Consider the following 57,671-nt stretch of genomic DNA (forward strand, 5'->3'; position numbering starts at 1 on the left):
ACTTAAAGGGGAGCATATCAAAAGGAACGGGCGTTCTTTGTTCATGTAATCCACTACTGTTCTGACGAAACCGGTGCGATCCCAAAGTACTCTTCCATGGTCGTTTGTTTCTCTTCGATTGCTTGGGCAACTTCATTTCCAACATAACGCAAATGCCAAGGCTCGTAAATATACCCCGTGATGGCGTCCTTGCCCTCTGGGTAACGGATAATAAAGCCGTATTCATGCGCATGATCTGCAAGCCATTTCGCTTCTTTGGTTCCAGCAAAGCAACTGGTCGCTGCGCATTTTCCGTCCGCGCCTGACACGTCGATCGCAAGTCCGGTCTCATGTTCACTCGTTCCAGGGACTGCGCTGTATGTACGCGCCTTCTCCAGTCCATCCTGCTGCACGTAGCGATTAAACAATGCCTTCTGATAGGCATGTGGACGGTAGGCAGATACACCGGCGAGGGCTACTCCATCCGCTTTCGCAGCCGCAAACAGCTTTTCCAGCGCTTCTGCCGCTTCCTTGCGCATTTGGCGCTTTTCACTCTTGGCGGGGAGCAGATATGGCACATTCGGGAAAACGAGATCCGTCGGCTGATAATTATCCGGCAGCTGCCGCTGTTTGTTGACGAGAACGGTTACACTCTGCGGCTCCGCTACTACCTCGAGATCGAGGTCTGGAATCTGCACCGAATCAGAAGGCTTGCCGGATGGCTTCTGCTCTTCCGGTATAGTGGAAGCAGCTGGCTTTTGCGGTTCCGCAGATGATTTCGGTGGTGTCTTCACCGGCGCTTGACCTTCTGTAGGCTTCGGTGCCGTTTCAGTGGAATTGCTCGGCTGTGACTTTTGTCCCGGTTCGTTTTTTTCAGTCGAAGCAGGGGCATCGGATTGAGTAGGTGCCTCCGATTGTGGAGGAGCAGCAGCACTACTGCAGCCTGTCACGAGTAGGAGCGCGGTTGAAATCAGGAGAAAGTGACTTTTCACAGGATTCCTTACTTTTTTCATCTTGTCGTTCCTTTCAATCCCGGCGATTTCACGCAAGTCCGGTCTGGGTGTTCGTACCTGTTACCTTTATCGTACGTAATCATTATGACATACATCCACCCGTTTTCGTTACAGGTTTCCGTAGATTTATGGTCACAAAAAACCTTCGCTCCATCCAGGGATTACTGGCGAAGCGAAGGCTGTTTTGTTGACATGTTTCCCGCTATTTCTCTTCCTTTTTGGCGAACCAAGTAGCGAGGACAGAACCGGAAATATTATGCCACACGCTAAAGATGGCACTTGGCACTGCAGCAAGCGGATTGAAGTGGGCTGCTGCCAAAGCTGCTCCCAAACCAGAGTTTTGCATTCCGGTTTCCAAAGTAATGGCTTTTCTTTTAGCGAGGTTTAATCCAAACAATTTGGCAAAGCCATATCCCAGCAGGTACCCAAGAACATTGTGCAAAATGACGACTGCAAAAATGATAAGTCCCGTTTCCACGATTTTTCCTTTATTAATAGCTACCACGATCGCTACGATCAGGACGATGGCGATCGTCGATATCAAAGGCAGCGCTTTTGCACTCGCAGCAGCTTGCTTTTGAAACAGCGCTTTGACGATTACACCCAGAACAATCGGCACGATCACGACTGTCACGATGTCCATAAACAGGGACTGGGTGTTAATATTCATCCATTGACCTGCAAGCAAGGAAATGAGAGCGGGCGTTGCCAGCGGTGCGATCAGGGTCGATACAGCAGCGATGGATACACCCAAAGCCACATCTCCTTTGGACAAATACGTCATGACGTTTGAGGCAGTACCACTTGGACAGCAGCCAACCAGGATAACGCCAACGGCAATGTCAGGCGGAAGCTGCAGAACAATGGCTAGGATGAAAGCGAGCGACGGCATGATCAAATAGTGGCCAATCACACCAATCAACACATCCACCGGGCGACGAAACACTTCCCGGAAGTCTTCCGAGGACAAGGTCAGTCCCATCCCGAACATAATGACACCGAGCAGGAAGGAGATGTACCCTTTTCCTCCCACAAATGCTTCTGGGGCAAAAAATCCGAAGATCGCAAACAAGATTACCCAGATCGAAAAAGTGCCTCCTACAAATTTACTGATTTTTTCAACGGTATTCACTGCATCTCTCTCCACTCTTTTTTTATCTCTATTGTATTTTTTTCATTATACTTTACGACTTTTCATTATTCTATACACTCTCACAATTCAATCTATACTTATTACCTATATAACTATAGTTTTCATATCAGAGCGTGCGTTCGGAAAAAGACCGCCATCCTCCCACTTTGGGAAGCTGACGGTCTTTCGATCATTTTTCAAACAAACGCTTGTACTCGCCAAAGCCTTCCTCTTCCAAACGATCTTTTGGAATAAATCGAAGCGCAGCCGAGTTGATGCAATACCGAAGTCCATTCTCACCTGGACCATCCTCAAATACGTGCCCCAAATGGGAATCCGCATCTTTACTCCGTACCTCTGTACGAATCATGTTATGCGTCAGGTCCATATGCTCGGTGACTACTTCTTGATCGATCGGCTGTGTAAAGGATGGCCAACCGCAATTGGAATCAAACTTGTCCAGCGAGCTAAATAGTGGCACGTTCGAAACGATATCCACGTAAATCCCCTCTTCTTTGTGATTCCAAAATTCGTTGGTAAAGGGGCGTTCCGTTCCACTATTCTGTGTCACTTCATACTGCAAGGGTGTCAGTCGTTGCTTAAGCTCTGCTAGCTTTTCGCGATCACGCCAAGCTTCCTTCGTAAATTTCGCACGTCCGGAACCTTCCCGATAGTACTGGTAGCGTACCGGATTTTTTTGATAGTAATCCTGATGGTACTCTTCAGCAGGATAGAACGTCATGGCTGGCAGGATCAATACGGCGATCGGCTTTTGGAAACGTCCGCTCTCGTCCAGCTCCTTCTTCGATTCCTCAGCTAGACGCCTCTGTTCTTCATCGTGATAAAAAATGGCTGGCGCATACGACTGTCCTCGATCCCCGAACTGTCCGCCTGCATCAGTCGGGTCGATTTGCCGCCAAAATAGCTGCAGCAAATCTTCATAAGAAAATTTTGCCGGATCATATGTAATCTGGACCGCTTCATAGTGACCCGTCGTACCGGAACAAACCTGCTCGTACGTCGGATTCTCCACTGTCCCGCCTGTATAGCCAGAGATCACTTTCTGAATGCCTGGCATTTTATCAAACGGGCTGACCATGCACCAAAAGCATCCACCCGCAAAGGTAGCCAGCTTGTAAGCATTTGTGTCGCTACTCATGCCCTTCGCCTCCTATCGTTTTCCCTTACATGCTTTCATCCCTTCGATTGTACCTGTTTTTGAAAAAGAAAGTCCACCTTGCAACTGTTATACTTACATGCATCCTGTGAAAGGCAAAGACCCCGCCAGCTAGCGAGGTCTCTGTTTTCAATTGTCTAGCCCCATATTTCCGTTTATCCTTGCGCTGTTGCAGACTCGATAGGACTTGGAAAGGACGATGCGTCGCCCCCAAAAACGATGGAAAGAAACGCTTTGCCGGTCAACAGTATGGCTCGCTCATCTGCATCAAACATGGGATGGTGATGTGGATACGTTGCCCCGATCTCCGGATTACGTCCACCTACAAAGAAGAAGGTACCCGGGACTTTCTGCAGGTAACAGGTAAAATCCTCACTCGCCATGCTTGGATCCAGGTTTTTTACGTTTTCCTCGCCTATCAGATGTTGAAATAGCCTGCGAACGACTTGTGTCTGCTCGGGATGATTCCAAACAGCGTCATAGCCAGAACGATAGCGAACCGTCCCGACAGCACCCGCCGCCTCGCAGGTAGCTTCCGTGATCTGGCGAATCTGCTGCTCCACGAAGCCTCTGACCTCTTGATTGAAGGTACGGACATTCCCGTTGATGTGGCAGGTGTCGGGAATGACATTCGCTGCAAGCCCGCTGTGGATTGATCCGACTGACAGAACGACTGGTTCAATCGGATCTACACGCCTGCTCACGATCTGCTGCAAATTCACCACCAGCTGACACCCTACCACGAGGGGATCGATCGTCAAATGCGGCTGACCTCCATGACCGCCTTTTCCTGAGATGTCAATCTCAAAGCCATCGCCAGCAGCCATCGTATAGCCGTCTGTCACACCAATCGTTCCATACGGCTCTGTAGACCACACATGTGCACCGTAAACTTCATCTACCCCGTCGAGGCAGCCATCCTCAATCATGGCTTTTGCGCCACCGGGAGGCATCTCCTCTGCAAATTGATGGAGAAATACGACGTTTCCGGGCACCTGCTCTCGCACCTCGCTCAGTACGTGTGCGACACCAAGCAAGGCCGATGTGTGTATGTCATGTCCGCAAGCGTGCATGACTCCTGGAACACGAGATTTGTACTCGACCTGTTTCTCGTCCTGAATGGGCAGTGCGTCAAAGTCTGCACGCAGAGCGATCGTCTTTCCTGGCTTGCCGCCACGTAAAAGTCCAACGACTCCTCGGCCACCAACTTCTGTCCTGACCTCCAGCCCAAGTGCTCGTAAATAATCGGCTACTTTTTTCGGGGTATTCACTTCCTGATAGGAAAGCTCCGGATGCATGTGGAGGTCGCGTCGAATATTCACCAATTCGGGGTAAAGCTGTTCCAATCTCGTGAACAAATCAGACAACATCCGCCTACTCCCCCTTCTTTTCCTCTTACGCTTCTACGCTTCTTTCTTCTCCAGTCAGCGCTGCCGCAAATCCCGAGAGCAGCAGGACCATATGGGCAATCCCTTGCTCAAAATCCTGCAGTCGAATGGATTCGTTTGGAGCATGCGCTTTCGATCCTACCCAGCCCACTCCGGTACTCACGACTGGCAGCTTCAACGTTTCTCCAAAGGCGAACATCGGTCCTGTACCCGCTGAATTCGGAGCGAGAACCGGGCCCTTTTCGTAGATGACTTTGGCAGTGTCGAGCACATGAGCGACAAACGGATGATGGAAGTCGGAACGATACGCCTTCTGACCATTAATCATCGTCGCTTTCACATCGTCAAAGCCATTTGCCAGCAAGTGCTTTTGAATGCAAGCGAGAATATGCTGAGGATCCTGCCCTGGTACCAGACGGCAATCCACTTTTGCCTTTGCACTCTTTGGCAGAACCGTTTTGGCCCCTTCGCCTGTATAACCGCTTTCCAATCCGCAAATCGTCATCGTAGGGTGGAAGACCATCGCTTCCCGTGGATCGGTTCCCTTCTCAGCCGTGATAAGAGGTCGTTTGAGACCATACAGCTTGCTCACCGCCTCTTCGTCAAAAGGAAGCTCCGCTACGACCTGCTTCTCTCCATCCGTAGGCTCTTCGATTCCATCAAAGAAACCTTCGACCAAAATCTCGTTCTGCTTGTTTTTCATGGAAGCCAGAGCCTGCACCAAGCGCCATGCCGCATTGTCCACATAGGCTCCTACGGAGGAATGCATGTCAATATCGGCACCGACGCAAGTCAACTCCATGTATGCCATGCCTTTGATCCCTGCTACCATACTGATGCGGTCTTCCTCGTCCTTGGAGCCGAACTCCCAGATGCACGCGTCAGCGGCAAACAGCTCTTGATACTCTTTTAAATACGGCTCCAGATTCGGACTCCCGATCTCCTCTTCGCCCTCAATCATGAACTTGATATTGCAAGGCAATCCGCCAAGCTCACGATTTAAAATCTGAATGGCAGTCAACCGGGCAACCAGGTCGCCTTTATTATCGGCGACCCCCCGTGCAAACAATTTCCCGTCTTCAATGACCGGATCAAATGGCTCTGAGTTCCATTCTGCAAATGGCTCGGGAGGTTGAACATCGTAGTGGTTGTAGAACAGCAAGGTCTTCGAAGCATCGCCTTCGCTTCCCGCCGCAAAAAACGCGTAGATGACGGGGTTTCCACCTAACTCATCGAGGATCTGCACTTCGCCGCCAGCAGACGTGATCATTTTGGCAACGAAGGCAACCGTTTCTGGAATCGCTTTGTGCTGCGCCGATATGGTAGGAAATCGCAAGTACTCCTTAAGTGTTTCGATAGCACCTGGCACGCTTTCCTGAACGATGCTGACCAGCTGTTCTTTTTCCATTATTGAGCGCCTCCCATGGACCATTTTTCAAGGTGATTGTGGAATCCGAAAATTTTCGGTTCCCCAGTGGCAACCTGTTTGGAATAAGCGAAGAAATCACTATCCGAGTACAAGGAAATCAAAGGTACATCTTGATTCCAAATCGCTTGCAGCTCGTTGTAGATCTCTTTGCGTTTGTCTGGATTCGCTTCTGCTTTCCCTTTCAGGAGAAGCTCATCGACTTTTGGATTTTTGTACTTCATGAAGTTAAAGGATCCAATCGAGCTGTACAGGGAAGATACTTCCGGATCGAGCGTAAAGGTAAGACCCATTAACAGAAGTTCGTAGTCCCCAGCCTTTGCTTTTTGCATGATGGTCGGGAAGTCAAACGTAGATACTTTGACTTTCAATCCGATTGCTTTCAGGTTTTGCGTCAAAATGTCTGCGGATTGCTCGCGAACTTTGTTGCCAAGCGGAACGACAAAGTTGAGCTCATGGTTGAAGTCCCAACCAGCTTCTTGCAGCAGCTGCTTCGCTTTTTCTACGTTATAGCTGTATTTCTCCAGGTTTTTGTCAAGGTATGGGCTAACAGAAGTATACGGTCCATCCACGATTTCACCGTATCCTCGCAGTAGCTTGTCTACAATTTGCTGACGGTCAAGCGCATACGTGATCGCTTGGCGTACACGAGGATCGGAAATCTTTTCAGTGTTGAACATCATGGTTTGGAAGCCGTATTGCGCTTCGCTCTTCGTCGTCACGTTCTCAAACTTCTTCACTGTCTCGTAATCTTGCGGTGGAATTTTCCCAATTCCGTTACCAATGTTCATTTGCAGCTCGCCTGTTTGCAGCTGTGCTACGAGGTTTGGCGCAGGCATAATTTTGATGAACATTTTATCAAGCTGTGGGGCTCCCAGATAGTAGTCTGGGTTCTTTTCAAACTCGACGTACTGGTCCTTTTTGTATTGGACAAACTTGAACGGGCCGTTTGTTACCGTTGGCTTTTGCATGAATGGATCTTGCGACAAGGCAGCTGGATCAATCTTCTCAAGCGCGTGCTTCGGCAAGATCATCAGCTTTGTGCCCAACTGTTCTTTGATCATATTCGGATCGACAGGAGCTTTGGTCTTGAACTCAATCGTTTTCTCATCAATGACTTTGACACCAGGCAGTTCGGTTTTCCCATCCTCTAGCTTCCCTGTATCTTTCGTGCCTTCAAACATCGACAGGTAGCTGCCTACAGAAATCTCTACCTTTGGATTCGCAATCAAATTGAACGTGAAGGCTACATCCTCTGCGGTTACCGGTTTGCCATCCGACCATTTGGCATCCTTGTTAATTTTGATGGTAAAGGTTTGGTTGTCGGTTGTTTCAAAAGAATCAGCCAGCTTCGGAACAAACTTCAGCGGCGCTTCCATCTCGAGGAAGGAGTCGAACATGAATTTTTCTACAAACTGAGAGGCTACGTCCGCGCTGTTGATCGGGTTGAAGAGAATGGGCGGATTGACCAAGCCGAGGAACATCGTTTTCCCAGCCGCGCTGGTGGTTGAGCCACCACTGTTTGATGGTGCGGCAGTGCTACCGGTACCACTCGTCGCTGTATTGCCGCCTCCGCAGCCTGCGAGCAGCAAGAGTGAGGCAACTGCTGCAATACTGATGCTTCGATTGATTCGTTTCATTCATAGACCCCCCTATTTTTTTATTTCACCCAACCCTTGTTACTTCAAGCTTTTCGGATCCATCGCATCCCGCAAGCCGTCTCCCATGAAGTTGATAGAGAGAACAGCGAGCAAGATCATCATACCCGGTGGAACCCACAGCCAAGGTTGAGATGACAACACCGTTAACGATTGCGCTTCTGTCAGCATATTGCCCCAGCTCGCTGTCGGCGGCTGTACGCCCATCCCCAAAAAGCTGAGGGAAGCCTCCATGATAATGGCCTGCGCAATCCCAAAGGTCGCATTGACCAGAATGGGAGCCAAGCAGTTCGGCAAAATGTGCTGAAAGACAATTTTCGGTGTGGAGTAGCCAAGTGCAACACCCGCCTTGACGTAGTCCATTTCTTTAATAGAAAGGACACTCCCTCGGACAATCCGACAAATTGCTGGCCATCCGAGTAAACCTAACACGATAATGATGTTATAAAGGTCTGGACCCATGATACTGACGAGAACCAAAATAACCATCAGATAAGGGAATGACATGAAAACGTCTGTAAGGCGCATGATCACCATGTCTACCCATTTCCCAAAGTAACCGGCTATCGCTCCCAAGACGGTTCCGATCACGACGTAAATCGCAACGGCGCCAACCCCTACAGAGAGTGAAACTCGAGACGCATAGATCAGACGACTCAAAAGATCACGTCCCACCTGATCGGTTCCCAGCATATGTTCGCCTGATGGCGCTGCCGCAAATTCCCCAGAAATCTCATATGGATCACTCGGGGAGATCAACGGGGCGAAAACGGCTGACAGAATAATCAAACAAAAAACAATCAAACCAAGCACAGCGAGCTTATGCTTGAGGAAGCGCTTGGTGATCATACGCATGTAGCTTTCCTCTGCCCCAAGTTGGGCTTGAACATTTGACAACGGAATATCCTTTTCCGTGTTTACATTTGCCATCGACATAGCTGTCCCTCCCCTCCAACATTCGTCATCAATCGTACTTAATTCGTGGATCTGCTACTGAGTAGAAGATATCCGCCAACAAGTTGGAAGAAAGTACGGCAATTGCTGCCAGGAAGTTGATCGCCATAAGCGTCGGATAGTCGCGAGAGCCAATTGATTGAATCGTCAGCTGTCCGAGTCCAGGCCATTGGAAGATCTGTTCGGTAACAACCGCACCACCAATCAGGACAGACACGTCTATACCGATTACCGTAATGATCGGAATCAGGGCGTTACGGAATCCGTGCTTGTTAATAACAAAGAATTCCCGCAGCCCCTTGGATCGAGCTGTACGCAAATAATCCTGACCGAGGATGTCCAGCATACTCGAGCGAACGTATCGTACCATCCTTCCCGCAATCCCTGCAGCGAGCACCATCGCCGGCATGATCAGATGCTTGAAGGTATCGCTGAATCCGCCTTCGCTGCCGAGCGTATTCATACCTCCTGTTGGCAGCGAATGCATCTGGACGGCGAAGATGTAAATAAAACCGAGCCCAAGAAAGAAGTGAGGAATGGAGATGCCTAGAAAAGAGACCGATGTCGATAGATAATCCAACCAGGAATACTGCTTCGTCGCGCTCAACACACCAATCGGAATGGCAATGAGATAGGCGACGAACAAAGCGGTTCCCATCAGGAGCAGCGTCGGACCAATCCGGGAAGACACCATGTTGAGTACCGGCTCGTACGTCGAAAAGGAATAACCGAAATCTCCTTGAACCAAATTGCCGAGCCAGCGGACGTATTGAACATAGATCGGATCATTCAGTCCCAACGCTTCTTTTTTCAGTTCAATATCAGCTTGTGTCGTATCCGGGTTTACAAACATTTCAACCGGGTTTCCAGGCGCCAGGTTTACGATGAAAAAGCTAAAGACGGTAACACCAAAGAGAACAGGTATCGCGATTAAAAGTCTTCGTACGATGTATTGAAACAAGGTATCCCCTCTCCTTTCTGTCAGCCTAGTGGAAAATGGCAGGCTACGGTATGCTCGTCACCCTGCAGTGCTGGAGCCTGTGAACGGCAAATGTCTTGTGCCAACGGGCAGCGTGCATGAAAGCTGCAGCCTTTTGGTGGATTTGCCGGACTTGGCACGTCCCCCTCCATGACGATCCGCTCCCTGCTTCGCAGATGCGGATTCGGAATGGGGTACGCATGGAGCAGTGCCTGCGTGTAGGGGTGCCGCGGATTTTTAAAGATATCCTCCGTCTTTGCCAGTTCTACAATTTTGCCAAGGTACATGACGGCGATGCGGTCACTTATGTACTTGACGACACCAAGACCGTGTGCGATGAACAAGTACGTCAGCTGAAATTCCTTCTGCAAATCTTTCAGCAGGTTGAGCACTTGCGCCTGAATGGAAACGTCCAGGGCAGATACCGGTTCATCGCAAACGATCAGCTTCGGCTGCAAAATCAGTGCTCTCGCAATCCCGATCCGCTGTCTTTGGCCACCGGAAAACTCGTGAGGATAGCGGCTTTTGTGAAATTTCGAGAGGCCAACAATTTCCAGAATGTCATCGACCTTTCTCGAAACCTCGCTTTTATCGGTCAGCTTGTGGGCGAGCAGCGGTTCCGCTAACAAATCGCCAATTCGTTTTCTCGGATTCAAGGAAGAGTAAGGGTCCTGGAAAATGATTTGGAGGTCTGTGCGAATTTTTCGCAGTTCCATGGACGACAAGGTACTAAGCTCCTTGCCTTTGAAAATGACTTTCCCCTCCGTTTGGGGATCCAGCTGAACGATTGCTCGTCCTGTGGTCGATTTTCCGCACCCGGATTCGCCCACAAGAGAGATCGTTTCTCCCTCATAAATCGTCAGGTTCAGACCGTCTACGGCTTTTACCTGACCGACTGTGCGAGAAATAATCCCCTTTTTGATAGGAAAATACTTTTTCAGGTTTTGCACTTCCAGTAAAGGGGTTCGTTCGTCGGATTTTATCAGACTCATGCGATCACCTCTGTCCTCGGTTGGATCGGGGCTCTGTGCGGATCATCTTGTTGTAACCAGCAGCGAACCCGGTGGTCGCTCTCAGGCTGAATCGGAAGTAAAGGCGGCTTTTCGTGAGCGCATTTTTCGGTCGCGTACTGACATCTTGTGTGGAAGCGGCAGCCTTTAGGCATGTTGTGGATCGTCGGTACTGTACCTGGAATCGAGAAAAGTCTCTGATCGCTGTCGTGCTCTAAGTGGGGAATGGAATCCATCAAACCTTTTGTGTAGGGGTGCTTGGGGTCATCAAACAAAGTAAACACGTCTGCTTCTTCTACTACTTGTCCGGCGTACATGACAATGACTTTGTCCGCCATTTCCGCGATCACTCCCAAGTCATGGGAAATGATCATGATCGCCGTATTCGATTCGTCTCGGAGCTTTTTCATCAGCTCCAGGATTTGTGCCTGAATCGTCACGTCCAAGGCCGTCGTCGGCTCATCTGCAATCAACAGCTTTGGCTTACAGGAAAGCGCCATCGCGATCATGACCCTCTGCCTCATCCCGCCAGATAGCTTGTGCGGATACTCGTCTATGATCTCCGATGCACGTGGGATCCCGACTTTGGTCAGCATCTCGACCGCGTAGGCTCTCGCCTCTTTTGCTGGCAGCTTCATGTGAAGATTGATCAACTCTAGCATCTGGTTGCCTACTGTAAAGACAGGATTCAGAGAAGTCATAGGCTCCTGGAAAATCATCGAAATCTCGTTCCCTCGAATGCTGCGCATTTCCGCTTCTGTGGCTTTTGTCAGGTCTCTCCCGTTAAAAGTGATAGACCCCTTTTTAATCACGCCGGAATGGCCCAAGAGTCTCATGAGAGATAGGGAGGTCACGCTCTTCCCGCAGCCAGATTCACCTACGATTCCGATCGTTTCTCCTGGCCGAAGCTGAAAGCTCACTTCCTCTACGGAGATGACCTCGCCTTTATCGGTTTGAAACGCAGTCTGGAGCTTATCTACTTCGAGAAAGTTTTTTTCCAAGCCTCACACACCCCCGTCTTAGTGATCGTTATTCGGTATTAGACTGCCGGTTCGGGAACAGGCTTTGTTTCCTTTTCTACGGCGTAATGATAGACCAGTGCGGTCAGTGCTTTCGCTGCGTGTACCATCGCTTGCTCATCAAAATCAAATCTTGGATGATGATGCGGGTAATGAGCGCCTGTGTCTTCATTTCGTGCACCTGTAAAAAAGAACATGCCCGGTCTTTCTCGCAAATAGTAGGAGAAATCTTCACTACCCATGATGGGCGTCATTTCTATGAGCTGATTCTCATCGCTGAATGTTTTGACCGCTTCGAGGAACGCGTCGGTCTCCTCTGCGTGATTGAAAACAGCAGGATAGCCTGATTCGTATTTCAATTGGCAATCGGCATGCAGCCCCTGGCTGATTCCATTCACGATATTGGTCACTTCCCGCTGCATATGCTCTCTGACATTCTCGTCGAACGAGCGAACAGTTCCTTTGAGTACAGCTGAATCTGCGATGACGTTGCCCGCGTTTCCTGCATGGAAGGAGCCTACCGACAAAACAGCGGCCTTTTGTGGGTTAATTTGCCTGCTCACGATATATTGCAGCTGACCCACAAGCTGTGCCCCAATCGCGACGGCATCGACTGTCTCGTGAGGCGAAGCACCATGTCCGCCTTTGCCCTGCACCACGATCTCAAACGCATCTGCTGCAGCCATCGCGTAGCCTTTTGCGTACAAATAGGTGCCGGTGGGTGCTTGGGAAGTGAGATGGGTGCCGAACACGACATCTACTCCATCTAAGCAACCGTCTTCTATCATTCCGATCGCACCGCCGGGATTCAGTTCTTCCGCGTGCTGATGCAAAAGGACCACATTACCTGCCAGCTTGTCACGGTTCTCACTCAACACTTTTGCTACAGCGAGCAAAGTTGCCGTATGTCCATCATGTCCGCATGCGTGCATCACACCAGGTACTTTTGATTTATACGGAACTTCTTTTTCATCTGGGATCGGGAGGGCATCAAAGTCTGCGCGCAAGGCAATTGTCTTTCCAGGCTTCGCTCCACGAATGGTTCCGACAACGCCTCTACCACCGACCTGCGTCTTCACCTCAATCCCATAGCTCTCCAGAATGCCTGCAATCATTTTAGGTGTCTCTACTTCCTGAAAAGATAGTTCAGGGTATTGATGCAGATGTCTTCTCCATTCGACCATTTGCTCATACATCGATTCTATCTGAGTAAACCAATGATTCAGCATTCGGATTCCCCTCTCAATATGTTGGTAAAAATCCATATTTTGAGTATACGAATATTCAGATATAGATTCAATTATATTTTTCAGTTTATTCAGAATAAAAATTTTATTATGAAAACGTTTTCATCTATGATCTTGCAAGTTTGTAATCTCTGTTAACACATCGGAACACTTGGTATTAAATGATTAAAAAAGGAACGCAATACACGTTCCTTTTTTGATTAGAGCAAACAAAGCCTCTACTCCATCACTACTTTTTCCGTCTGGTGCAGGTACGTATCGAACCATTCTCCTGTGTATTGCAAGCGCAAAACCCGCTGTTCCGGATCTCCGCTGCGGGATAGCTCGTGGCTCGCCCCTGGGAAACGAATGAAGCTGACTGGTGCCTTTCCCTGATGCTGCAAGGCGATATACAGCTGCTCTGCCTGTTCGATCGGGCAGCGATGGTCCTGTTCACCATGCATGATCAGGAGAGGCGTTTCCATCTTGGCGACATGACGAATCGGGGAGTGCTGCCAAAGCTTCTCTGGATTGGTAAAAGGATTGCCTTGAATCTCTTCCTCCGTGAAATAGTAGCCGATATCGCTCACCCCGTAAAAGCTGAGCCAGTTGCAAATGCTGCGATCTGTAACCGCCGCTTTGAACAGATTCGTTTGGCCGATGATCCAGTTGGTCATGAATCCCCCGTAGCTGCCGCCTGCAACACCTAGTCGCTCTGTATCGATAAAATCAAACGTCTGGCATGCGAATTTGACTGCACTCATCAAATCGAGGTAGTCGTTTCCACCGTAATCTCCGCAGCACGCTTGGACAAATTGGTCACCGTAGCCCAAGCTCCCCCGTGGATTGGTATACAAGACTGCATAGCCTTTTGCCGCGAGCAGCTGGAACTCGTGGAAGAACGTATTCCCGTACATGGAGTGTGGGCCCCCGTGGATTTGCAGGACCATCGGGTATTTTTCACCAGGCTGAAAGCACACTGGCTTCAACAGCCAGCCGTGAAGCTTCCAGCCATCTTCCCCCTGATACTCCAGCTCGATCGGCTCAGGCAACGCCAGCTCTTCCATCAGATCATGATTGACGTCCGTCAGACGAACTTCCTCACCTGTTGATAGATTCGAAGCATACAAATCTCCGGCCGTACGCGTATCGCTGACAGCCAGTACGACGGTATGGCTCTGTTCATTTAGACTAAATCCGTAAATGTTTCGAGCGCCGCCTACGACTTGGGTAATCTTACCGTCCAATGTCGTATGATATAGACCCGAATTGCCTCGCTCACTCGCGATGAAATACAGGCCTTGACCGTCTTCCGTCCAAACTCCGCCTGGATTTGGATGGCCAGGAGAGCGCACGTCTCCAATCGTGCAATCGCCTACATGAACATCCCAGTTCGCCGTGATGCAAGTCTGTGTTCCCTTTTCCAGATCCGTCACCCAAAGGCTCTTTTGTGTGGCGATCATCCGTGTGGGAGATTCGTTACCGATATACGCCAGCTTCTTGCCATCAACTGACCAGGTAGGGTTTGAAAAGGTTCCTGCACTATTGGTCAGCTTTTTCCATTCTCCACCTGCTACGGGTACAAGATAAACGTCCAGAGCAAGATGCAGATCCGTATTATCCACACGGTTCGCCGTTATCGCCAGCCACTCGCCGTCTGGGGACCATGTCCCTACGGTGTGCTGATACTTCCCTTCTGTCAGTGGTGTGATTTCTCCGGTTTCCACTTCTACCACAGCAATCTGTTTGTTGGTATCATACACAAAGCCAGCGTCATCCGACTTGTACATCATCCGGTTAACCACGATCGCTTTTCTCGGCAATTCCTTCTTCTCGTCGGTTTCCAGGTCAGCAAACGAATCATCCGGCGCAAGTGTCGATGAAAAAGCGATTCGCTTCCCATCGGGGGACCACACCGGATTACCCGCTCCTGTTCTGCATCTCGTCAGCTGCCTTGGCTCTCCCCCGTTCACATCGATCAGCCAGATTTGCGATTTTCCCGAACGTTTGGAAACAAAGCAGATCGTGGATCCATCGGGCGACCAGCGAGGATAGGAGTCACGTACCTCACCCGTTGTGAGCGCTGTAACCGTTTGGTCTTGTAAAGATTGAAGAAACAGATGCGTTTGGTAAGCGCGATTTTCATCCACCATCGACTGCACGTACACGACTTTCCTTCCATCGGGAGAAAGCTGCGGATCACTCGCATACCGAATTCGATAAAAATCTTCCGCCGTAATGCCTCGTTTGTCCTGTACCATCGTCCTTCACTCCTCTTCTGAATGGGAATTCGCCAGGTGATGCAGAAAAAACTCGGATATTTTGTGATTCATGGTGATATGATTTTCCAGTTTCTCAGTCATGTGGCCTTCATCTTCAAAAATGTGAAGATCGACCAGCTGTCCCCTCTCTTTCATGTCCGCTACCAGCTGTTCTGCTTCACTGACAGGGACGCGCGTATCGTTGCGGCCATGAAATACGAGCAAGGGGACGTTTATACGTGCGGAATGATTGAGCGGAGCGATTTCTTCAAAAAACTCGCTGTCTTCTGCGAGCGAACCGTACTCTGCTTCCCGTAATTTGCGTCTCCACTCCCCCGTGTTTTCGAGGAAGGTCCGGAAGTGCGAGATCCCTACAATATCGACGCCAGCTGCCCATAGATCCGGATAATGGGTTAATGCCGCCAGTACCATGAAGCCGCCATAGCTGCGTCCCATGATACCGATTGCATGCCCATTCACTTCTTCTTGGTTGGACAGGTCCTTTGCCAGCCAGGCAAGATCCGCTACAGAGTCCATCCGCTTCCGCTTGTCATCCAGCTGCACATAGGTACGGCCATACCCCATGCTGCCACGCACGTTTGGTGCCACGACGATGAAGCCTTGATTCGCCAGATATTGAAAAACGGGATGGTATTCGGCGCGTATCTGACTCTCCGGCCCACCGTGCACGTGAATGACAACCGGTTTATTCCGTGCCTGTCCTTTGGAATAGAAGAAGTAAGGTACTTCCAAGCCGTCAAAGGAGCGAAAGGTTTTCAGTTCCGGTGTCACGAGCGTCTGCTCAATCACCTCGGACCTGCCAATCGTTGTAATCTGCTCGTATGCTTTTGCTGCAAGCGTATAGGTCCAGATGTCTCCTGGCATCGTAGGGCTTTTCAACGTAAATGTCAGTTGCTCATCCGACAGCCAGGCAAGTGACTGGATCACGCCAAAGGGAGTCCCTTCGACCTTCTCGTATGTACGTTCTGGTACGGAATATAACGATAAGGATGAGATGCCGCCTTCGTTTGTCGTGAATGCAATCTGCTGCTCATCCTTTGACAGGACGATTTCTTCTATGTCCCAGCCGGGAATGTGGACAATGCGCTCTAACTCAGGGCTATCAAAGGTAAATCGATACAAGCCCATCGTATCTTCGGCGCGATCTGTGACAAGATACCCCCCGTTTCCGTCCGCAGTCATTTTCAAAGACTGGAATCGCGCAGGGACACTGCAAATCGGCAATCTCGATGCTTTTTTCGTTTGCACGTCCAAGAGGTACAGTGCGTTGTCGATATTCGTTTCCTGCACGCTAAAGACGATCTGCTTGCCGTCTGGCAGCCAGCCAATCGGGACGCATCGGCCGTCATAGGCAAAGACTTCCTCGATCACGCCGCTTGCCACATCCTGCACAAACAAATCAAAGCAGCGTGGATGACGCCGGTTACTGGACCAAACTATCTTTTCCCCATTTGGAGACCAGCCACCGAAATAATGAAAATGATCAGGAGAGCTCGTGAGTGATGCGACCACTTCTCCCCTGCCGTTCAGCAGGTAAAGCTGCTGGCGTTCATCCCCTTTGCAGTCCATTCCTACAATCGTTTTTGTACCGCAAGGAGAATGGTCATACTCAACGACTCGATCAGGCAGAGAGGTGATTTGCACCGGACCTGACTCTTCCCAGCTCCACAGCTGTGCAGAGCCCGAAATTTTGCTGAGGAACGTCCATTTCTTCTGTCCAGGCACTACTTTCATCTGATAAGCGGACTGCACTTGCAAATAATCCAAGATCATACACTGTCATCCCCCTCTCGTAGTTTCCCTCCAAATCAACCAGTTCCACGAAAATCGAATTTATCCTTCAACTTCTTTTCAATTGTCTGTATTTTTTGCAAATTCCCCCAATGTGCTTCCATCAAGAAAGCGCAAACCCGTACAGGAAGAAAACTTCCTGCGAGCTTGCGCTATTACCTACTTACATGGATTTTGTACGTTCTGCCAACAGCTCTGTCTGTCTCGTCGATGCTTTTCGAGAACGAACGGTCGCGACGATAACCCCGGTCACGATCAAGAGCGATCCCCCTACTTGAATAGCGGTTACTTGGGAGCCAAGCAGAAGAAAACCAACCAGCATGGCTACAAACGGCTGCAAATTGAGGAAAATGGCAGCTTTTCCCGTGCCTACTACCTGGAGCTGCTGATTCCATACCAACCCGCAAATCCCCTGCATAAAAATCGCTGTCAAAATGAGCATGGCCCACGCCCAAAACTCATGGCTGATCACGGATGTCCGATCAAGGGTGAGGAAGGCAGCTGGGGTGAGAAAAATGGTACCTACTGTAGTGGAATACACGGTCGAGATAAACGGATGCATCGTCTCTGTCAGCTTGCGGATGATGATCATGGATGAGGAGAAGGTCACCATCGCAATCAGAATCAGCATGACACCTTTGGAGATCGTAAGTCCTGCACCGATGCCCACTACACAAAACGTTCCCAGAAGAGCCAGAGCAGAGCCAATCTTCATACGATTGGTAAACTGTTCCTTCAAAAACAGGGAGGCCAAAATTGCTGTGACAATGGGTGCCATCGATAAGATCAAGGAAGCCGTTGTTGCATCCGTGGTAAGCAAGCCATTGAAATAGGCAGTCTGATTCGCCAACGTCCCAATCAGACCAAGCAAAACCAATAGTCCCCACTCTCTCGGCTTGATTTTCACGAATTTCTTTGTGATCCACGCATAACAGAGTAAAAACAGTGACGTAAACATCAGTCGAACATCTGCCAAAAACAGGGGAGGAAATTCTTTGACCAGCATGCTGCCGAATACAAAATTGCTCCCCCACAGCGTAACACAAAACAGCAACAGCAAGTATGATCGAATCATGGTCTATCCTTCTTTCGCCCGTTACATTCAACTCTTTGCTACGCTATAGTAACCGAGAGTTGCGCAAAAGTCCATGAGATTTTCAACCATATTTTTCTGGTAAAGATGTTCTGATTTACACAATACTTCACAAGGAAAAAACCAAGTGCGCCAGCCGCTTGTAAGATCCTAGCCGCTTTTGATAATCGGGAACATCCGTGATGATCATGAGTTCATCAGCACGAAATTTTGTGACGAGCTCATCCAAAATGGGCGCCAGCTGTTTCGATGTGCCTATAATCATTTTAGTGGAACGGCCCCCTTCCTTTTTTTTACAGATCATTCTGGATGCCTCTTCCTCGGTTGCCGCGCAATACACACTGACAGCCAAAATAACTTGCGGCTTCTCATGATGACGAGTGGCTTGAAACTGTTCGCGGTAATGCGCAATGGCCTCTTCCCCAGGCTGCTCACTCATAAAGTGGCCAAACACGTAGCCAGACCCGAATTTTGCAGCAAGCTCTGCACTTTTGCGATTGGTGCCGAGCATCCATAGCTGTGCAGGAGCAGGCGGAATAGGCCGTGCGATCACGGGCTGCCCTTCCACTGTAAATTCATTGGCTAAAATAGCGGACAAGTCCCCGACAAGTTCCTCCATCTTCCCCACTTGCGCGAGAAAGCTGCCACTAATGGCCAAGGAGGCATGAGCGGACCCTCCAGGCGCACGTCCTATTCCTAGATCGATCCTTCCCGGGTACAGCGTTGCCAACAGGGCAAAGGCTTCTCCGACTTTATACGGGCGGTAATTGGGGAGCAGTACCGCTCCTGAGCCTATTCGGATACGACTTGTCTTTGCTCCGATGTGCGCGAGCAGCACTTCTGGAGTTGACGAGGCAAATTGTGGCATGTCATGATGCTCAGAGACCCAGTATCGCGAATAGCCCAGTGCTTCTGCGGTTTGCGCGAGCACTACCGATTGCTGCAGGGCAGCATGGGGGGCGACTTCTTGATAGATAGGGGAGAGATCTAGAACACTAGCTTTGATTCCTTTCAGCAAGTCAGTAACACTCCTTTCGATCACGATGAGAAGCAAGTCTACAATATGGGAGAAGAAGGCGGTGTCCTATGAACGATAGAATCACGATCCCCATTTGGGCTATCGGATCATTCCTCGTTTTAATGAATACGACGATGTTCAACGTTTCTTTGCCCAGTATCATTACGGCTTTGCATATCGATGCCGGGCTCGGCTCCTGGATCGTTTCCGGGTACTCCATCGTCTTCGCTCTTTCCACAATCATTTTCAGCAGACTCTCCGACAGTCTCCCGATCCGCAGCCTGCTCACTACTGGCCTTTCCATCCTTGGTGTTTCTTCTATTATCGGTTACATGGCGGACAGTTTTTTCCTGATTCTGCTCGCGCGCCTCCTGCAAGCCTGTGGCGCTGGGGCTGTCCCCGGACTCGGGATGATTTTGGCCAGCCGCTACATACCCGCAGAGCGGAGGGGCAGGGCCATCACGGTTCTGGCATCGGGCAGCATTTTGGCTTTCGGCTTAGGTCCAGTCATAGGTGGCGTCCTCACGCAGGTAATGGGCTTTCATGGACTGTTTTTAATCATCTGCCTGGTCTTCGTTTTGATTCCCGTTCTGTGGAAGCTTCTGCCCAAGGAGACATCTACAGGGCTGCAATTTGATATCGCGGGTGCTCTTTTGACTATCGTTGCTACGGCAAGCTTGTTGATCGCCTTGACTCAGCTGTCTTTGTTCTTTTTGTTGATAGGGATCGCTGCGATTGTCGCGAATATCCGCCACCTGCGCCAAAAAGAAAAGCCTTTCATTCATCCTTCCTTACTCTCGCATGCAGGCTATCGAAAGCTTGTCATCATCGGCTTTTGTGCATTCATCTTGAATATGTCCAACCTGTTTTTGATGCCCTTGGTACTCGCGCAGGTTTTCCATCAAAGCGCTGCAGCCATTGGACTCACGATTTTTCCTGGAGCGATATTGTCCAGTATCGTCATCCCGTTCATTGGACGCTTGATTGACAAGTATGGAAATTTTCGTTTTTTGCTCGGCGCCCATTTTTTTCTTTTTCTTTCCATTCTACTGACTGCGGTACTTCTACCACAATCACCGATTGTCATTTTACTCGCTTATGTACTGTTTGCGCCTTCTCTTTCCACTATTACCTCTACCCTCTCCAATGAGGTTTCACAAATCCTGCCGAAGGAAATGATAGGCGCAGGGATGGGACTCTTGCAGCTGTCGCAATTTCTCGGCGGCTCCTTTGCCGTTGCCCTTTGCGGATTGCTGCTCAGCTGGGAAAAGAATCTTCCTGTACAGCTTGCGTTCCAAAGCCTTTTCTTCTTACTCGCTCTCGTGCTGCTCGGTGCGATCGTGATGGTCATCCGCTACCGAAGCACCCAACAAGCACGTACATTTAGTGCCTAACCAAAAAGAAAAGACAACGGCATGCAGGGCGTGGTAGTAACCCTGCAGTCGTTGTCTTTTTTCGTTGCACCCATGTGTCTACAGCTCTCGCATTGTTGGCGGAAGCTCTCTAAATCCTTTTGTTTTGAATGCAAGCAGAATTACTCCTACAATCATCCAGCTTGTTCCTACCGCAAAAGTTTTCCAGTCAAAGCCCCACCAAACAAATCCGATGACAAGGAATCCGAGCCATGGGAGCAAGCAGTAGTTGATGAAGCCTTTCATGTCTCTCTTTCTTTTCTTCACGAAGAAGTAAGCAAAAACGGATAGATTCAGAACCATAAAGGAAGTCAGCGCACCGAAGTTGACCAGCTGAATGATCGTTTCAATCGGCATGAACATCGCAATGAAAAACGAAGCCGTCCCGACAAAAATGGTAGCATTGAACGGTGTTTTGTATTTCGGGTGAATTTTCCCCAAGAAGCCTGACATCGGGAGCAGCTTGTCGCGGCTCATCGAGTAGATAATGCGGGAGATGGCAGATTGAATCGCCAAAGCGTTTGCAATCCCCACTGCGGCAACGGCAATCAGGATGAATGGGTAGTACAGGAACGCTCCCCCAACTTCACGTGCGATATCGAAGTAAGCCATATCCGGGTCAAGGTTGGTGTAATCGGGATGTGCCAGCGCAGCCAGATAGGTTTGCGACATAAAAATCACACCGATCAGCACAAGGGTGGACACGGTAGCTCGTCCAACCGTTCTGCCGGGATTTTTCACTTCTTCAGACAGGGTAGAAATAACGTCGAAGCCTAGGAAGCCCAGAACCGCGATCGAAGCTGCACTCGCGATAAACCCGAGGTCAATCTTGTCGGCTTGGAACAAAGGTGCCAGGGAGAAGCCTCCTGCTCCGTGGCCGTCAATAAACACGAATTTGATCGCAAGAACCATAAAAGCAAGAAGGATGGCAATCTCAAAAAAGAGAAAAATCTTGTTCGTTGTGGCTGTCAGTGTTATTCCTCGTGCCGTAACAAATGTATTAATGGCCAAAAATACCAAAACGATAAGAGGCGTAGGAATAGCAGGAAAAATGCTGTTTAGCCACAACGCAGAAAATGCGGTCAGCAAAGCAGGAGCCATTAAATAATCGACGGCGATCAGCCAGCCTGTGACAAACCCGACATGGGGGTTCAATCCGCGCTGTACATACGAATAGACAGAACCTGCGATGGGAAACTCCTGGCTCATTTTGCTGTAGCTGAGTGCCGTAAAGACCATCGCGATGACGCCTACCAGATAAACGATGGGAACCATTCCAAATGTTTCATGCGCAATCATTCCATACACTTGAATCGGGGCGATCGGAAGCATCGTGATCAAACCGTAGATGACAAGATCCTTGAAAGTAAGAGCTCGCTTCAGCTCCTGTTTGTATCCAAGGTTCGTGCCGGTCTCGGGTGATTGCACTTCTGCAGCGGCATTTGACATACGCACACCTCATTCTTTGATTTTTTCGAAGCAAAGACCACCGAAGCGGTGGCGTTACTCGAGCGTTAACGCCACGTACTTCAGCTCCATATATTCCTCAAGCCCTTGGTGACCGCCTACTCTGCCGATCCCACTTTCCTTTACACCACCGAATGGCGACTGAGGATTGGCGAGGGATGTTCCGTTAATGGCCAGATTTCCTACCTCCAGACCATCAATCATCCGGAACATCCGGGCAGCGTCTTTTGTAAATACATAGGCAGCCAAACCATAAGGCGTATTGTTGCATCGCGCCAAAACTTCAGCTTCATCGGTAAAGGACAGCACCGGTGCTACCGGACCAAAAATTTCCCGTTTGGTCAGCTCCATGTCAGCTGTCACTTCATCCAGCAAGGTTGGTGCGTAGAAATACCCGTCTTGCAGACCTTCATCCGATACGCGGTTGCCGCCGACGATGAGCTTGGCCCCTTTATCTACTGCATCGCGTACCAGAGTCTCGACCTTATCCCGATAGCTCGGGTCGATCATCGGGCCGACTTGTGTGCCTTCTTCTGTTCCGACACCTACTTTCAAGCTGCGCACCTTTTCTGCAAGCTTTTCCACGAGCTCTGCACGTATCGATTCATGTGCGTAGATCAAATTGATCCCGTTGCAGACCTGCCCGCAGTTCTCAAACTTGTTGCCCATGATGGCATCAACAGCCTTCTCGAGATTGGCATCAGGAAAGACGACGACCGGTGCATTTCCACCCAGCTCCAGCGTAAGACGCTTCACATTGTCAGCCGCTTGGCGCATCAAGATTTTGCCCACCTCTGTTGACCCTGTAAACCCGATTTTGCGCACGCGCGGATCAGCAGACAATGTGGCTCCGATCTCCTCGGCAACACCTGTCACGACATTGGCAACGCCTGCGGGAATACCCGTCGCCATCAGATGATCGAGCAACGCGATCGCGATAAGGGGTGTCTGCTCCGCTGGCTTCAATACAAACGTGCAGCCTGCAGCAAGTGCCGGTGCGACCTTGTTCGCTACGATGGCGCTCGGAAAGTTGGCAGGTGGAATCAGTCCAACCACACCGATAGCCTCTTTAAAGACCATCAGACGTTGTCCTTGTCGGGAAGCTGGAATGATCTCCCCGTAGGCACGCTTTCCTTCTTCCGCATACCAGCGAATATAGACCGTCGTTCCATAAATTTCGCCTCTTGCTTCGTCTAACGGCTTTCCTTGTTCGGTCGACAGCAGCCAAGCCAACCGCTCTTGATCAGCCAGAATCCGTTCCGCCCAATCCAGCAGGTAGCCCGCACGCTGATCTGCTGGAAGCTTCGACCAAGTTGGAAATGCTTTTGCTGCAGCATCAATCGCCTGCTCGGTCAATGCTTTGCCTCCGCGGGGAACACGGGCCATCGGTTTTCCTGTCACTGGATTGATGACATCCATTGATTCTTTCAAAAAGACTTTTTCCCCATGGATCCAGGCATAGTTTAGGTCGTCATGCTGTATCTGGAACATCGTCGGTTCCCTCCTTTTCATTGCGTACGAAAAAGCGCTTTGCCTGCGTTAGATAAACTCGAAGTACTTTTTCCGCTCCCAGTCGGTTACTTCGAGGAAATAGTCGTTCAATTCATTTTGGGCAGCCGTCAGGTAATGATCGACTACGTCAGCTCCCAAAAGCTCACGGGCGATTTTGCTGTTCGAAAGCTTTTGGATGGCTTCTGCCAGATTGGCCGGCAAGCGTTTCACTCCAGGAGCACTGGAAGCATCACCTTTTGTTGGGGCTTCGATGTCGATTTTGTGCTCGATACCGTACAGTCCTGAAGCCAAGCAAGCAGCGAGAACGAGATAATGGTTGGCGTCAGAGCCCGGAATGCGGTTTTCGATGCGGCAGGACTTGCCTTGTCCATCTACGCGGAAAGCGGTCGTGCGATTATCTTCGCCCCATGTCTGTGTATTCGGCGCTCCCCCCGTATTGGCAAGGCGCTTGTACGAATTGATGTACGGCGCATAAAACAGCATGAACTCAGGAGCGAGCGCCATCATGCCGCCGAGAAAGTAACGCCCCGTGTCAGACAGCTTATAGGGATGGTTTGCATCGTAGAACACATTGTTTCCCTGTAAGTCCCACAGGCTAATATGCGTGTGTCCACTGCTGCCTGAAGCTTCAGTATCGTGTTTCGCCATAAATGTCACCATCAGGTTGTTCAATGCTGCGATCTCTTTGATCCCATTTTTGTAAATAGCCGTGCGGTCTGCCATTTCCAGCGCTTCTGCGTACTGCACATTCAGCTCGACTTGGCCGTTCCCCCATTCCCCTTTCAGAGCTTCTACAGGGATACCGGCTTCTTCCAGATAGCGAGCCAGCTGACCTAGGAACCAATCATCCACATTAAGCCGATAGATCGAATAGTCGACTGGATATGAGAAAAGCGGCTGCAAATTCGAGAAGTTCTTTTCCCTAGCAGAGTCTATCGTTTCTTTGAAAATATGAAACTCGATTTCGGATGCCGCATAGGCGCGATAGCCCAGTGCCCCTGCTTTTGCCAACTGCTTTTTCAGGATATTCCGAGGGGCGATCGTGACTTCCGATCCGTCTTTATTGTAAATATCACCGATGACCACCGCATTTTTCGGAATCCAGGGGTATGTGCGCAAAGTGGAAATATCCGGTATGACCTTGATGTCATGCAGCCCCGTATCAAAGTTGCAAAACGTGTAGTTCTCTGCGTATTTCAAGCTGACATCCCAGATGAAATTGATGGCTCAAGTGTGAATTCCGTGTACGGCGTCATCGAGAAAATAGCGCACCGGCACCTTTTTTCCAAACAGCTTCCCTTGCATATCTACACCTGCAACGGTAATCATGTCGATCGTTCCATTTTGGTACTGATCCTTTAATGCTGAAAGATCAAGCTTCCCCATGCTGCTCACTCCTTTTTGTGTGTAATCTGACGATGCTTAGTGAATCGTCCAGCCGCCATCTACCACGAGCGTGCTGCCCGTTACGTAAGAAGCTTCATCCTGAGCAAGGAACAAAACGGCATTCGCTACATCCTGGGGTTGTCCGATACGCCCTACTGGCAGACGCTCCAAAATCCATTCTTTTACTTCCTGGATCGCCAAACCTTTCTCTGTGAACGGAGTCTGAACGACGCCAGGAGCAACCGCATTGCACGTAATCCCATGAGAGGAGAGCTCCAGCGCAATGGCTTTTGTCAGCATGTGCAGTCCACCTTTTGACGAATTGTAATGAGGCTGGCAATGCCCGCTGCTGGAAACAACGCGATGCGCTTCCACGGAAGTAATGTTAATGATGCGTCCGCCTTGCCCCGCTTTGATCATTTCCTTTGCGACTGCTTGCGAGCAGAGGAATGGGGCTTTCAGGTTTACGTCATGCACTTTGTCCCATTCCGCTACGTCCAGCTCAAGGAATGGTGTAAAGGCAACGATTCCCGCATTGTTGACGAGGATATCCACTTTGCCGAATTCTTGAATGGTTTGCGCGACCATGTTGTCCACTTGATCCTTTTGAGTGACATCTACCTTTACTACCATCGCTTTACTGCCTTCAGGGGCTAGGGAAATCGTTTCATTCGCACCTGCTTCGTTCAGGTCGGCGACAACCACTGTAGCACCTTCTTCGAAAAGGCCAAGGGCGATTGCGCGTCCATTCCCCGATCCTGCTCCTATTACGATTGCTACTTTATTTTTCAATTTCATCTGTGCTCACCTTTCCTTCCAATTGTTTGATGAAATGTTTTAGAATTTTTTGATAGTAAACGAGTGACTCAATTTCTACGTACTCGTCAGGTCCGTGATGATTCGCACCTATTGGACCAAACTCGACGGCTGGAATGCCATATTGAGCAAAAAATCGCGTATCGGCCGAACCGTCCTGGCCAAACAAAGCGGTTTTCTTGCCGAAGACATGAGCGGTAGATTGGTAGAGCGATTGCACATAAGGATCAAATTCACTGGTAGTGACAGGTGAGCCGTGCCGGAGCGTTTCCACATGAGCATCTGGAACAGCCTGCCGAATGGATTCGAGAATATCCGCCGGGTTTTGTGTAGGGAGATAACGAATGTCCAAGTAGAGCGAGCAACGATCCGGTACCTGATTCAAGGCTGCACCGCCCTCAATCTTTGCTAGATTAAAAGACGGCACCGGGAAAAAACGACTGCTTTCTTGCATGAAATCAAGGGTCGCAAGCTCGTTGTACTTCTGCATGGCAGCTACAATCGCATTCTTCCCGAGCCATGGTCTGCTTCCGTGAGCAGCAACACCAGAAAACTCGACTCTGACCTGCAGGACACCTTTTGCCTGAACGGCTATATCCAGGTTGGTCGGCTCCCCGCAAATGACAAAATCACCTATGCTCCCTTGTTCAACTAGAAAACAGCTGCCTAATTCCCCGCCTTTTTCCTCATCCGGGACAAGTTGCAGAATTATGCGACAGTTTGGCGGCTGGTGAACAAGATCTGCTGCCAGATTCATCATCGCGGCTACCGATCCGAGCATGTCATAGCTGCCTCTGCCGTATAGCCTTCCACCTTCCACTCGCGGGATGAAATTCTCAGGATGTCCGGGCACTACATCAAGATGGCCATTCAAAACGAGCGTGCTGCCAGCATTCACTTGACCGATCGTTGCCGTAATCATTTTGAGCCCTTGATTCTCCCAGAGACGGACAGGAACACCATGGCGCTGTAGCCAATCCGCACAGAATTCAACGGAGTAGTTGATCCTCTCGGGAGTCGTGTTTTCCATTTGAATCAGGCTGCTAGTCAATCGAACAAGCATATCTTCCATGACGATCACATCCTTCTTTGATCTGTGCTGTTCGCTCTAGTTCTTTATTCCTATTCGATGTAAGCCGCCACTCATTAGATAAGCAAGTCCCATGCCAACATCTTCTGCTACAATTTCAATTATTTAGAATGGACAGAAAACGGGATAAATGGGTGATTATCCTCCCGTTACTCCCATTTCTCCCGATTTACCCTTTTCCGTATTGCCGCAGCACAGATGATATCCTCTCTCCGTCAAGGTAATGCCTCCGCGCCCTGTGCTCACTTCGATTAATCCCTCGCTCCGCAGCTTTTCGATGATGCTCCTGACCTTTGTTTCATGAATCACCACACCATTTTGACGTGCCTGTTCGACTAAGGAACGCCTTCCAGCATTCCTTCCGCTTGTCTTGGCTTGATAAATCAGGTTCAGGATGAATCGCTCGTTATCGGGAGTAGAGTGATACAGCTGAAGCGGTACCTCATTGGGCGAGATCGCTGCAAACTCCCTTTCGTCCCCCTCGTCTAATCCGGGTATATCACTGGCAGACAGGTTGGGATCGTTCATGAAGGCAACGTACTCCATCGCGTTTTCCAGCTCACGCACATTTCCATGCCAGTCATGTCTGAACAAAGAGGCCGACAGCGGCTCTACTAACTGTTCGTCTGCTCCTCGTCTGCGCAAAAAATGAGCAGACAGCAGCGGAATATCCTCTTTGCGTTCACGAAGGGGTGGAATCAGCAGCTGGAGAACTTTTAACCGGTAGTACAAATCGGCACGAAAAGCCCCGTCGTTGACCATCCTGGACAAATCGCGGTTGGTTGCCGCAATCACTCGAACATCGACAGGAAGCAAACGGGTTCCGCCCACTTTCAATACTTCCTTTTGCTGCAGGACACGCAGAAGCCGGCTCTGCATATTCGGAGAGATGTCCCCAATCTCATCCAAGAAGATCGTCCCTTTGTGTGCTTGCTCAAACAGCCCAGGCTTGCCCCCTTTGCGCGCCCCTGTAAAAGCTCCTTCTTCATAGCCAAACAGCTCACTCTCCAGCAAGTTATCCGGCAACGAGCTGCAGTTGACGGCAACGAACGGATACGAGGATCGGGTAGAAGCCTGATGAATCGCATGGGCAAACAATTCCTTGCCTGATCCGCTCTCCCCGAGAATCAGCACCGCAAGATCACTGTTAGCCATTTTTTCTGCTTGCTCTACTACATTTTTCATACGACTCGAGGTTGTAACTAGATCGTCAAAAGAGTATTTGGCATGATGTCCTTTTGCATGCAGCCGCAGCTTCAGCTCCTGCTCTTCTACGTGGCGTGCCGCTTTTAAGGTCAGAACCCCGCCTGTCGAGTGGCCATTTTCCTTGATAATCTGTCTGCTTGCGAGAACCTTGTGTTTTTTAATTTGCAAAAGGGCTTGGCTGAACTCGTCTGTCAGCGCATCCAACTCGATTTTGACCCGCGCAAACAAGCTGTTTACCGTGAGTTGGACGGCCTCCTGAACCGTACAATCGAACAGGGCTTGCGCCGCGGAATTAAAAAACGTAATCTTTCCGTTCATATCATAAGCGATGACGCCATCCTGTACCATGTCAAGCGTTTGCTGCAGCAGCAGCTTCGTATGAATCAAGCCTTGCATCGTGATCTGAATCCCTTGGCTCCTCGTGATGATAGATTCAGAATAAACAGACAAAATATCTCGGGCGTCACTATGCAAGAGATTAAGCTGTGTCAGGATGTCGACGAGTGTGCTGACATCGATGACCCTCTCTCCGATATCAATCACGCGGGTGACACCGTCTGGTACAAGCTGCCCTTCTCCTGGTGTAATCGCAGAAGGATACGGCGGACAATTTTGGATTTCCGGATAATATGGGAAATATCATCGCGATTTTTGGCGTTGATACGAATGCCAATATCGTGGATCGAGGCAAGCAAGAGCTCTTTCAATGGTTGGGAATTGGCTTCCTAGCATCCTTCATTATCGTTTTCCTCTTACAATACGGCTTCCTGCGTAAATTCTTGTCTCCACTGAAAGATCTGGTACAGGTAATCGGAAAAATGAATGAAGGACACCTGGATGTCTCCATCCAAGTGAAACAAAACGATGAGCTGGGCCTAGTCGCGGAGAAAGTAAACGGCTTGATCAGTCATTGGCGCACGATTATCGAAAACGTCCAAAAACATGCAGAGCACGCTGCGACATCGGCCCATGAGCTGGCAGAAGGAGCGGCTCAGAATACGGCTACCTTGCAGCAAGTGACCGAAACCATCCAGGAATTGAAGGCAGGTACAGATGCTACCTCCCTCTCTGCAAACGAGAATGCTCGCGCCATGACAGAGATGGCCACAGGCATTCAGCGGATTGCGGAATCTACCTCCTCCCTTGCAGAATCCTCCCTCGGCATGTCGAAGGAAGCGGAAAAAGGAACAGATTCTGTGCAAATGGTCATTGACCAGATGGATTCGATCAGCCGTTCTGTTCAAATCTCGGCATCCGCTCTCAGCTCACTCGAGAGCAGTTCGAAAGAGATCGGTCATATCGTCGATGTCATCACGGAGATTGCCTCCCAAACCAATCTGCTGGCTTTGAATGCGGCGATCGAGGCGGCACGCGCAGGTGAACACGGGAAAGGATTCGCGGTTGTGGCAGACGAGGTTCGCAAGCTTGCCGAACAGTCCTCCAAATCGACCGCTCAAATCACTCACCTGATCGAAGAAATTCAGCAGGAAATGGGCAAAGCCGTACAAAGCATGAAGCAAGGTACGAAAGAAGTGGAAACAGGGATCCAGGTTGCGAAAAATGCGGGAGATGCCTTCCAGCATATCCTGAATGCTACCCAGCAAGTTGCGGAGCAGGTCGAGGACGTTTCTGCTGTCTCGGAGCAAATGTCTGCAAGCTCTCAGCAAGTTTCCGCAACGGTAACGCAGCTCGCTTCCATTTCCCAGACATCCGCGGACCAGATAACGGATGTCGCTGCCGCATCGGAAGAACAGTTCTCTTCCCTGCAAGCGATCTCTGAATCGGCACAGCGTTTGAATCAGATGGCACAGGAGCTGCGCGACACCGTGAATGTCTTCAAAGTATAGCGTTCGAACTGCATCATTCGGTAGAGCAGGAGTACATCCTACATTCATTGCCCTTAGCAAACGCTTAGCGATAAGACTTTACTCATATCGTGGTAAACAGAAGACGTGTACCGGTATTCCTGATCGCAAGGAAGGCTCAACAACCCGGTCACGTCTTTCTGCTTTTCTAATGTCCAGACGTTTCGATATGGGGAGAATTCTTTCCAGAAGGTTTTCTACCCAAGCATTCCTGGCTTCTAAAAAGGAAAAGACAACGTCGTCCGTTGTCTTTTGTCGTAGCTGTTTATTTTTCAATTTCCAGCACTTCCGGATTTATCAGCGCAGGTGGTCGATTGCCAAGAATTCCTTGAACAAAGTTCTCTGCCGCGAATTGCACCATCGCCTGTCTCGTTTCCCATGTAGCCGATCCGATATGTGGCAGAGTAACCACATTCGGCATAGACAAGAGTGGATGCTTCGGGTCTATTGGCTCTTGGACAAAGACATCCAGCCCCGCTGCCAAAATCTCTCCTTCTTGTAAGGCCGAAACCAGTGCCTCCTCATCTACCGTGGCGCCGCGTGAGCCATTCACAAAAATGGCCGACTTCTTCATCAAGCGGAACTCTTTTTCCCCGATCAGCTTGGTCGTTTCTGCACTCAACGGAACCATCAAACAGATGAAATCCGCCTCCCGACAAAGCTCTTCGAGGCTGCAATACGTTGCCTGATAGGTTTTCTCAACCTCTTCATTCCGGGATCGATTGTGGTACAAGATATTCATCCCAAAGCCAAAATGGGCACGTTTTGCGATAGCAGCACCAATACGCCCCATCCCGATGATCCCAAGCGTCTTGTGGTGCATGTCCACCCCGTAATACTCAGGCGTGATATGCGACGTCCAATTGCCAGACTTGATCATGTGATCCAGCTCTGGAATGCGCCGTGCAGTCGCGAGCATCAGACCAATCATGGTGTCTGCCACTGTTTCATTCAGCACATTGGGCGTGTTTGTTGCCATTACACCGTGTCTTGTGAGCGCAGGTACATCCAGATTGTCGTATCCCACGCCCACATTACTGACGATTTGCAGGTTCGGTGCCTTTTCCAGAAGCTCGTCGTTTACCTTCAGACCCGTTCCTAACAGTCCCTTTGCCTCTTTTAATTCTTCGTAGAACGCCTGCATATTATCGGCATGAAGCTGCTCAAAATAGACGACTTCACAGGCTTCCTGGACATACTCGAGTACACTTGGTTCCACTTTTTTATAAATAATCACTTTCGGCTTCATATACATGCCCTCGCCTTCCAGAAAGTAGATGGTACACTGCCAATACGAACGAATTTGTCAGTTGTCTTTTCTTTTTCGCAAAGAACTTCTATAATTCCTGCTATTGCTTCCCTTCCTAACAAAAAGAGGCGGGGATTTCTCCCCACCCTGCGAGTAAATGCTTGAATCTGCGTCCTGCACACATCGCTTCGATTACCAAACCTTCAGTTGAATCGTGATTGTCCTTTGGTTTTGTTCGATAATCATTTCGTTGATTCCTTTACTAAAAAACGTCTATCAATAAAGTATGCAAACAGCAAACTGATAGTGGCTAGAAATAGTGGTACTCCAAAGGCTTCAATTGAGAATGGATTACCCTCTAGCTGCAAATAGTCTGCACGATACTCTAAGCGCTTTGCTCCAAATTTTGCAGTCAGCTTATCCTCCTGTTTAGCTAAATCTTCAAGTGGTGCATCAAACATAAATCTCTTCGTAGATTCGCTATGCAAGAATTCAGGCTTAACGCTCTTTCCGCTTGCAATCCATGCTTCTACTTCCTCGGCTCCCAATATTCTTGCCTCGGTGCCTGGAACAATGAGGCGATCTAACTGAGGAGCATTCTGAATTTGATATTTAGAAATCAGGTTCAGATGATATTTTGTGACTATCGGTTGCTCATTGCTCGATATAGAAATGACTTTCGTCGTTCCTGAAGCCGCATACGTATCATATATCGCGGATAACTCGCCATCATCCATACCATCGTATAACAATACGCCTGTCTGTGTCTGGTTCCACTGAAAAGCTTGATTAAACAGGTAAATTATTTCGCTCCTATCCAGGTAATATGGATCAACCTTAGGATTATTCACAAAGTGGTAGGTAGGGTAATTCATGTCGGCCGCAATTTTTTCGGCCATTGATTTGCCCAGCTGCTGGGAAATGACATAGAGGGTAGCATCGATTCCTGATGTGAGACCTGCCGAGGATACTATTTTCTCTCCACCCACTACATATCGCTGGTCCCTAATCCAGTTTGTTTCCGAGAATGACTTTTTAATTTGATCAAAGAATTGCCAATGCACAGTTGAAGATTTTCCTGTTAATAATCCCGCATCTGCCGCATTGACAGCTCCTCCACATATACTCAGAATGAACGTGTCCGAATGTTTTTGGATCCATTCACGTACAGGTTTATATTTTTCCTGGTTTTCTAAGGGCATGTATGGGATCACAATGAGATCTGGACTTTTACCTAACAATTGATCCAATTCTTCAAAAGAATAATGTGGCAACAAATCAAGACCACCTGTTAACGAGGTAACATTTTTGTCAGGAGCAATGGCGAACACATTATAAGCTTTAGTCATCGCTAACATCTGATAGGGAACCAAAAAATCAAATACTTCAGTGGTTGGACTCCCCAAAAGAACTGCGGCAGTCGGTTTGTTCGGATTATAATCAGGTATTTCTACCTGGTTTATTTTGGGGATCGGTTCATTGCGTAAGGAGTACCAATACGCCTTCTGCTCACCAAGAAAACCGATTACCCCACCTCCTCCAACGATAAACACGAGTATACCTAGATAAACAGCCAAACGTAGTAAAAACCTTTTCAAAGAAATTTCCTCCTTATTAAATCCATATGCCTTCCATGCATTTCACTATAATCCACCAATATGAACGTACTATGAACAGCGGATGCTGCTTCCCTTTGCAATCATGAAAACAGACCGTATCCCCATGTATAATGCGGGGGATACGGTCTTATCCTTCAATTAGTTATTAAACCCATTTGGAAAGAAAACGTCTATCAATCAGGTAGCCTGTCAACAAAGCCCAAACACCAAGCATAAGCGCGGTGATAAAAGCTTCCCAGGCAAATAGTTCACCCTCCAGCTCTAAATGATCAGGCCGATATTCTAATCGTTTGGCGGCCCATTTCGCTGTAAGAAGGTCCTCTTGCTTCGCTAAATCTTCCAGCGTCGTGTCAAATACAAACCTGTCTGGCTTGTGGCTATGGATGTATTCAGGTTGCACTCCACGATCTTGTTCGTTCCATGATTGACTAGCGTACGTTGACAACGTGGGTGCCTCTGTTCCTGGCACTAATAATCGCTTAATTTTGGGAGCATTCGATACTTGATACCTAGATACGAGATTTAAATCGTGTTTTGTTACGATAACGCCTTCCGAATTTGAAATTGTAAAAACCTTTGCCGTACCTAATGGCGAATACGTGTCAAAAATGGAAGCCAGTGCACTTTCTTCCATTCCTTCATAAAGAAGAACACCTACTTGCTTTTTTTGAAACTGAAAGGCCAGATTCATATAATAAATTGCCTCAGTTTTATCAATATAATAAGGCTCAACTTTAGGATTGTTCACATAGTGATAAGAAGGGTAATGCAACTCTTTCGCTATTTTCACAGCAGCAGACTCTCCTAACTGGTGCGAAATAACATAGAGAACAGCATCGATACCCGATGTGAGACCTGCTGAGGATGTAATATTTCCTGTCTGGACGAACCGCTGGTCCCTTATCCAATTGGTATCAGGATATGTCTTGGTAACCTGGTTAACGATACGCCAGTGGATGGTGGATGTTTTCCCTTTTAATAACCCCGCATCGGCAAGATTCCTTGATCCAGAACAGATACTTAATATCTTGGTTTTCCCGTGTTTTTGTATCCACTGTCGAACAGGACGGTACTTTTCTTCATCGTCCATAGGCATAAAAGGAACCACAATAAGATCAGGACTCTTTCCAAGTAACCCATCCATTTCTTCAAATGAAAAATGTGGAATGAGATCCAAACCGCCGGTTAAAGCCGCTACCTTGTTATCTGGTGCCACAGCATACACATTAAATTCGTCCGTCATTGCAAACATTTCGTAAGGAACAAGAAAATCAAATACCTCCGTAATTGGATTTCCCAATACGACTGCAACTGTCGGTTTAGTGGGATCATACTTTGGTATTTTTACTCCCTGAAAAGAAGGGCTTGATATGTTACGAACAGATATCCAATCGGCTCTTGAGCGAACAGCACCAAATGCACCAACACCCCCCACAAATAAAAGAAATAGAGACAGATATAGAACAAAACGCATGAATCCCTTCTTCAATTCGTATTCCTCCACCGGAAAATATGCTTTAATCAAGAATCAATTCTTTCAATTTTCGCAAGGTACCTTGTTCGATCCCACATGCTCGAATCAGGTACATGTCAATCGAACCGTACTTTTGAATTATGTCACTGAACACTTCATCCAAGCACTCCTTGTTAGCCATCAATATGAGTTTTATTCGCGCTGGCTTTACCTGGAATAAAGTCAACCATGACATCGCTTTACTCAATTTCTCCAAGCGTGATTTGTATAAATCATTGGTTACTAGATATTCTTGCACAACAATGGGATAAGGAACTCCCGCGATCAATTGGATTAATGCCGAAATAAAACCGGTACGGTCCTTACCCGCCGTACAATGAATTAAGGCAGGAAGATTTTGCTCTTGAGCGAGTAAGTCTATGATTTTCTTTATCTGTAGAGTGCTCTCTACTGCCATATAATGATAATAGGCTCTACTAAACTTCTTGAAATTTTCTGCTCCTGCCCTCCCAAAAAAGAAGTCTATGATTTGTCGTTTACTGGCTTGTGTTCCCTCCAGATGAAGTGGCATATTCATAACCTTAAATCGTCCGTGTGGTAATAGACGTGATTGTTTTGATTTGTGCTCTTTTGGAGAACGGAGGTCACATATGACTTTTATTCGACATTCATCCAGCTTTTTCAAATCATTTTCTGTCATCCGGGATAGATCGTCAGAGCGGTAAAGAACTCCGGTTTTCAAACTTCTTCCATCTTCCGTTTTCAAGCCTCCCATGTCCCTAAAGTTAACCAGTTTATCAAATGACAGATTCATTTCTCCAACAGCTCGCTGCAAAGGATTCCCTCCCGTTTCGTGGTTTCTCGATTAAGGATTCTGCATGTTTAACAAGGCAAGATGACGGTTAAATTTTACGTGCAACTTACTGCCTCGCCAGAAAAATACAACATTTAACAGGGCAATGAGACCGTATGTTCCAAATGTGAAGAACCCGCCAGATGAGAAGTGTGTGAGAATCACACTACCTAGCCAAGGACCAATAAAAGACCCCAGTGTAGTGAAGCTTTGCGCTCCGTAGTACGCTCCACGAAAATGAGCAGGTGTGATTTGATCCAACAACTGGTATTCCGCAGGGATAACTAGTACTTCCCCCATGGTAAAAACAACCATGGACACAACAAAGTGCCACCTCTCATTTGCAAAAGCAAAACCAAGCATCCCTAAGGCCAAAATGCTGCTGCCCATAAAAACGGACACAATAGGTTGAAATTTTTGAGCAATCCTCGTCACTGGAATTTGAAACACGATTACACAAATCGAATTGACACCGACAATGATTGCAAATAACTTCGCAGGTTCATTTTCCTGTAGGCCTAAATACTGCATAAGTGGAACAGACCATTGACCATGAACAACCGTGCTTAAAATTCCCCCTATTATGAAAAGAAGCAATGGAGCGTCTCTATAAATCACTTTGCACGCAATTACGATAGAGGACTTATCGGATTGGTTGTAGGAGGCTGGATGGCGGGTATCCTGTTTTATCAAAACGAGAAGTCCGACTCCTAAAATACAGTAGACTGCTGCCGCGACATAAAAGGATTCAATCGATCCTCCTATATCCGCCAAGAGCCCAATCAATGGTCCCAACGCATAGGCAATATTCACAACCAGGTAACGCAGTGAAAAAACTTTCAAGCATATTCCGACGGCGTTACATCTGCCATTAGTGCTTTTGAGACTGGGCTAAAAAAGCCGGAGAAAAAACCTTTGAGAAAAACAAATAGAAACAACAAAACGGGTTCCTTACTCAATGCGAAGCCTATCATAAAGACGGAATAGGCAAACATAGACAGTATGAGAACTGGCTTTCTGCCTAAAACATCCGAAAGCGATCCCGCCAAAAATCCGCCCAATGTTGCAGCCAATGGTACGATCCCAGAAAGTACACCGATGTGGATGGGCTCCATTTTCAGCACACTGGATAAATAGAGCGGCAAGAATAGAATGGAAGTGGCATCTGCCAAGGTTAAGAGGAAAGTAAAGCACACGAATAGATACACATATGGATGATGAGTCATCCTGGCCCTTCCTATGTGAGACAAGAGTACAGCTCCTTTTTGATATAAACTTTAACAATCTAAAGAAAAATGGTAATGATGAACGCATCATGAACGAATCCCTTGCTATCACCTGTACGGAAGATGCTTTATCTTTTTCGTCATGAACCGTTTGTCAATGAAGCGCGCTACCAGCAAGGAGATAATGGTTAACAGAATCAGATTCCCATAAGTCTCTAAAGAAAACGGTTTGCCTTCAAGCATAATTTGGTTGGCTCGATATTCTAATCGCTTCACAGCGTGCTCTGCACTTAAAATGTCCTCTTGCTTTGACAGATCCTCAATCGGTGCCTCGAATACAAATCTATCTGGTGAGTTTGCATGTATGAGCAGTGCATTCTCGCTTCGCCCAGCTTCCTGCCATTGCTGAATATCCTTAGCTGCAATTGTTTTGGCATCAGCCCCGGGTACGATCATTTTATCGAGCTTCGGTGCATTTGGCATTTGATACCTAGCCAGAAGTATGAGATTGTGTGCAGTAACCACTGGCCGCTCTGATTGGGAAATGGTCAATACATTCGTCGTTCCGGTATCCGAGTAAGAATCAAAGATGGAAGAGAGCGCCAATTCTTCTATTCCGTTGTATAGCAGCACTCCTGTTTTTTGCTTGTGCCACTGATAAGCATTGTTTAACAGGTATGTCATAAACTTCAAATCAATTGAATAAGGATCAACATCTGGATGATGTAGAAACGGATAAGAAGGATAATGAACCTCCTTGGCAATCTGATTCGCAACAGGTTCTCCTAATTCTTTTGAAATAACGTACAGGACCGCGTCAATTCCAGCTGTTTGACCAGCTGATGTGATTATGTTACCTTCTACGACGTACCGTTTGCTTACTGTCCAAGCAGTATCTGGAAAAAACCTTTTCATATCCGGCATGATTTGCCAATGAGTTGCTGCTGATTTTCCCTTTAGTAATCCTGCATCTGCGAGTTGAGCCGATCCTGCACAAATACTCAACAGTGTCGTATCCGCGTGCTTTTTAATCCATGTAAGGACGCTTTGATATTGACTACCAAAAATAAGCATATTCGGAACAACAATTATGTCAGGACTCTTTCCTAGCAATCCATCCAATTCTTGAAAAGTAACGTGTGGTACAACATCTAGCCCACCGGTTAATGATTTCACCTGATGATCGGGGGCAACCGCGTAAACGTTATAAGCTCCCGTTCTAGAAAATAGATTATACGGCATGAGAAAATCAAAATCTTCGGTAATCGTGTCCCCCAATACGACTGCAACAGTTGGCTTAGCGGGATCATGTTGAGGTATCGTTACTCCCTGTAAAAGAGGGACAGGCTCTTCTCGGAAGGACTGGTAAAAGTCTATCTGTGAATTTCGAAATCCGACAGCTCCGACGCTGCCAGCGATTAACACAAAAGTCACTACATAAATAGCGATGCGCATTAGTATTCGAAACATTTCAATCTCCTCCTATTACTTAACCTTCTATTCTTTCTTGTTCTGGTTAACTTCACGTCATTTCTCTTCTGCTATCGCAACTACATAAGAAAATGTCCTGATTTTCCCATCTTGTTTAAAATCAGCCCATATTTTATACAGACCGGGATTGGAGAACTTTGTCTCAAAGATTGGCTCTTCCCCATTGGATGGGTGGACATGAAGATATTTTTGAGCATTTTCATCCAGAATGACTACATGCCCCATAGCACCTAAATAAGGAGTAAGTTTGGTGCGATCCAAGTCAAATTTCAGCGAAACGGGTTCGTTTGTACGAAAAGAACTCATGTTCAGCTTTACTGTTTCTCCCTCTACCGTCTGAATGAGTTGGTCATCAGGCTTGAGTTCCTCATTGTCCACTGAAACGACTGGATTCCCAACAACAAAGGGTACTGGCTCAACCGAATATACTAGCTGCTTTGGCTTAATATCAATAAATGCCTTATAAAAACCATTCGGCAGTATTTTCCCAATCCTAAATTCTCCCTTCCCAATCCTCTCTGGATGGAGGTGGTAATACTTCTCCTGATGTTCATCCACAATGATAAAATGAAGTAGTTTTTCATGATTGATCACAAGTTCATGAGCGTCATTACCGTGCCCTTCCTCTCCATTTTCATGAACACCATCACCATCCGTTCGCAGCTGTTCTACGGCAACCACCTGTTGATTTTCAACAAGATAGCTTTCATAAAATGCATATCCCCCAAACACTACTGCTAATTACAGAAGCGCACCAAACACCGCTTTCACCTTTTCTTTTCTTTATTACCAGTTCCTTGAGTGTTGCCATCACGAATGCTATCCATCTACATGCTCATTTCTCCTCGTGTTGATGAATGATAATATCGTCGTTACTGAATTGCTGTACCCAAAATATAAATCGCTACTGTGAACACAATATGAACTCTGTATTTTCGTTAAAAGGGCTTGAATGCATATCCCGTTGAGGCTGCAACACCTTTTTAAGCACAGAAAAAGCCTGTTGGTTGAGGAAAGACGAATCGTCATTCCAGTCAACAGACTTGCGTAAACGGTCCCAAACAAATTGGTGAAGGATACAGCATCTGGTTATTTTTATTGTGTGGCAACTGTTCCTACTGAATGAAAAAGGGAGTGTATACCCCATGGAAAATTGACTCTATTTAGCCTCTCTCGCTAATGAAACGGTATCATTACAGCAGGGCAACTAGTGTCGACTGTCTGCGTACAAATTAACTTTCCTCAAACAAGAAATTCTGCCATAATCTGCTCGAGATCGAAGGGCGTTACCCCTTCCTCAGGAGAAAAAATAGCATCCGCTTGGTCTCGGGTTTCTACCGACTCCCCTCTTGCTTCCACATGGAGAGAGAACAAATCGTACAGGTCAGGCTTTCGCCAGGCCGTCATGGCTTTCCCCATCAGTACCATACCTTTTGGGTTGCCTTCGACATGATTGTAGTGGTGTGGATTTCTCGTCAATGCTAAATCTGTCCAGATGACCTCGCGTTTCACCAGGTCCATGATGACTGGAATCGCAATCTGCGTATCAGCCGTGACGTCCATCTTGTTCGCAACCGTGGCGGGCTCAAATATCTCGCCAGAAAGAGGTTTCTTCCGCATCATCCAGCCCGTAAAGCACTCTGGCAAGTTGCAGTAAGGTTGATTCGTGAAGGAGTGTAGAGTGGCTACGAGATAACGACCTCCAAAGTTCACAATGGAAGGAATATGCAGATTTATGAATTCACACGCCCCCTGAGGAGCCGAAACCATATCCCCACTGTGGGCAGCCTGGTATTTAGAGGACCGCAAATTCGTATAAGAAACATGCACCACATACTGCCAGTTCTGGTCGTACATGACGGCTGACAGATCAATATCGACACGCCCCGTTGGCTTACCATCAACATTCCCCTCTTTCCACCCCTCCCTCATCGGAAGCCGGCTTCCCCTTACGATCGTATGAAGGGCTTTGCTGGCAGACCTCTGAGAAAACGGCACGTTCAAGCGATCGTCGACGAACACTCTTCCCAATGGAGGTAGCTCAGCAAATGCTGAATCAGCGACTCTTTACATATTCGCACGATCTCCTGGCACGCAGCTTCATCGATAACTGGCAGGGTATAAGGAGCTGCAAATGCTTTTGCGACGTTTCCTTTAGGAAAGGGCAAAATGATTTTTCACTTGAAGCAGCACAGGCGTCGATACCTGACTGGCGACCTCTCCAAAAGCCAGTGCAACATACTCGCTTTATTCGGTCGAGCGCAACAGGTGATCAAGCCTTCTGGCAAATTCACCCGGCCGCTGCATCAACAACTCGATTGCATTCCAGATCTATCGCGATTGAAATGCGAGCTCCACTGATGTGTTATATGTTGTAAATGGCTTGTTATTCCGCAGGATATCAAAAGCTTCTTCACAACGGGCATATCTATGCTTGTATTCGGAGGGGTGCAGAATTTCGCCTAGTCGAATCCAGCGTTCCTTATACCTGAGCATATCCTCCACAATAGGGTGACATTGTTCCAGCAACCCAAGCAACAGCCGTCTTTCGCTCCGTTTCAGCTTGCGAAAACGGGTAGCTTCAGCCAGGCTGATATCACCATCCGATAAAGCCACTGCCAAACGCAGGACATCGGTAGCCGTTTTGAAGTATCGTCCGATCCGGTTTACGTCGGCTTTATCCTGTTTCAATAAACACCCCACCATGAATCCCACATTTTCCTTGAACGGAATCACGTCTGGCAGAATCGCATCCAATTCATCCGGCTCGGCGAACTCAACAGCAGCTCCAACATCTTCTCGGTCCGTATCTGAGATAGATGTCTTCGCTTGGATCAGCTGACGGATCATAGCATAAAAGTCATCCTTGCTTCCCAAATCAATGACTTTCAGCTCTTCGTCATTCTGAAACGTAGGTCTGCTTGTTCGCTCATAAGCAGGCAGGTCCAGTGTAAGGTAATGGTAAATGGCATTCAGATAGAGCTGTGCATCCGATGCCTGCATCACCTGCTCGGGAAATCCCGGATACATAGGCTGGTATTGCACATGTGCGCCGAGCAGCAACCGAATATCCGCATCCAGCTGACGATAAAACGCTGCAAACTGGTCCTTGGATAAGGTGCGTAAAGCATGCATCAATCGATGGGAGAACGTGTATCCAAGAGACTCCACATTATTCATAGCGGTAGCCAAATATACCTTTGGGAGTCGATCGGCTCTTTTCCCTTGGCTGACAATCAGTTTATTTGCTCTTCTTAAAAAATCGTATTGATCATCATTAAAGTGTCCAGGAAAGCTCGATCCCTACTGTCATTAGGAGTCAAGTAGAAGGAAGGATCGCAATAGCCTGAAAGCTGGGAGTTCAAAGCCGTTGACCTTGAACGCTTGATGCATTCAGCATCACATACTGCCCCAGCTGCGAACATGGCGAAAGTATTACGACTTGGAAAAATAGTCCGAATAAAAATGGGGCAAAAGCGGTCTTTTCCACAAGAAAAAAGGACAGCAACAGATGCTGTCCTTGCCTTGCCATTATCCTGTTTTCAATCCTTCTTCTCAGTCGCTGCTTTCTGAATAGCTTTCGCCAAGAACTCGGCATAAAACTTCGCACCCTCTGGTCTAAGGTGGACGCCGTCATCATAGAAAAAGATGTCCTTGCCTATACTGGCCGTGTACCAGTCGAGCAAAACGGTATGCGGGTAGGTCGCAGCTACTTTCGCAAGTGTTGTATTGACGACACTTTCCCAAGGCTTCGGAACTCTCGTATTCACCAGAATGATGTGATCAACGCCATCAAGTGAATCCAGGAGCTTGATTAGCTGTTTCTCGCTGAAGGACCCATTCGTCCCCAGTTCGATAACAACCGTGTCGCCAAGCAGCCCTTTTGCTTTGAGGTTCTCCAGCACAGCAGGAGCTTGAGACATTTGTCTTCCGATTTTGCCGTCGATGACAATGCCTGGCAGCAGCTTTTCCAGAAAAGGTTCGATATCCAGCATAACGGAGTCACCCAGAGCCGTGACTCCTTTTCCAGATCCCATCGGTTTTTGCTCTTGCTTTTCATTCGAGTCGGCTGTTTTCTGGTCTTGCTCTTCTGTCGCTGTCTGATCAAGCTGGCCTTCCTGTTTTACACCCTCATCTTCAGCGACAGCTACATCCTTTTTCTGTGCCGAATCTTTTGCTGGTGTCGATTTCCCGCCAGCCTTTGCTTGTTCGGATGTTTCCTTTTTACCGCCCTTTTCCTCCGCCTTTGAAGATGCGCTTTGCTTATTCCCAGCAGAACCGTTCGGATGGACTGGACCTACCTGTTTGGGCAGTTCAACCGTGTAAACGACATTCTGTTTAGGGGCTTCCGCTTTTTTGCTGGAGACAGGGGTTTGACTGGCAGTCGCATCAGAGGTCAGCGATGCAACACCGAAGTATGTCGCACACAAAACCACAGCGCATGCATAGGCAATGATTCTCTTATAGCTTCTTTTCTGCCCTTCGCGGCGCTGGGCCATTCGCGACCAGATTCTTCCCAGTGCTCCATGGCGAATGGGTTCCTCGATGTATTTCCATGACAGTGCTGCCAGTACTATGCAAGCGAGCACTTGAAGAATGGCGCGAGGGATCGCGTATGCATCTGTATGCTCCGGACCGGGATTGGTCAGCACAATGACCGGGTAATGCCACAGGTAGATTCCATACGACCGGACGCCAAGCCATTTCAACGGCTTGCAGCCCATCCATTTGGCGAGTGTACTCGCGGGGTGAGCCAATGCAGCGACGACGAAAGCACTTACGACAGAGAGAAGGACAAGACCTCCGCGATACAGGAACTCATCATATTGATTCGTTTTCCAAATCGCCAGTAGCATAATGACAAGTCCTGCACCACCAGCCAGGTCAATGGATAAGCGCGCACGGCGGGAAATGGTAGCGGATAGCTTGCGACTCGGCCACACCATCGCGAGTGCCGCACCGATCAGCAAAGCGAATACACGTGTGTCCGTACCGTAGTAGACACGGCTTGGATCGAGTCCAGGTTCGTACATCCACGCCATCGCTACTGCAGAGATTGCGGCAGCCAAAAGTGTAATCACGACGAGCGGACCACGTCGCTTCATATAACGAAGCCCGAGGGCGAGTAATAGTGGCCAGAACAAGTAAAACTGTTCTTCGACTGCCAACGACCATAAATGACCGAATGGCGATGGGGGGCCAAACTTTTCGAAATAGGAAACATCCTGAAAAATGAGCCACCAGTTACTGACGTACAGCACAGCTGCTGGGACGTCGCCTTTCATACTGGGAAGATGGTCTGGCTTGAACCAATTTACCCAAGCTACAACCACAACCAGCAGTAACAAAAGAGCGGGTAACAGCCTACGGGCACGACGTAACCAAAAATCTTTCATATCGAGACGTTGATTCCGGCTCCACTGGGCAATGAGCAGATCCGTTATGAGATAACCAGAGAGAACAAAAAAGATTCCGACACCCAGCAATCCTCCAGGTGCCCAATTGTAATTGATGTGGTACAAAATAACAGCAAACACTGCCAAGGCTCTCAGCCCGTCGATTCCAGCCATGTATCGGCTGGTGCCTTTCAATGGCTCAGGCATGTTGACGGCCTCCCCTGCGTGCGTGGTTCCATTCTTGATGAGACTTTGCCGTACTCGATATGCAGCTCATCTGCATTCTCCCCTTTTTGTTTCCATTCTGTTCATTGACTAAAGTTGACCGGGGTCAGCCATTCCACATCGGGAAATGCGTGCTGTATGAATGCAAAGCCCCCCTATTTTCCTCAAATAGAAAACGGGGCTGGTATCCTTTTTCATGGTTCCAATCATATTTGCCCGTATTCAGGATGTGTGTAGCGACTCGCTTTTTGGGGTATGCCCTCTTTTCGTTTATTGATGTATCATTCATCGCCTCTTTCCCGTCCCCATTTACAGGAAATTACCTTTCGTTTGCGAGTATGGGTTCATATGTACGCTTCAAGCTGAGGTAACCTCGAGTAATTCGATTATAAGACGATCCGCAGGTAAAACACGTTACAAAATGTTTACGAAGTTCGGGAGGAAACTTTCCCGGAATTCATCGACAAAAAGAAAGAGAAGCTGTTGGCGTCAATATCTGCCAACAGCTTCCTTATGTAAGCGTTGCTCCGTACCGGAAATGATCTGACAATCTATGATCATTTTCCAACATTAAATGTGATGTGTAAACAAATAATTCAAGAAAAGTCCTCCACTAATGACCGCAATTACCATGAAAATAATGCCACTGCGAATCCGTTGCGAAAGGAGACGCATGAACCCGAGACAAAAGAACACACCGGTCACCAGAAAATACGCGATTCCCACCCAAAATAAACTCCACGGCAAGCTCGCCAAATCTACATTACCCAACGACTACACCTACCCTACTCTCATCTGCTTTCCATTTTTTCACCATTGATACTCCATTATAACAGGTCTTTCGTCCAACTTCTGATCCCTATCACATTCGTAACAGAAGTTTCATACATCGATGTCTTCATGGTTTCTCCATATTGTTTTGCTACTGTCGCGTTATACAACATCAAAGGAGGCATTCACTTGTTTACATGGTATGCAGGGAAAAAGTGTCGCTATCTGTCTGTCCTGCTGGTTGGGGTCCTAACCCTGTCCGCTTGTTCCCTTACCAGTGCACCGATGAACCACGAAGGTCATGAAATGCCCACGAAGAATTCAGAGGCAACTTCCGCTGGAGCATTTGAAGTTCTGAGCGGGAACTCCTTTACGTTAACCGCCAAAGAAAGCATGTTGCATCTGGACAACCAAACAATGAAAACTGTCTGGACGTATAACGGAACCGTACCTGGCCCCCAATTGCGCGTCAAGCAAGGGGAGAAAGTAAAAATCGTACTGAAAAATGAACTCCCCGAGCCGGTCACCATTCATTGGCATGGTTTGCCTGTTCCCAACAATATGGATGGCATTCCGGGTGTCACGCAAAACGCCGTAAAACCGAATGAGAGCTTCACCTACGAATTCACTGCAAGCGTGGCAGGCACATACTGGTATCACTCGCATCAGAGAAGCTCCGTGCAGGTGGATAAAGGGCTATATGGATCTCTCGTCGTCGAGCCTGCTGCTCCTACGGCAGATCCTGCCGATCAGGATATCACACTTGTCCTGGATGAATGGATGCAGGACGACAGTATGGCCCAAATGCATGGCGGTGGCAATACCGGCGGAGGAGAAGAGATGAATGGTATGGATCATGGGACTATGGATCATGGATCTATGAACCATGGCTCCATGAGCAGCAGCACAAATCCTGCTATCAACCAAAGCCAAAATACTGCTAACGGTCACGAAGATATGGCCGGAATGAGTGACGCAGAAATGATGCCGCTGATGTATACGATTTTTTCTGTCAACGGAAAAACCGGCCCGGCAATCCCTCCGATTCATGTGCAGGAAGGAGAAAAGATACGGCTTCGCCTCGTCAATGCCGGGTATCTTTCGCATAAGCTGAACCTGCAAGGGCATGAATTCAGGATCGTCTCAACCGATGGCCAGCCCATTCACAACCCGCCCCTCATTAACGGGCAGCTGCTGAACATCGCTCCCGGAGAACGCTACGACATCGAGTTCGTGGCGACCGAGCCCGGAAGCTGGCTGCTGGAAGAAAAAAGCCCGTATCCTGGGGCAAAATCACTGGCCGTGCCCATCCTCTACAAAGGTTTTGAGAAGGAGAAAGCGAAACCGGATACGACCCAAATGCCGATCGTTGACATTACCAAATATGGCGAGGCAGCCAAAAGCAGATTCAGCTTGGATCAACCGTACGAGATTACGTATCAAATGGACCTGAATACACAGACGATGGATGGGCAAATGGCATTTACCATCAACGGGAAGGCATATCCGGATGTTCCTCCTTTGAATGTGAAAAAAGGAGATCTCGTCAAGGTCACCATGGTCAATCGTTCCAAAGAAGACATCCACCCGATGCATCTGCACGGTCATTTTTTCCAGGTGCTCAGCAAAAACGGCCAACCGGTCTCGGGCTCCCCACTCATCAAGGACACGCTGAACATTCTACCGGGAGAATTCTTCGTCGTTGCCTTTGTCGCTGATAATCCGGGAGACTGGATGTTCCACTGCCACGATCTCGGACACGCCGCACAAGGAATGGTTTCCTTAGTCAAATACGCAGGCTACCAAGCTGATTTTGTGCCAGATCCTAGCATCGGAAATATGCCAGAGTAGCTCCCATACACGATCGGAAACTCGGCTCCTCCAAGCCCTCGCTAAAATTCTGATACATTCTTTCTTTACAAGAAAAAAGAAAAGAGCAGGAACACAACCGTTCCTGCTCTTCTTTGCACGCAGTCCAAACTACAAGACTGTTTTCCATTCTACTCCGGCCGGGAAGACATCCTTTACGTGCTGTCTCAGCTTGTCGTTTGTATAAAGCTCCGTACTTAAGATGGACACGATACCGCTATCCTCTCTCGTCCGAATCAGCCTGCCGATCCCTTGACGAAGCCGCAATAGCATATAGGGCAAATCGACTTCTTCGTACGGCACGGCCGCACTTTTTCTTTTCGCAGCGTAGACGGGATCGTTTGGAGGAAACGGCAGAGACCAGATCACAACATTGGACAAGGAAGATCCTGGGACATCAAGCCCCTCCCATAGTGATACGGCACAGAGGCTGCTCTGCTCGTCCTCCTGAAAACAGGATATGAGGTGAGTGATTTCCTGATCTCCCTCATAATAAATGCGCATGTCCGCGCATTCGGGCACACTCTCTATGGCTTGCTTGAACTGCCGCATTTCCTCCAAGGAGTTGAACAACAGCAACGCACGTCCCTCTGTACGCTTCAAAAGCGCAGTCGCTGCCTTCATTTTTTCCTGGAAAACAGATTCGTCGGACAAATGCGGAACGAAAGCCTCCATCTGCTCCGGATAATCGTATGGAGACGGTACGGAAAACGATAAGTAGTGACTGATTCCCAAATTGTCCGCCACAAACTGAAACGATCCATCTACAGAGAGCGTCGCAGAGGAGAAGATGATCGGCATTGCTTCAGCAAAGACGCGCTCTTTCAAGACTTCCTGTACCATTTTCGGCATGACGATGAGTGTCGAGCCAGTCCCCGTCCCCTCCTGCGTCATCCACGAGATGACTTGGTCAGGTTGTCGGAACAAGCTCAAGGCGAGCTGCATCATCTCCAAATGCTCTTCCACGATACGCAGCTGGAATTCATCCAGCGTATATAGCCCGCTCTCCAATGCAAGCTCTTCTTCGATCCAGCCGATCTGCTCGGTAAAGCGGTTGATGGCTTGCAAAAGAGCCGTATCAAAATGAATCTCTCTCCGATTGGAGCCGATGACCGCTTGGCTATGCTTGTCCAACTGGTAGAACATTTCTTCGCTCTGGGTAATAGCGTCTTCCACAGCAACAGCAAGCGATTCACGGATTTCGCCTTTGAGCAGGCGAGTAATGATTTCTTCAAATACAGCATGGTTCAGCTTGTACGTCAGTGCCTTCTGTGCGGCAGGCTCCAGCAGATGACCTTCATCAAAGATTACCGAGCTGTGGCTTGGCAGCAGAGGCAGCTGGCCGCCTCTTTTTCTGGCCTCGTACGTCCAAACGTGCTCCATATAGAAATCATGGGAACAGATGATTAAATCGGCTGACTTTCGGTAATGGTTTCTCGATAGTGTTTGCCCACAGCGATGCTGCTTTTCACAAGCAAAGCAATCCTGGAACGAATCCCAGTTGACCATTCCCCATTTTTCATCGTTTAATTCAGGATAATCAGCGCGGTCTCCGTACGGATAAAACGACTGCAGAGCTTCATAGGCATGTACAAAAGGAGGCAGCTCTTGATAAATCAGCTGGAAGTCTTCGCCAAGCTCAGGCTGATGTCTTACTTCGTCGAGCTTTCGCAGACAGAGATACTGATCAGGAGATTTCCCCATTCTCGCATCGATGGTCAAGTCGAGATGTTTCGCTAGCTTGGCGATATCTCCCTGTGGCTTGACCAGCTGTTCAATCAGCGATTCATTGGCACAGGCGATGATTGCCGGTTTTCTCGTGTAGCGTGCGTAGCAAATGGCATACAGCAAATAAGCCAGCGTCTTCCCTGTTCCGACACCCGCTTCTGCAAAAATCGTTTGCTTTTCAGCAAAAGCGCGCTCCAGCTGAAAAGCCATGTAAATTTGTTCATCTCGTACTTCGAAGCCTGCATCTGGCAAGATGTCATAAAAAACGTCCGCCACCCAATCGCTCACTTGCGAGATAAACGACTGGGTAGGGTCGTATTGAAAAGGATACCGTTCCACTTCTGTCCTGCCTCCATTAATGAAAAGTCCATCGATCTATTTGATGCCAAGATGTAATCATGACACGTCTTGACCATAAACACAATATGAATGGCTCAAAAAGATCAAAGTGGTGGCAAGGATAAAATAACAAACCCTACTTCTGTTATACCAACGGGAAATGACAGGCGACTGACCGCCCATCAAATTGCTGAATTTCCGGCTCCTTACTCTTGCAAATGTCCTGTACATACGGGCATCTCGTATGGAATCGACAGCCGGATGGCGGACGAAGTGGGCTGGGAATATCCCCTTCCAAAATTAGCTTCTCCTGATTGCGCGAACGAGGGTCGGGGACCGGCGCCGCTGCGATCAAAAACTTGGTGTACGGGTGAAGTGGCTGTCGATACACTTCTTCCGTCGGCCCAAGCTCCATCATTTTCCCCAGAAACATGACTCCGATCCGATCCGAGAAATAACGAACAACACTCAAATCGTGGGAGATAAACAGGTACGTCAGATTGTTTTGTTCCTGCAGCTTTTGCAGCAGGTTAATAATCTGCGACTGGATCGATACATCCAGAGCGGACACGGGCTCATCACAGACGATGAACTTCGGATGCAGAGCCAGAGCACGAGCAATCCCGATACGCTGTCTCTGTCCGCCGCTGAACATATGCGGATAGCGGGAGCCGTATGCTTTACGCAGACCGACCAGCTCCATCAGCTCTGCAACACGGTCTTCCCTCTCTTTTTTCCCGAGCGACTCATGTGTGATTAACGGCTCCGCGATGATATCCGATACTTTCATCCGAGGATTTAACGAGGCAAAGGGATCCTGGAAAATGATCTGCATCTCTTTCCTCAGCTGCCGCAGTTCGTTTTGCGACAGTGAAAAAATGTCTCTACCTTCGAAATGTGCAGTTCCTTCCGTCGCATCCAGGAGCCGTATCAAGGTCCTCCCCAGCGTGCTTTTTCCACAGCCGGATTCGCCCACGATCGCCAAGGTTTCTTTCTCGTAAACATCAAAGCTGATATCGTCCACAGCATGGACCGTACCTGTTTTTTTCCCAAAGAGTCCCTTATCTACGGGGAAGTATTTTTTTACATTTCTCACTTGCATGAGTGGCTTGTCCATCTCTTCCCCTCCTTACTGATTGTATTTGATACATCTGACCAGATGATCGTTGCCCATATCGACCAGCTGCGGCTCTACTTCACGGCAAGCGTCTACCGCATATTCGCACCTCGGATGGAAACGACAGCCACGTGGAAGCTGCAGCATATTGGGAACCATCCCTTCGATACTGTAAAGACCTTTTGATTTGTTCTGGTGAACATCTCTTCTCGGAATGGACTTTAGCAAACCTTCTGTATAGGGATGCTTCGGATTATCAAACAGGTCAAAAACATCGGCTTGCTCCATGATTTTCCCTGCGTACATGACGTAGACATAATCGCACATCTCTGCGACGATCCCCAGGTTGTGCGTAATCATAATGATGGACGTGTCGATCTCTGCCTGCAAATTTTTCATCAGCTTCAGGATCTGGGCCTCAATGGTCACATCGAGAGCGGTAGTGGGCTCATCGGCGATCAACAGCTTGGAGCGGCAGATCAAAGCCATCGCGATCATCACCCTTTGCCGCAGCCCGCCCGAGAGCTGATGCGGATAGACGCTATAGCGCTTTTCCGGTTCCGGAATCCCGACCATCGCAAACATCTCGATAACTTTTCGCTTCGCTTCCGCTTTGGTCATATTTGCATTGTGCAACAGCAGCGTTTCAGCGACTTGCTTCCCCACTGGATAAACGGGGTTGAGCGAGGTCATCGGCTCCTGAAAGATCATGGAGATCTCATTTCCACGAATCGATCTCATTTCTTGCTTGGAGATCCCTACGAGATTTTTTTGATCAAAACGGATCTCTCCCCCCGCGATCTTCCCAGGTGGCGCTATCAGCTGCATAATCGACAGGGACGTCATGCTCTTTCCACAGCCGGATTCGCCCACAATCCCGACAATCTGGCCTTTTTTCACCTTGATGCTGACATCATCTACTGCAGGGACAACACCTTTATCCGTATAAAAATACGTTTTGAGGTTGTTTATTTCCAATATGGTATTGTCTTCTCTCATCCGTTAGCTCCCCCTTATTGCTTCAAGTATGGATCCAGTGCATCGCGCAGGCCGTCTCCCAGGAAATTGAACGCCAAGACGATCACTAAAATGGCGATCCCCGGTGCAATCGCTACCCAAGGGGCATTGAATAGAAACTCTTTTCCGTTGGAGACCATAAGCCCCCAGCTGGATGCAGGCGGCTGAGCCCCGACTCCCAAAAAGCTAAGACTCGCTTCAGATAGGATAGAGCCTGGGATTTCCAGCGTGAACAGAACGAGCAGCTGCGGAATGCAGTTGGGGAGAATGTGCCGCAGCATGATGATGTAGGGCTTGACCCCTACAGCTCTGGCTGCTTCCACGAATTCTTTATTTTTCAGGGACAAGGTCTGCGCACGTACCACCCTCGCCGTTCCTGCCCAGCCCACGATACTAAGAGCGATAAAGATGTTTAAGAGGCTCGCCCCCAGCGTGTACATGACCACCATCGCCAAGAGCAGGGATGGAAAAGATAGCACCATGTCCGAAATCGTCATGATGACAAAATCGGTTCTCCGTCCGAAATAACCAGCGACGATTCCGAGGACAATCCCGATCGACATCGTAATCATGCTAGGTACAAGTCCGATCAAAAGAGAGATTTGAGAGCCGTAGATAATACGGGACAAAACATCCCTGCCAAACATATCTGTTCCTAGCCAATGCTCCAGGCCAGGTTTTTGAAATTGGTTGTCGAGATTGACTTCATACGGATCATGCGGAGCGATCCACGGAGCAAAGATCGCCATCAAAACAAACAGCAAGATGACAATACCGCCGGTGATCGCCATCCGATCTTTTTTCAGCGATCGGAACACGTCCTGCCAAAAGGTTTCTTTGACCAGCTCGTCACTGGCTTCTATTACTTCTTTTTTGAGCATCAGATTTCTCGCTAGATTCATGCGTCATGTCCTCCTTTAGTCATATTTGATCCGTGGATCGATCAGGGAATAGAGTATGTCTGCAACCAAATTCCCCAAGATGACCAGAACAGTCGTGAACATGACGGCTCCCTGCAAAAGCGGCATATCTCTGCTCTGAATGGCGTTTACCGCGATCCTGCCGATTCCCGGAATACCGAATACACTTTCTGTAATGACCGCACCAGACAGTAGACCCGCCACTTGCAGAGCCATGACGGTAACAACGGGAAGCATCGAGTTTTTCAAAGCATGGTTGAGGATGACTTTGATCTCGAGATTCCCTTTTGCTCTTGCCGTTCGGATATAGTCATTTCTCATAACCTCCAGCAAGCTCGATCTCGTCAGTCGTGCGATTGTACCTGCCGAGCTCCAGCCGAGAACGATCGCCGGCATGATCAAGTACTCGGGTCCGCTAAACCCGGAAACAGGCAAGATCCCCAAAACCATGGAAAAGATGTACTGGAACAGCAGTCCTGCCCAGAAAACGGGAATAGACACACCCAATAGGGAGAATCCCATGATGCTGTTATCCAGAAAGGAACGCTTTTTCACAGCTGAAAGGACACCAGCCGGAATCCCGATGATCCATGACACCAGCGCTCCCGACATAGCCAGAGCCAGTGTGTTTGGAAAGGCATCAAGCAGCAGCGTCGTCACCGAACGATTTAATTTGTACGATGTCCCAAAATCACCGTGCAAGGCATCCCAAACAAAACGGAAAAATCGAACGTAAGCAGGATCGTCGAGATGCATTTGGGCACGGACCCGCTCTACCACATCCGTACTGATATGCTCCTTCATCATGAGAGCAATAGGGTCACCGGGAATGACATTGAGCATGATAAAGGTAATGAGTGAGATTCCGAATATGACAGGAATGGAAATGAGTAGTCTCTTTACAATGTACGCCCCCATCAGGCCCCTCCTTTTCACAACAGCCCCTATGTAAAAATAACTACCAGGCAGCAGTAGTTATTTTTACGGGAGACTGTTCATTTCTTCTTGCCTAACCGCTTATTTTTCTTCCACGATATCAATGTCATAGAAGCTCATAGCCGACCAGCCATTCCAGGAAACCTGGAAGTTCTTCACGCGAGGCTGAACGACAAACAGGTGATTGAGAGCAAAGAGCGGGATCCATGCAGCATCTTCCTGTACAATTTTCTTTTCCAGCTCTTGATACAGTTTGATCCGTTCATTTTGATCAACCATTGTCCGTGCTCTTTCTAGATCATCCTGAACGGCTTTGTTTGTGTAGTTGAAAGAGCGAGCCTTTGCATTTTTCGCAGAGAAGAACGTATAGAAGAAGTTGTCGGGATCGTTGTAGTCGGCTGACCAGTTATTATGAGCAGACGGCAGTTTCCCTTCTTTACGCGTCGCAAAATAGGTAGACTCGTCCATTTGCGTGATTTTGACCTTAATCCCTACTTTGGAAAGCATGGCTTGAACGGCCTCGTTCATTTTTAGCGTATTCGGGCTATCCGTCACCTGGGCAATTTCCATGTCAAAGCCATTCGGGTATCCGGCTTCTGCCAGAAGCGCTTTCGCTTTTTCTGGACTATATTCAATTTTTGGCAAGTCAGGGTTATAGCCCAAAAGTCCAGGCGGGGAAATGCCATCTACGAGCTTCCCTTCTCCGTTGTACAGTTTGTCCAAAAGCGTTTGACGGTCAAGAGCCATTTGGATGGCTTTGCGTACGCGCACATCGCCCAAGGCTTCCATGTCTTCGTTAAACGCATAATAATACACACCTACGATTGGCCCGCTCACGACTTGGTTCTTCCATTTGTCGTTGCCTTTAAACTGCGGGATTTGCGACGCCGAGTCCTCCAAATCCAAGATGTCCAGCTTGCCAGTCTCAAACATCATCCGGTTTGTCTCTGCATCCGGTACGATTTTCATAACCAGTCCATCAAATTTCGGTGCGCCACGCCAGTAGTCCGCAAAGGCTGTCATTTCCACACTGTCATTCAACGACCATTTGGAGAGCTTGAATGGTCCCGTACCAATCGTTTTATCCGGTTCAAGTCCGAACTGATCGCCTGCTTCTGTCACGGCTTTTCGGTTGTAAATAGAGCCTGGAGGAGTTGCGAGGTTCGCTACAAAGGGAGCAAAGGCCTCTGACAGCGTAATTTCAATCGTGTTGTCATCGATTACCTTCAACCCGCTGACACTATCTGCTTTTCCATCCATGCGCTCCTGTGCACCTGCAATCATGTCCAGGAAGTCTGTGTTCAACGCTTTTGTCTTTGGGTCCAGCATGCGATCGAACGTAAACAGCACGTCATCCGCTTTGAAAATCTCGCCATTGTGGAACTTCACATTTTTTCTGAGGTGGAAGGTGTACTTCAAACCATCAGGAGAGACATCCCAGCTCTCCGCCAGCCCAGGAACCAGCTCGGATTTACCAGGTGCGACAGTTTTGGCTTCAACCAGTCGATCGTAGATGTTTAGAGGAATCGTATAATCATCGGTCGTTAACTGAACGTCTGCCGTACCAGGATCTTTTTGCTGAGAGATAGTTAATGTACGGCCGGAGCTAGCGCTCTTTCCACAGCCGCTTAAAACAGCAGATACCAGAATAATCAGGATTAAAATGAATGAAAATAGCACACGCGAAGGTTTTTTCATAGAATTGCTCCTCTCGATCTGAAAGATGTGTCATCGGGCGTCATTCCTGTACACAGGTCATCGTAGGTGGGTACACCTCCCCCAAACACGTATATTTATAATGAATGTTACCCTTCTTTACGTTAACGCGTCATTTCACAAACTGTACAAACATTCTGGTAATTTTGATTATTCTTTTATTCATCTTGTCTAATTTTCTCATGCTTTCATTTCCTTATTTGTATAAAAATACTCCTCGTGCTTAAAAAAGGAAAATGCTGCATGAATCGATCAATTGGAAGTCGCGAGAAACGCCCAGAACAACCTGCGGGATTCAGCTTGTCTGCCCAACTGGATTCGTAAGGCTTGATGCCCAGCTGCCATCGAACAATTGGGCTATCCTGGGTGAAAATCCGCTATAGGCCTATTGCCACTCGCCACTTTCGAGATTTTGTGATCCACTACTTCTCGCCCTGAGCATTTGTTTTGTCACAATCTCGTCCCCAACAACGTGATAAAATAACAGGGACAAAGAAGGCTTACATAGGAGTGAGACAAATATGGAAAAAGTCATGTTTATTGAAATTGGGATGGGCATTGACCTACATGGACAAAACGTCACCAAGGCAGCTGTACGTGCTGTTCAAAATGCCATTCATCACAACTCGATGCCGGGTCTGCGCATGGTTCTCCCGGAAAACAATATTCACAACATGAAAGTCAATGTTCGCTTGGCCGTCCCTGCGGACCAAGACAAATTGGATTTGGACACCGTCCGTGCAGAATTGCCTTATGGGGAAGTCACGTTTGAAGTAGTAGAAGGTGGAATGCTGACCAGCAGCGGAGTGGTCATCGCTGAAAAAGAAGACAAAAACGACCTGGCCTACGTCGTCATTGCTTCCGTAGAAGTGGGATATTAAGTATAAACGGCAAAAAAACAGGCTTGCCTCGGCGCAGGCCTGTTTGCTTTACCATCTTTCTTCTTCTCGTAGAAACGGATCCAGCTCCTCGGCGGGAACGTATTGAAATGTATTCATGTCAATCGCTCCATCGTCGGACACACGCACTCCTTCTGCTTCCAATCGCATTTTTTGCTCGTGAAATGAAAATTCATCCGCCAGTGCGATCATGCCTTTCGCGTTAATCACGCGATGCCAGGGCAGTTTATGCTTTTTGCTCATGGAGTGAAGGATTCGCACCACCTGTCTCGCCCCTCTCGGACTCCCTGCCAAGCCTGCAATTTGGCCATAGGTCATGACAGTCCCTGCCGGTATTTGCGAAATGATTTCCACTGCACGCTGGGTAAATGGTCTCATTCTATGCTCCTCTCGAAAAGAAAGAGCTTGCGCGGCTTTCACCAGCACAAGCTCAGCCATTCCTGCTACCTTACTGTTCCTGCGCGGCAAAAAGCTCTTCCAGCTGGGTGATCAGGCTGCCCACGTAGGCAACTGCATCGCGGATCGGTTGTGGATCAGACATATCGATCCCTGCCATCTTCATCAGCTCCAGCGGCCGCTTCGTTCCTCCCGCTTTTAGAACCTCCAGCCAACGATCCACTGCCGGCTGCCCTTCTTCCCGAATTTTCGCTGCTACTGCTGTGGAAGCCGTCAAGCCTGCTGCGTACGTGTATGGATATAGCCCCATGTAGTAGTGCGGTTGACGCATCCAAGTCAGGCTGGACGCTGCATCGAGCTCGACAGCATCTCCCCAGAAATTCGCAAGGACCTCACCTTTCCACTCGGACATTTTCTTCGCGGTAATCGGAACATCGACTTGTGCTGCCTCGTACACTTTTCGTTGCAGCTGCGCTTCCAGCATGTGTGTCACGAAGTTGTGATAGTACGTATTCAGCAGCTGGATGATCACCCAGCGCTTCAGTCGAGGATCGTCGGATTGCTCCATAATATGTTGGGCTAAAAGAAGCTCGTTTAACGTCGACGGTGCCTCAATAAAATACATCGTCGGACGGAAGTTGATGTAAGCCTGATTTTGGCCGCAAAGGATCCCATGGCCAGCATGACCCAGCTCATGAGCCAGCGTAAACGCACTGCGCATATTGCCCGACCAGGTAATCAGAATGTACGAATGGTTTCCGTACGGAGTCGAGCAGAAGGCGCCTGTCGATTTACCTACGTTGTCTACGTAGTCGATCCAACGGTTGTCCAGCGCTGTTTCCATGATTTGCACGTATTCGGGACCCATCACTTGCAAAGCGGATTTGATCAACTTGCCCGCTTCTTCAATCGTTACAGGCGGACTAAATTCCGGATCGAGCGGCGCCTTCAGATCGCAGAACTGCAATTTCTCCAACCCCAGCTCTTTCGCTTTTAGCTTGGCATAGCGCCGCATGTGGGGAGCGAGCTGTGTCCCGATGATGTCAAGAATATTATGGTACATATCTAAAGTGACTTGCTGTGGCTGAAGCAGCATTTGCGTGACTGATTCATACCCACGCAAGCGAGACATCACGGTTTGCCGCTTGACCTCCGATGCATACACGGCTGCAAAAGAGTTTTGGTAGTTGGCAAGTGTCTGCGAAAACGATTCGTAGGCAGCGCGTCGCAATGCCGTATCTGACGACATTTCATAAACTGTTTCAAACAGGGCGAACGATACCGGATGCTCTGCCCCTTGGGAGTCCCGTACAGCTGCAAATGTCATATCAGACAGCTTCCCTCGATTGTAAATCGTGTACGGAGCAGAGAAGACCTCCCCTAACGCTGCGAGAGCGGATTCGGTATCTGCACTCAAACGGTAGGGCTTTGTTTCCAACAGCTCGTGCAGGCTCTTGCGATAAGTCTCAAGCCCCGGCTCCTCCTGCAGATACGTTTCGATCGTACCATCGGGCAAGTCGAGGATCTCGGAGGAAATGAACGAGAGTGCTGCATTCAAGGCAGAAATCGCATCTCCCACCCGCGCAGAAATTGCCTGATTTTGCGGATTGGTCCCATCCTCTGAAGTACGCAATCTGGCATAGGTCGCCACGAGCTGCGCCCTTACGACAAGCTCATCTCTCGCTTCCAGGCAAGCCAGCAAATTTTCTGCCCCACTATGTAATGTCCCTTTAAATGCAGTGAGCATGGGAAGATGGTCGATTATTTCCTGCAGCTCGGCATCCCATGCTTCTTGGGTTGAAAATAAGTCGTCCAGATTCCAGGTTTGCTCAACTGCCACATGCTCACGCGTCGTTCTAGATTTCAATGCTCACGCCTCCCTCGATTTCGGTAAAATGTTTTCTATTTATTAAAATTGGATTCTTACTGGAATATTCCTCTATTTCCAAAAAAGAAAGCAATCGCCAAAGGTAGGCTCGAAAGCAGCGGGATTCTGTCTCTTTCTGCGCTTTCCTAGGAAATGCGCAATAAAAATTAATAGAAGAAAAAACCAGATGGACAGCTATAATAAGGAGTAAGGTTAGGTATTGTACATAGGAGGTTTTCTCGATGAATTATGAATCGTTAATCGATCGCTATGCAGAGCTAGCTGTTAAAGTCGGTGTCAACGTCCAGCCTATGCAGACTCTCGTCATCACAGCTCCCATCTCCTCAGCTGCATTCGTGCGCAACGTCGCGAGAAAAGCGTACGAAGCCGGCGCCAAAAATGTACAAATCGACTGGACTGACGATGAGCTCACCAGAATGAAGTACGATCTCGCTCCTGATGAGGCTTTTCGTGAGTACCCGATGTGGCGGGCAAAAGGACTGGAGGAGCTCGCGGAAAACGGAGCGGCTTTTCTTTATATCAATGCATCCAATCCCGATCTTCTGAAAGGGGTCGACCCGGAGCGAATCTCTACCGCCAATCGCACGGCTGGTCAGGCACTCCATACGTTCCGCAGCTATTCCATGGCTGACAAAGTGAGCTG

At 48.5% G+C, this 57,671-nt stretch carries 46 protein-coding genes (1 of these 46 running past the window's edge); 5 read left to right on the forward strand and 41 right to left on the reverse strand.

Going from position 1 to position 57,671, the window contains the following annotated elements:
- Nucleotides 1–53: 53 nt before the first annotated feature.
- The 15 genes from EDM55_RS26450 to EDM55_RS26520 all read right to left on the reverse strand — a co-directional run bounded on the left by EDM55_RS26450 (nucleotide 54) and on the right by EDM55_RS26520 (nucleotide 19,145).
- The gene (locus EDM55_RS26450; RefSeq protein WP_092270060.1) at nucleotides 54–992 is read right to left on the reverse strand and encodes a M15 family metallopeptidase; all 939 of its coding nucleotides are present in this window, start codon (nucleotides 990–992) and stop codon (nucleotides 54–56) included.
- 202 nt (nucleotides 993–1,194) lie between these two features.
- A complete protein-coding gene (locus tag EDM55_RS26455) occupies nucleotides 1,195–2,124 on the reverse strand; it encodes a bile acid:sodium symporter family protein (protein WP_092270063.1) in 930 nt (309 codons plus the stop codon).
- Between the two features lie 190 nt (nucleotides 2,125–2,314).
- Nucleotides 2,315–3,283: a peptide-methionine (S)-S-oxide reductase MsrA gene (gene msrA / locus EDM55_RS26460; RefSeq protein ID WP_092270066.1), complete on the reverse strand. Its 969-nt coding sequence runs from the start codon at nucleotides 3,281–3,283 to the stop codon at nucleotides 2,315–2,317.
- A 173-nt stretch (nucleotides 3,284–3,456) separates the two neighbouring features.
- Entirely contained in the window at nucleotides 3,457–4,671 is a 1,215-nt protein-coding gene (locus tag EDM55_RS26465) for a M20 metallopeptidase family protein (RefSeq protein WP_092270069.1), read from the reverse strand.
- Nucleotides 4,672–4,696: 25 nt separating this feature from the next.
- Nucleotides 4,697–6,097, reverse strand: coding sequence for a M20/M25/M40 family metallo-hydrolase (locus EDM55_RS26470; RefSeq protein WP_092270072.1), 1,401 nt, complete (start codon nucleotides 6,095–6,097; stop codon nucleotides 4,697–4,699).
- Nucleotides 6,097–7,755, reverse strand: coding sequence for an ABC transporter substrate-binding protein (locus tag EDM55_RS26475; RefSeq protein ID WP_092270075.1), 1,659 nt, complete (start codon nucleotides 7,753–7,755; stop codon nucleotides 6,097–6,099). The genes EDM55_RS26470 and EDM55_RS26475 overlap by 1 nt, the downstream gene beginning before the upstream one ends.
- Nucleotides 7,756–7,794: 39 nt before the next feature.
- Nucleotides 7,795–8,709 carry an oligopeptide ABC transporter permease gene (opp4C, locus tag EDM55_RS26480; protein WP_092270078.1) on the reverse strand — a complete coding sequence of 305 codons (915 nt, stop codon included), beginning with the start codon at nucleotides 8,707–8,709 and terminating at the stop codon, nucleotides 7,795–7,797.
- Nucleotides 8,710–8,737: 28 nt separating this feature from the next.
- Nucleotides 8,738–9,688 (reverse strand): ABC transporter permease, encoded by a 951-nt coding sequence (locus tag EDM55_RS26485; protein ID WP_092270081.1) that lies wholly within the window; start codon nucleotides 9,686–9,688, stop codon nucleotides 8,738–8,740.
- 20 nt (nucleotides 9,689–9,708) lie between these two features.
- The gene (locus tag EDM55_RS26490) at nucleotides 9,709–10,698 is read right to left on the reverse strand and encodes an ABC transporter ATP-binding protein (protein ID WP_092270085.1); all 990 of its coding nucleotides are present in this window, start codon (nucleotides 10,696–10,698) and stop codon (nucleotides 9,709–9,711) included.
- Entirely contained in the window at nucleotides 10,695–11,717 is a 1,023-nt protein-coding gene (locus EDM55_RS26495) for an ABC transporter ATP-binding protein (protein WP_092270088.1), read from the reverse strand. The genes EDM55_RS26490 and EDM55_RS26495 overlap by 4 nt, the downstream gene beginning before the upstream one ends.
- 38 nt (nucleotides 11,718–11,755) lie before the next feature.
- Nucleotides 11,756–12,964 (reverse strand): M20 family metallopeptidase, encoded by a 1,209-nt coding sequence (locus EDM55_RS26500; RefSeq protein ID WP_122961765.1) that lies wholly within the window; start codon nucleotides 12,962–12,964, stop codon nucleotides 11,756–11,758.
- A gap of 236 nt (nucleotides 12,965–13,200) precedes the next feature.
- The gene (locus EDM55_RS26505) at nucleotides 13,201–15,222 is read right to left on the reverse strand and encodes a S9 family peptidase (protein ID WP_092270095.1); all 2,022 of its coding nucleotides are present in this window, start codon (nucleotides 15,220–15,222) and stop codon (nucleotides 13,201–13,203) included.
- A 6-nt stretch (nucleotides 15,223–15,228) separates the two neighbouring features.
- Nucleotides 15,229–17,016, reverse strand: coding sequence for a S9 family peptidase (locus EDM55_RS26510; RefSeq protein ID WP_122961766.1), 1,788 nt, complete (start codon nucleotides 17,014–17,016; stop codon nucleotides 15,229–15,231).
- A 181-nt stretch (nucleotides 17,017–17,197) separates the two neighbouring features.
- Nucleotides 17,198–18,109: a DMT family transporter gene (locus EDM55_RS26515; protein ID WP_092270101.1), complete on the reverse strand. Its 912-nt coding sequence runs from the start codon at nucleotides 18,107–18,109 to the stop codon at nucleotides 17,198–17,200.
- A 127-nt stretch (nucleotides 18,110–18,236) separates the two neighbouring features.
- Nucleotides 18,237–19,145, reverse strand: coding sequence for an MsnO8 family LLM class oxidoreductase (locus EDM55_RS26520; protein WP_307723927.1), 909 nt, complete (start codon nucleotides 19,143–19,145; stop codon nucleotides 18,237–18,239).
- A gap of 68 nt (nucleotides 19,146–19,213) precedes the next feature.
- Here EDM55_RS26520 and EDM55_RS26525 point away from each other — a divergent pair, with 68 nt between their 5' ends.
- A complete protein-coding gene (locus EDM55_RS26525) occupies nucleotides 19,214–20,539 on the forward strand; it encodes an MFS transporter (RefSeq protein ID WP_122961767.1) in 1,326 nt (441 codons plus the stop codon).
- 78 nt (nucleotides 20,540–20,617) lie between these two features.
- Here the strand turns inward: EDM55_RS26525 and EDM55_RS26530 are convergent, their stop codons facing one another.
- From EDM55_RS26530 to EDM55_RS26555, 7 genes are all read right to left on the reverse strand, one after another.
- Nucleotides 20,618–22,006 carry an APC family permease gene (locus tag EDM55_RS26530; RefSeq protein WP_122961768.1) on the reverse strand — a complete coding sequence of 463 codons (1,389 nt, stop codon included), beginning with the start codon at nucleotides 22,004–22,006 and terminating at the stop codon, nucleotides 20,618–20,620.
- 54 nt (nucleotides 22,007–22,060) lie between these two features.
- Nucleotides 22,061–23,515 (reverse strand): NAD-dependent succinate-semialdehyde dehydrogenase, encoded by a 1,455-nt coding sequence (locus EDM55_RS26535; RefSeq protein WP_122961769.1) that lies wholly within the window; start codon nucleotides 23,513–23,515, stop codon nucleotides 22,061–22,063.
- Nucleotides 23,516–23,563: 48 nt separating this feature from the next.
- Complete coding sequence (locus EDM55_RS26540) at nucleotides 23,564–24,736, reverse strand: glutamine synthetase family protein (RefSeq protein ID WP_170184384.1); 1,173 nt, start codon at nucleotides 24,734–24,736, stop codon at nucleotides 23,564–23,566.
- Between the two features lie 27 nt (nucleotides 24,737–24,763).
- The gene (locus EDM55_RS30485; RefSeq protein ID WP_170184383.1) at nucleotides 24,764–24,922 is read right to left on the reverse strand and encodes a hypothetical protein; all 159 of its coding nucleotides are present in this window, start codon (nucleotides 24,920–24,922) and stop codon (nucleotides 24,764–24,766) included.
- A 36-nt stretch (nucleotides 24,923–24,958) separates the two neighbouring features.
- Nucleotides 24,959–25,720: an SDR family NAD(P)-dependent oxidoreductase gene (locus EDM55_RS26545; RefSeq protein ID WP_122961771.1), complete on the reverse strand. Its 762-nt coding sequence runs from the start codon at nucleotides 25,718–25,720 to the stop codon at nucleotides 24,959–24,961.
- Complete coding sequence (locus tag EDM55_RS26550) at nucleotides 25,704–26,810, reverse strand: M20 family metallopeptidase (RefSeq protein ID WP_122961772.1); 1,107 nt, start codon at nucleotides 26,808–26,810, stop codon at nucleotides 25,704–25,706. The genes EDM55_RS26545 and EDM55_RS26550 overlap by 17 nt, the downstream gene beginning before the upstream one ends.
- A gap of 156 nt (nucleotides 26,811–26,966) precedes the next feature.
- The gene (locus EDM55_RS26555; RefSeq protein WP_122961773.1) at nucleotides 26,967–28,577 is read right to left on the reverse strand and encodes a sigma-54 interaction domain-containing protein; all 1,611 of its coding nucleotides are present in this window, start codon (nucleotides 28,575–28,577) and stop codon (nucleotides 26,967–26,969) included.
- 86 nt (nucleotides 28,578–28,663) lie between these two features.
- Here EDM55_RS26555 and EDM55_RS26560 point away from each other — a divergent pair, with 86 nt between their 5' ends.
- Nucleotides 28,664–29,881 (forward strand): methyl-accepting chemotaxis protein, encoded by a 1,218-nt coding sequence (locus EDM55_RS26560; RefSeq protein WP_122961774.1) that lies wholly within the window; start codon nucleotides 28,664–28,666, stop codon nucleotides 29,879–29,881.
- Nucleotides 29,882–30,164: 283 nt separating this feature from the next.
- Here the strand turns inward: EDM55_RS26560 and EDM55_RS26565 are convergent, their stop codons facing one another.
- From EDM55_RS26565 to EDM55_RS26610, 11 genes are all read right to left on the reverse strand, one after another.
- Nucleotides 30,165–31,148 (reverse strand): 2-hydroxyacid dehydrogenase, encoded by a 984-nt coding sequence (locus EDM55_RS26565; RefSeq protein ID WP_122961826.1) that lies wholly within the window; start codon nucleotides 31,146–31,148, stop codon nucleotides 30,165–30,167.
- Nucleotides 31,149–31,390: 242 nt separating this feature from the next.
- Nucleotides 31,391–32,746, reverse strand: a complete 1,356-nt coding sequence (locus EDM55_RS26570) for a DJ-1/PfpI family protein (protein WP_092270130.1) — start codon at nucleotides 32,744–32,746, stop codon at nucleotides 31,391–31,393.
- 166 nt (nucleotides 32,747–32,912) lie between these two features.
- On the reverse strand, nucleotides 32,913–34,256 hold the full coding sequence (locus EDM55_RS26575; RefSeq protein ID WP_246070907.1) for a DJ-1/PfpI family protein: 1,344 nt from the start codon (nucleotides 34,254–34,256) through the stop codon (nucleotides 32,913–32,915).
- Between the two features lie 28 nt (nucleotides 34,257–34,284).
- Nucleotides 34,285–35,076 (reverse strand): tyrosine-protein phosphatase, encoded by a 792-nt coding sequence (locus EDM55_RS26580; protein WP_218033692.1) that lies wholly within the window; start codon nucleotides 35,074–35,076, stop codon nucleotides 34,285–34,287.
- Nucleotides 35,077–35,106: 30 nt separating this feature from the next.
- Nucleotides 35,107–35,937 carry an MFS transporter gene (locus tag EDM55_RS26585; RefSeq protein ID WP_170184382.1) on the reverse strand — a complete coding sequence of 277 codons (831 nt, stop codon included), beginning with the start codon at nucleotides 35,935–35,937 and terminating at the stop codon, nucleotides 35,107–35,109.
- Nucleotides 35,934–36,320, reverse strand: a complete 387-nt coding sequence (locus tag EDM55_RS31520; RefSeq protein ID WP_122961776.1) for an MFS transporter — start codon at nucleotides 36,318–36,320, stop codon at nucleotides 35,934–35,936. The genes EDM55_RS26585 and EDM55_RS31520 overlap by 4 nt, the downstream gene beginning before the upstream one ends.
- 108 nt (nucleotides 36,321–36,428) lie before the next feature.
- Nucleotides 36,429–37,790, reverse strand: a complete 1,362-nt coding sequence (locus EDM55_RS26595; RefSeq protein ID WP_092270140.1) for a DJ-1/PfpI family protein — start codon at nucleotides 37,788–37,790, stop codon at nucleotides 36,429–36,431.
- Nucleotides 37,791–37,847: 57 nt separating this feature from the next.
- Entirely contained in the window at nucleotides 37,848–38,543 is a 696-nt protein-coding gene (locus EDM55_RS26600) for a DUF8832 domain-containing protein (RefSeq protein ID WP_246070906.1), read from the reverse strand.
- Between the two features lie 510 nt (nucleotides 38,544–39,053).
- Nucleotides 39,054–39,743, reverse strand: coding sequence for a TerD family protein (locus tag EDM55_RS31525; RefSeq protein ID WP_373863294.1), 690 nt, complete (start codon nucleotides 39,741–39,743; stop codon nucleotides 39,054–39,056).
- Between the two features lie 399 nt (nucleotides 39,744–40,142).
- Complete coding sequence (locus EDM55_RS31530; RefSeq protein WP_373863293.1) at nucleotides 40,143–40,991, reverse strand: hypothetical protein; 849 nt, start codon at nucleotides 40,989–40,991, stop codon at nucleotides 40,143–40,145.
- 362 nt (nucleotides 40,992–41,353) lie between these two features.
- Entirely contained in the window at nucleotides 41,354–43,414 is a 2,061-nt protein-coding gene (locus EDM55_RS26610) for an acyltransferase family protein (protein WP_122961777.1), read from the reverse strand.
- Between the two features lie 978 nt (nucleotides 43,415–44,392).
- On the opposite strand from EDM55_RS26610, the gene EDM55_RS26620 reads away from it, so the two are divergent.
- Nucleotides 44,393–46,054, forward strand: coding sequence for a multicopper oxidase family protein (locus tag EDM55_RS26620; RefSeq protein ID WP_246070905.1), 1,662 nt, complete (start codon nucleotides 44,393–44,395; stop codon nucleotides 46,052–46,054).
- A 129-nt stretch (nucleotides 46,055–46,183) separates the two neighbouring features.
- Here EDM55_RS26620 and EDM55_RS26625 read toward each other — a convergent pair whose 3' ends face one another.
- From EDM55_RS26625 to EDM55_RS26650, 6 genes are all read right to left on the reverse strand, one after another.
- Nucleotides 46,184–48,139: an ATP-dependent DNA helicase gene (locus EDM55_RS26625; RefSeq protein ID WP_122961778.1), complete on the reverse strand. Its 1,956-nt coding sequence runs from the start codon at nucleotides 48,137–48,139 to the stop codon at nucleotides 46,184–46,186.
- Nucleotides 48,140–48,284: 145 nt separating this feature from the next.
- The gene (locus EDM55_RS26630) at nucleotides 48,285–49,256 is read right to left on the reverse strand and encodes an ABC transporter ATP-binding protein (RefSeq protein WP_092270155.1); all 972 of its coding nucleotides are present in this window, start codon (nucleotides 49,254–49,256) and stop codon (nucleotides 48,285–48,287) included.
- A 12-nt stretch (nucleotides 49,257–49,268) separates the two neighbouring features.
- Nucleotides 49,269–50,255, reverse strand: coding sequence for an ABC transporter ATP-binding protein (locus tag EDM55_RS26635; RefSeq protein ID WP_092270158.1), 987 nt, complete (start codon nucleotides 50,253–50,255; stop codon nucleotides 49,269–49,271).
- Between the two features lie 14 nt (nucleotides 50,256–50,269).
- Nucleotides 50,270–51,175, reverse strand: coding sequence for an ABC transporter permease (locus tag EDM55_RS26640; protein WP_174769283.1), 906 nt, complete (start codon nucleotides 51,173–51,175; stop codon nucleotides 50,270–50,272).
- A gap of 15 nt (nucleotides 51,176–51,190) precedes the next feature.
- The gene (locus tag EDM55_RS26645; RefSeq protein ID WP_092270161.1) at nucleotides 51,191–52,111 is read right to left on the reverse strand and encodes an ABC transporter permease; all 921 of its coding nucleotides are present in this window, start codon (nucleotides 52,109–52,111) and stop codon (nucleotides 51,191–51,193) included.
- A gap of 99 nt (nucleotides 52,112–52,210) precedes the next feature.
- Nucleotides 52,211–53,827 carry an ABC transporter substrate-binding protein gene (locus tag EDM55_RS26650; protein ID WP_122961779.1) on the reverse strand — a complete coding sequence of 539 codons (1,617 nt, stop codon included), beginning with the start codon at nucleotides 53,825–53,827 and terminating at the stop codon, nucleotides 52,211–52,213.
- A 539-nt stretch (nucleotides 53,828–54,366) separates the two neighbouring features.
- Here EDM55_RS26650 and EDM55_RS26655 point away from each other — a divergent pair.
- Nucleotides 54,367–54,726 carry a Lin0512 family protein gene (locus EDM55_RS26655; RefSeq protein ID WP_122961780.1) on the forward strand — a complete coding sequence of 120 codons (360 nt, stop codon included), beginning with the start codon at nucleotides 54,367–54,369 and terminating at the stop codon, nucleotides 54,724–54,726.
- A 48-nt stretch (nucleotides 54,727–54,774) separates the two neighbouring features.
- Here the strand turns inward: EDM55_RS26655 and EDM55_RS26660 are convergent, their stop codons facing one another.
- Entirely contained in the window at nucleotides 54,775–55,122 is a 348-nt protein-coding gene (locus EDM55_RS26660; protein ID WP_092270454.1) for an MGMT family protein, read from the reverse strand.
- Between the two features lie 70 nt (nucleotides 55,123–55,192).
- Nucleotides 55,193–57,007 (reverse strand): oligoendopeptidase F, encoded by a 1,815-nt coding sequence (gene pepF, locus EDM55_RS26665; RefSeq protein ID WP_122961781.1) that lies wholly within the window; start codon nucleotides 57,005–57,007, stop codon nucleotides 55,193–55,195.
- A gap of 242 nt (nucleotides 57,008–57,249) precedes the next feature.
- On the opposite strand from pepF, the gene EDM55_RS26670 reads away from it, so the two are divergent.
- Nucleotides 57,250–57,671, forward strand: partial view of an aminopeptidase gene (locus EDM55_RS26670; protein ID WP_092270174.1) — the start only. Its footprint extends 805 nt past the window's final position; 422 of the gene's 1,227 nt are visible here — the first part of the coding sequence; it begins with the start codon at nucleotides 57,250–57,252; the stop codon falls past the right edge of the window.

Origin of the sequence: Brevibacillus centrosporus (genome assembly GCF_003710815.1) — a bacterium.
GTDB classification, from domain to species: domain Bacteria; phylum Bacillota; class Bacilli; order Brevibacillales; family Brevibacillaceae; genus Brevibacillus; species Brevibacillus centrosporus.

What these genes read in the sequence shown, in the direction of transcription:
- EDM55_RS26535 (WP_122961769.1), bottom strand. Translation starts at nt 23,515, where the DNA reads ATGTTCCAGATACAGCATGACGACCTAAACTATGCCTGGATCCATGGG.
- EDM55_RS31530 (WP_373863293.1), bottom strand. Translation starts at nt 40,991, where the DNA reads ATGAATAATGTGGAGTCTCTTGGATACACGTTCTCCCATCGATTGATG.
- EDM55_RS26635 (WP_092270158.1), bottom strand. Translation starts at nt 50,255, where the DNA reads ATGAGAGAAGACAATACCATATTGGAAATAAACAACCTCAAAACGTAT.
- EDM55_RS26500 (WP_122961765.1), bottom strand. Translation starts at nt 12,964, where the DNA reads ATGCTGAATCATTGGTTTACTCAGATAGAATCGATGTATGAGCAAATG.
- EDM55_RS26490 (WP_092270085.1), bottom strand. Translation starts at nt 10,698, where the DNA reads ATGAGTCTGATAAAATCCGACGAACGAACCCCTTTACTGGAAGTGCAA.
- EDM55_RS26660 (WP_092270454.1), bottom strand. Translation starts at nt 55,122, where the DNA reads ATGAGACCATTTACCCAGCGTGCAGTGGAAATCATTTCGCAAATACCG.
- EDM55_RS26510 (WP_122961766.1), bottom strand. Translation starts at nt 17,016, where the DNA reads ATGATCTTGGATTATTTGCAAGTGCAGTCCGCTTATCAGATGAAAGTA.
- EDM55_RS26470 (WP_092270072.1), bottom strand. Translation starts at nt 6,097, where the DNA reads ATGGAAAAAGAACAGCTGGTCAGCATCGTTCAGGAAAGCGTGCCAGGT.
- EDM55_RS31525 (WP_373863294.1), bottom strand. Translation starts at nt 39,743, where the DNA reads ATGAGGGAGGGGTGGAAAGAGGGGAATGTTGATGGTAAGCCAACGGGG.
- EDM55_RS31520 (WP_122961776.1), bottom strand. Translation starts at nt 36,320, where the DNA reads ATGACTCATCATCCATATGTGTATCTATTCGTGTGCTTTACTTTCCTC.
- EDM55_RS30485 (WP_170184383.1), bottom strand. Translation starts at nt 24,922, where the DNA reads ATGGGGAAGCTTGATCTTTCAGCATTAAAGGATCAGTACCAAAATGGA.
- EDM55_RS26530 (WP_122961768.1), bottom strand. Translation starts at nt 22,006, where the DNA reads ATGTCAAATGCCGCTGCAGAAGTGCAATCACCCGAGACCGGCACGAAC.
- EDM55_RS26595 (WP_092270140.1), bottom strand. Translation starts at nt 37,790, where the DNA reads ATGTTTCGAATACTAATGCGCATCGCTATTTATGTAGTGACTTTTGTG.
- msrA (WP_092270066.1), bottom strand. Translation starts at nt 3,283, where the DNA reads ATGAGTAGCGACACAAATGCTTACAAGCTGGCTACCTTTGCGGGTGGA.
- EDM55_RS26450 (WP_092270060.1), bottom strand. Translation starts at nt 992, where the DNA reads ATGAAAAAAGTAAGGAATCCTGTGAAAAGTCACTTTCTCCTGATTTCA.
- EDM55_RS26525 (WP_122961767.1), top strand. Translation starts at nt 19,214, where the DNA reads ATGAACGATAGAATCACGATCCCCATTTGGGCTATCGGATCATTCCTC.
- EDM55_RS26650 (WP_122961779.1), bottom strand. Translation starts at nt 53,827, where the DNA reads ATGAAAAAACCTTCGCGTGTGCTATTTTCATTCATTTTAATCCTGATT.
- EDM55_RS26545 (WP_122961771.1), bottom strand. Translation starts at nt 25,720, where the DNA reads ATGAAATTGAAAAATAAAGTAGCAATCGTAATAGGAGCAGGATCGGGG.
- EDM55_RS26505 (WP_092270095.1), bottom strand. Translation starts at nt 15,222, where the DNA reads ATGGTACAGGACAAACGAGGCATTACGGCGGAAGATTTTTATCGAATT.
- EDM55_RS26550 (WP_122961772.1), bottom strand. Translation starts at nt 26,810, where the DNA reads ATGGAAGATATGCTTGTTCGATTGACTAGCAGCCTGATTCAAATGGAA.
- EDM55_RS26475 (WP_092270075.1), bottom strand. Translation starts at nt 7,755, where the DNA reads ATGAAACGAATCAATCGAAGCATCAGTATTGCAGCAGTTGCCTCACTC.
- opp4C (WP_092270078.1), bottom strand. Translation starts at nt 8,709, where the DNA reads ATGTCGATGGCAAATGTAAACACGGAAAAGGATATTCCGTTGTCAAAT.
- EDM55_RS26640 (WP_174769283.1), bottom strand. Translation starts at nt 51,175, where the DNA reads ATGAATCTAGCGAGAAATCTGATGCTCAAAAAAGAAGTAATAGAAGCC.
- EDM55_RS26655 (WP_122961780.1), top strand. Translation starts at nt 54,367, where the DNA reads ATGGAAAAAGTCATGTTTATTGAAATTGGGATGGGCATTGACCTACAT.
- EDM55_RS26645 (WP_092270161.1), bottom strand. Translation starts at nt 52,111, where the DNA reads ATGGGGGCGTACATTGTAAAGAGACTACTCATTTCCATTCCTGTCATA.
- EDM55_RS26560 (WP_122961774.1), top strand. Translation starts at nt 28,664, where the DNA reads ATGGGAAATATCATCGCGATTTTTGGCGTTGATACGAATGCCAATATC.
- EDM55_RS26630 (WP_092270155.1), bottom strand. Translation starts at nt 49,256, where the DNA reads ATGGACAAGCCACTCATGCAAGTGAGAAATGTAAAAAAATACTTCCCC.
- EDM55_RS26515 (WP_092270101.1), bottom strand. Translation starts at nt 18,109, where the DNA reads ATGATTCGATCATACTTGCTGTTGCTGTTTTGTGTTACGCTGTGGGGG.
- EDM55_RS26610 (WP_122961777.1), bottom strand. Translation starts at nt 43,414, where the DNA reads ATGCCTGAGCCATTGAAAGGCACCAGCCGATACATGGCTGGAATCGAC.
- EDM55_RS26565 (WP_122961826.1), bottom strand. Translation starts at nt 31,148, where the DNA reads ATGAAGCCGAAAGTGATTATTTATAAAAAAGTGGAACCAAGTGTACTC.
- EDM55_RS26465 (WP_092270069.1), bottom strand. Translation starts at nt 4,671, where the DNA reads ATGTTGTCTGATTTGTTCACGAGATTGGAACAGCTTTACCCCGAATTG.